At 42.2% G+C, this 57,671-nt stretch carries 55 protein-coding genes and 1 pseudogene (2 of these 56 cut by a window edge); 42 read left to right on the top strand and 14 right to left on the bottom strand.

Features of this window, described 5'->3' with window-relative positions; genetic code table 11:
- A protein-coding gene (locus E0485_RS18220) for a 3D domain-containing protein (protein ID WP_235857621.1) crosses the window boundary here: on the top strand, positions 1 to 203 show its 3' end. Its footprint begins 571 nt before the window's first position; 203 of the gene's 774 nt are visible here — the last part of the coding sequence; its start codon lies off the left edge, out of view; it ends in the stop codon at positions 201 to 203.
- A 105-nt stretch (positions 204 to 308) separates the two neighbouring features.
- Positions 309 to 1,112 (top strand): FG-GAP repeat protein, encoded by an 804-nt coding sequence (locus E0485_RS18215; RefSeq protein WP_132419496.1) that lies wholly within the window; start codon positions 309 to 311, stop codon positions 1,110 to 1,112.
- A gap of 102 nt (positions 1,113 to 1,214) precedes the next feature.
- Here the strand turns inward: E0485_RS18215 and nagA are convergent, their stop codons facing one another.
- From nagA to E0485_RS18200, 3 genes are read right to left on the bottom strand one after another with little or no spacing between them, the layout of a single operon-like run.
- Positions 1,215 to 2,378 carry an N-acetylglucosamine-6-phosphate deacetylase gene (nagA, locus tag E0485_RS18210; protein ID WP_132419495.1) on the bottom strand — a complete coding sequence of 388 codons (1,164 nt, stop codon included), beginning with the start codon at positions 2,376 to 2,378 and terminating at the stop codon, positions 1,215 to 1,217.
- A complete protein-coding gene (nagB, locus tag E0485_RS18205; protein WP_132419494.1) occupies positions 2,378 to 3,103 on the bottom strand; it encodes a glucosamine-6-phosphate deaminase in 726 nt (241 codons plus the stop codon). Before nagB ends, nagA begins: the two co-directional genes overlap by 1 nt.
- Before the next feature lie 14 nt (positions 3,104 to 3,117).
- Positions 3,118 to 3,963: a MurR/RpiR family transcriptional regulator gene (locus tag E0485_RS18200; protein WP_132419493.1), complete on the bottom strand. Its 846-nt coding sequence runs from the start codon at positions 3,961 to 3,963 to the stop codon at positions 3,118 to 3,120.
- Positions 3,964 to 4,155: 192 nt separating this feature from the next.
- Here E0485_RS18200 and E0485_RS18195 point away from each other — a divergent pair, with 192 nt between their 5' ends.
- The gene (locus tag E0485_RS18195; protein WP_407944861.1) at positions 4,156 to 4,830 is read left to right on the top strand and encodes an HAD family hydrolase; all 675 of its coding nucleotides are present in this window, start codon (positions 4,156 to 4,158) and stop codon (positions 4,828 to 4,830) included.
- A gap of 50 nt (positions 4,831 to 4,880) precedes the next feature.
- Here E0485_RS18195 and E0485_RS18190 read toward each other — a convergent pair whose 3' ends face one another.
- From E0485_RS18190 to E0485_RS18175, 4 genes are read right to left on the bottom strand one after another with little or no spacing between them, the layout of a single operon-like run.
- Positions 4,881 to 5,972 carry a YheC/YheD family endospore coat-associated protein gene (locus tag E0485_RS18190; RefSeq protein WP_132419492.1) on the bottom strand — a complete coding sequence of 364 codons (1,092 nt, stop codon included), beginning with the start codon at positions 5,970 to 5,972 and terminating at the stop codon, positions 4,881 to 4,883.
- A complete protein-coding gene (locus tag E0485_RS18185) occupies positions 5,969 to 7,117 on the bottom strand; it encodes a YheC/YheD family endospore coat-associated protein (protein ID WP_132419491.1) in 1,149 nt (382 codons plus the stop codon). The genes E0485_RS18190 and E0485_RS18185 overlap by 4 nt, the downstream gene beginning before the upstream one ends.
- The gene (locus E0485_RS18180) at positions 7,117 to 8,484 is read right to left on the bottom strand and encodes a YheC/YheD family endospore coat-associated protein (protein WP_132419490.1); all 1,368 of its coding nucleotides are present in this window, start codon (positions 8,482 to 8,484) and stop codon (positions 7,117 to 7,119) included. The genes E0485_RS18185 and E0485_RS18180 overlap by 1 nt, the downstream gene beginning before the upstream one ends.
- A gap of 2 nt (positions 8,485 to 8,486) precedes the next feature.
- Positions 8,487 to 9,653 carry a YheC/YheD family endospore coat-associated protein gene (locus E0485_RS18175; RefSeq protein ID WP_132419489.1) on the bottom strand — a complete coding sequence of 389 codons (1,167 nt, stop codon included), beginning with the start codon at positions 9,651 to 9,653 and terminating at the stop codon, positions 8,487 to 8,489.
- Between the two features lie 108 nt (positions 9,654 to 9,761).
- Here E0485_RS18175 and E0485_RS18170 point away from each other — a divergent pair, with 108 nt between their 5' ends.
- The 8 genes from E0485_RS18170 to E0485_RS18135 all read left to right on the top strand — a co-directional run bounded on the left by E0485_RS18170 (position 9,762) and on the right by E0485_RS18135 (position 18,473).
- Positions 9,762 to 10,925: a DUF445 domain-containing protein gene (locus E0485_RS18170; RefSeq protein WP_132419488.1), complete on the top strand. Its 1,164-nt coding sequence runs from the start codon at positions 9,762 to 9,764 to the stop codon at positions 10,923 to 10,925.
- Between the two features lie 231 nt (positions 10,926 to 11,156).
- The gene (locus E0485_RS18165; RefSeq protein ID WP_235857620.1) at positions 11,157 to 12,461 is read left to right on the top strand and encodes an ABC transporter substrate-binding protein; all 1,305 of its coding nucleotides are present in this window, start codon (positions 11,157 to 11,159) and stop codon (positions 12,459 to 12,461) included.
- Between the two features lie 116 nt (positions 12,462 to 12,577).
- Positions 12,578 to 13,546 (top strand): carbohydrate ABC transporter permease, encoded by a 969-nt coding sequence (locus E0485_RS18160; protein ID WP_132419487.1) that lies wholly within the window; start codon positions 12,578 to 12,580, stop codon positions 13,544 to 13,546.
- Positions 13,547 to 13,551: 5 nt separating this feature from the next.
- Positions 13,552 to 14,391 carry a carbohydrate ABC transporter permease gene (locus tag E0485_RS18155; protein ID WP_132419486.1) on the top strand — a complete coding sequence of 280 codons (840 nt, stop codon included), beginning with the start codon at positions 13,552 to 13,554 and terminating at the stop codon, positions 14,389 to 14,391.
- Between the two features lie 59 nt (positions 14,392 to 14,450).
- Positions 14,451 to 15,893 carry a PTS transporter subunit EIIC gene (locus E0485_RS18150; RefSeq protein ID WP_132419518.1) on the top strand — a complete coding sequence of 481 codons (1,443 nt, stop codon included), beginning with the start codon at positions 14,451 to 14,453 and terminating at the stop codon, positions 15,891 to 15,893.
- On the top strand, positions 15,890 to 16,717 hold the full coding sequence (locus E0485_RS18145; protein WP_132419485.1) for a PRD domain-containing protein: 828 nt from the start codon (positions 15,890 to 15,892) through the stop codon (positions 16,715 to 16,717). Before E0485_RS18150 ends, E0485_RS18145 begins: the two co-directional genes overlap by 4 nt.
- A gap of 71 nt (positions 16,718 to 16,788) precedes the next feature.
- Positions 16,789 to 17,046, top strand: a complete 258-nt coding sequence (locus E0485_RS18140) for a hypothetical protein (protein WP_132419484.1) — start codon at positions 16,789 to 16,791, stop codon at positions 17,044 to 17,046.
- 89 nt (positions 17,047 to 17,135) lie between these two features.
- Entirely contained in the window at positions 17,136 to 18,473 is a 1,338-nt protein-coding gene (locus E0485_RS18135; protein ID WP_235857618.1) for a DRTGG domain-containing protein, read from the top strand.
- A 7-nt stretch (positions 18,474 to 18,480) separates the two neighbouring features.
- On the opposite strand, the gene E0485_RS18130 is transcribed toward E0485_RS18135, so the two are convergent.
- From E0485_RS18130 to E0485_RS18120, 3 genes are all read right to left on the bottom strand, one after another.
- Complete coding sequence (locus E0485_RS18130) at positions 18,481 to 18,780, bottom strand: YtpI family protein (RefSeq protein WP_132419482.1); 300 nt, start codon at positions 18,778 to 18,780, stop codon at positions 18,481 to 18,483.
- Positions 18,781 to 18,866: 86 nt separating this feature from the next.
- The gene (locus E0485_RS18125) at positions 18,867 to 19,361 is read right to left on the bottom strand and encodes a hypothetical protein (RefSeq protein ID WP_132419481.1); all 495 of its coding nucleotides are present in this window, start codon (positions 19,359 to 19,361) and stop codon (positions 18,867 to 18,869) included.
- Positions 19,358 to 19,690, bottom strand: coding sequence for a YtrH family sporulation protein (locus tag E0485_RS18120; RefSeq protein WP_132419480.1), 333 nt, complete (start codon positions 19,688 to 19,690; stop codon positions 19,358 to 19,360). Before E0485_RS18120 ends, E0485_RS18125 begins: the two co-directional genes overlap by 4 nt.
- A gap of 318 nt (positions 19,691 to 20,008) precedes the next feature.
- Here E0485_RS18120 and E0485_RS18115 point away from each other — a divergent pair, with 318 nt between their 5' ends.
- The 10 genes from E0485_RS18115 (at position 20,009) to mdh (ending at position 32,525) form a co-directional block, all read left to right on the top strand.
- A complete protein-coding gene (locus tag E0485_RS18115) occupies positions 20,009 to 23,677 on the top strand; it encodes a DNA polymerase III subunit alpha (RefSeq protein WP_132419479.1) in 3,669 nt (1,222 codons plus the stop codon).
- 53 nt (positions 23,678 to 23,730) lie between these two features.
- Positions 23,731 to 24,225 (top strand): phosphatidylglycerophosphatase A family protein, encoded by a 495-nt coding sequence (locus tag E0485_RS18110; RefSeq protein ID WP_132419478.1) that lies wholly within the window; start codon positions 23,731 to 23,733, stop codon positions 24,223 to 24,225.
- A 154-nt stretch (positions 24,226 to 24,379) separates the two neighbouring features.
- Positions 24,380 to 24,568 (top strand): glutamate decarboxylase, encoded by a 189-nt coding sequence (locus tag E0485_RS18105; protein WP_132419477.1) that lies wholly within the window; start codon positions 24,380 to 24,382, stop codon positions 24,566 to 24,568.
- A 154-nt stretch (positions 24,569 to 24,722) separates the two neighbouring features.
- A complete protein-coding gene (gene accD / locus E0485_RS18100; RefSeq protein ID WP_132419476.1) occupies positions 24,723 to 25,589 on the top strand; it encodes an acetyl-CoA carboxylase, carboxyltransferase subunit beta in 867 nt (288 codons plus the stop codon).
- Positions 25,579 to 26,559, top strand: coding sequence for an acetyl-CoA carboxylase carboxyl transferase subunit alpha (accA, locus tag E0485_RS18095; RefSeq protein ID WP_132419475.1), 981 nt, complete (start codon positions 25,579 to 25,581; stop codon positions 26,557 to 26,559). Before accD ends, accA begins: the two co-directional genes overlap by 11 nt.
- Positions 26,546 to 28,303: a pyruvate kinase gene (pyk, locus tag E0485_RS18090; RefSeq protein ID WP_132419474.1), complete on the top strand. Its 1,758-nt coding sequence runs from the start codon at positions 26,546 to 26,548 to the stop codon at positions 28,301 to 28,303. Before accA ends, pyk begins: the two co-directional genes overlap by 14 nt.
- A 93-nt stretch (positions 28,304 to 28,396) precedes the next feature.
- Entirely contained in the window at positions 28,397 to 28,870 is a 474-nt protein-coding gene (locus E0485_RS18085) for an acyl-CoA thioesterase (protein WP_132419473.1), read from the top strand.
- 144 nt (positions 28,871 to 29,014) lie between these two features.
- On the top strand, positions 29,015 to 30,127 hold the full coding sequence (gene citZ, locus E0485_RS18080; RefSeq protein WP_132419472.1) for a citrate synthase: 1,113 nt from the start codon (positions 29,015 to 29,017) through the stop codon (positions 30,125 to 30,127).
- A gap of 142 nt (positions 30,128 to 30,269) precedes the next feature.
- Positions 30,270 to 31,565 (top strand): NADP-dependent isocitrate dehydrogenase, encoded by a 1,296-nt coding sequence (icd, locus tag E0485_RS18075; protein ID WP_132419471.1) that lies wholly within the window; start codon positions 30,270 to 30,272, stop codon positions 31,563 to 31,565.
- A gap of 15 nt (positions 31,566 to 31,580) precedes the next feature.
- Positions 31,581 to 32,525 carry a malate dehydrogenase gene (gene mdh, locus E0485_RS18070; protein ID WP_132419470.1) on the top strand — a complete coding sequence of 315 codons (945 nt, stop codon included), beginning with the start codon at positions 31,581 to 31,583 and terminating at the stop codon, positions 32,523 to 32,525.
- Between the two features lie 90 nt (positions 32,526 to 32,615).
- Here the strand turns inward: mdh and yfbR are convergent, their stop codons facing one another.
- Positions 32,616 to 33,200: a 5'-deoxynucleotidase gene (yfbR, locus tag E0485_RS18065; RefSeq protein WP_132419469.1), complete on the bottom strand. Its 585-nt coding sequence runs from the start codon at positions 33,198 to 33,200 to the stop codon at positions 32,616 to 32,618.
- A 208-nt stretch (positions 33,201 to 33,408) separates the two neighbouring features.
- Here yfbR and E0485_RS18060 point away from each other — a divergent pair.
- Positions 33,409 to 34,267, top strand: a pseudogene (locus E0485_RS18060) (glycerate kinase).
- Between the two features lie 77 nt (positions 34,268 to 34,344).
- Here E0485_RS18060 and E0485_RS18055 read toward each other — a convergent pair.
- Entirely contained in the window at positions 34,345 to 35,223 is an 879-nt protein-coding gene (locus tag E0485_RS18055; RefSeq protein ID WP_132419468.1) for a polysaccharide deacetylase family protein, read from the bottom strand.
- 118 nt (positions 35,224 to 35,341) lie between these two features.
- Between E0485_RS18055 and E0485_RS18050 the strand changes: the two genes are divergently transcribed.
- From E0485_RS18050 to E0485_RS18005, 10 genes are all read left to right on the top strand, one after another.
- Positions 35,342 to 36,877, top strand: a complete 1,536-nt coding sequence (locus E0485_RS18050) for a fumarate hydratase (protein WP_132419467.1) — start codon at positions 35,342 to 35,344, stop codon at positions 36,875 to 36,877.
- Positions 36,878 to 37,075: 198 nt separating this feature from the next.
- A complete protein-coding gene (gene pnpS, locus E0485_RS18045; protein WP_132419466.1) occupies positions 37,076 to 38,881 on the top strand; it encodes a two-component system histidine kinase PnpS in 1,806 nt (601 codons plus the stop codon).
- Positions 38,882 to 38,906: 25 nt separating this feature from the next.
- On the top strand, positions 38,907 to 39,632 hold the full coding sequence (locus E0485_RS18040; protein ID WP_132419465.1) for a response regulator transcription factor: 726 nt from the start codon (positions 38,907 to 38,909) through the stop codon (positions 39,630 to 39,632).
- 215 nt (positions 39,633 to 39,847) lie between these two features.
- A complete protein-coding gene (locus E0485_RS18035) occupies positions 39,848 to 41,998 on the top strand; it encodes a hypothetical protein (RefSeq protein ID WP_132419464.1) in 2,151 nt (716 codons plus the stop codon).
- A 177-nt stretch (positions 41,999 to 42,175) separates the two neighbouring features.
- Positions 42,176 to 43,078 (top strand): phosphate ABC transporter substrate-binding protein, encoded by a 903-nt coding sequence (locus tag E0485_RS18030; protein WP_165921221.1) that lies wholly within the window; start codon positions 42,176 to 42,178, stop codon positions 43,076 to 43,078.
- The gene (pstC, locus tag E0485_RS18025) at positions 43,078 to 43,941 is read left to right on the top strand and encodes a phosphate ABC transporter permease subunit PstC (RefSeq protein WP_132419462.1); all 864 of its coding nucleotides are present in this window, start codon (positions 43,078 to 43,080) and stop codon (positions 43,939 to 43,941) included. Before E0485_RS18030 ends, pstC begins: the two co-directional genes overlap by 1 nt.
- A complete protein-coding gene (pstA, locus tag E0485_RS18020) occupies positions 43,938 to 44,798 on the top strand; it encodes a phosphate ABC transporter permease PstA (RefSeq protein ID WP_132419461.1) in 861 nt (286 codons plus the stop codon). The genes pstC and pstA overlap by 4 nt, the downstream gene beginning before the upstream one ends.
- Before the next feature lie 23 nt (positions 44,799 to 44,821).
- Complete coding sequence (pstB, locus tag E0485_RS18015) at positions 44,822 to 45,565, top strand: phosphate ABC transporter ATP-binding protein PstB (RefSeq protein ID WP_235857625.1); 744 nt, start codon at positions 44,822 to 44,824, stop codon at positions 45,563 to 45,565.
- Between the two features lie 37 nt (positions 45,566 to 45,602).
- A complete protein-coding gene (gene phoU / locus E0485_RS18010) occupies positions 45,603 to 46,262 on the top strand; it encodes a phosphate signaling complex protein PhoU (RefSeq protein WP_132419459.1) in 660 nt (219 codons plus the stop codon).
- 145 nt (positions 46,263 to 46,407) lie between these two features.
- Entirely contained in the window at positions 46,408 to 46,662 is a 255-nt protein-coding gene (locus E0485_RS18005) for an LSm family protein (RefSeq protein ID WP_235857617.1), read from the top strand.
- A gap of 118 nt (positions 46,663 to 46,780) precedes the next feature.
- On the opposite strand, the gene E0485_RS18000 is transcribed toward E0485_RS18005, so the two are convergent.
- Entirely contained in the window at positions 46,781 to 47,533 is a 753-nt protein-coding gene (locus E0485_RS18000; RefSeq protein ID WP_132419458.1) for an HAD family hydrolase, read from the bottom strand.
- Positions 47,534 to 47,731: 198 nt separating this feature from the next.
- Here E0485_RS18000 and polA point away from each other — a divergent pair, with 198 nt between their 5' ends.
- From polA to E0485_RS17980, 4 genes are all read left to right on the top strand, one after another.
- A complete protein-coding gene (polA, locus tag E0485_RS17995; protein ID WP_132419457.1) occupies positions 47,732 to 50,404 on the top strand; it encodes a DNA polymerase I in 2,673 nt (890 codons plus the stop codon).
- A 26-nt stretch (positions 50,405 to 50,430) separates the two neighbouring features.
- Complete coding sequence (mutM, locus tag E0485_RS17990) at positions 50,431 to 51,276, top strand: DNA-formamidopyrimidine glycosylase (protein WP_132419456.1); 846 nt, start codon at positions 50,431 to 50,433, stop codon at positions 51,274 to 51,276.
- 112 nt (positions 51,277 to 51,388) lie between these two features.
- The gene (gene coaE, locus E0485_RS17985; protein ID WP_132419455.1) at positions 51,389 to 51,976 is read left to right on the top strand and encodes a dephospho-CoA kinase; all 588 of its coding nucleotides are present in this window, start codon (positions 51,389 to 51,391) and stop codon (positions 51,974 to 51,976) included.
- A gap of 5 nt (positions 51,977 to 51,981) precedes the next feature.
- Entirely contained in the window at positions 51,982 to 52,557 is a 576-nt protein-coding gene (locus E0485_RS17980) for a lytic transglycosylase domain-containing protein (RefSeq protein ID WP_132419454.1), read from the top strand.
- 70 nt (positions 52,558 to 52,627) lie between these two features.
- Here E0485_RS17980 and E0485_RS17975 read toward each other — a convergent pair whose 3' ends face one another.
- Positions 52,628 to 52,837, bottom strand: coding sequence for an alpha/beta-type small acid-soluble spore protein (locus E0485_RS17975; RefSeq protein ID WP_132419453.1), 210 nt, complete (start codon positions 52,835 to 52,837; stop codon positions 52,628 to 52,630).
- 115 nt (positions 52,838 to 52,952) lie between these two features.
- On the opposite strand from E0485_RS17975, the gene nrdR reads away from it, so the two are divergent.
- The 6 genes from nrdR to E0485_RS17945 form a co-directional block, all read left to right on the top strand.
- Entirely contained in the window at positions 52,953 to 53,414 is a 462-nt protein-coding gene (nrdR, locus tag E0485_RS17970; RefSeq protein ID WP_132419452.1) for a transcriptional regulator NrdR, read from the top strand.
- Between the two features lie 125 nt (positions 53,415 to 53,539).
- A complete protein-coding gene (locus E0485_RS17965; RefSeq protein WP_132419451.1) occupies positions 53,540 to 54,451 on the top strand; it encodes an ABC transporter permease subunit in 912 nt (303 codons plus the stop codon).
- A gap of 18 nt (positions 54,452 to 54,469) precedes the next feature.
- Positions 54,470 to 55,372, top strand: coding sequence for an ABC transporter permease (locus E0485_RS17960; RefSeq protein WP_132419450.1), 903 nt, complete (start codon positions 54,470 to 54,472; stop codon positions 55,370 to 55,372).
- 49 nt (positions 55,373 to 55,421) lie between these two features.
- The gene (locus E0485_RS17955) at positions 55,422 to 56,333 is read left to right on the top strand and encodes an ABC transporter permease subunit (RefSeq protein WP_132419449.1); all 912 of its coding nucleotides are present in this window, start codon (positions 55,422 to 55,424) and stop codon (positions 56,331 to 56,333) included.
- 16 nt (positions 56,334 to 56,349) lie between these two features.
- The gene (locus tag E0485_RS17950) at positions 56,350 to 57,252 is read left to right on the top strand and encodes an ABC transporter permease (protein WP_132419448.1); all 903 of its coding nucleotides are present in this window, start codon (positions 56,350 to 56,352) and stop codon (positions 57,250 to 57,252) included.
- A 130-nt stretch (positions 57,253 to 57,382) separates the two neighbouring features.
- Positions 57,383 to 57,671: the beginning of an ABC transporter permease subunit gene (locus E0485_RS17945; RefSeq protein WP_132419447.1), read on the top strand. Its footprint extends 590 nt past the window's final position; 289 of the gene's 879 nt are visible here — the first part of the coding sequence; its start codon is at positions 57,383 to 57,385; the stop codon falls past the right edge of the window.

Below are 57,671 nucleotides of genomic sequence, written 5' to 3'. Positions count from 1 at the left end.
ATCCGAATGTCATTCCTCTTAAATCGAAACTATTTATTGTTGGCTATAGTTATACAGGCATGCCAATCAATGGTATGATGGCTGTCGCAAGTGATGTCGGCGGTGCGATTAAAGGGAATAAGATTGATATTTTCCTTCCAGGCTCTATGAGTTATGTACAACAATTTGGCCTACAAAACGTAAAGGTATACGTTCTTAAATAAATAGAAAGCCGCCTTTCCTAAAAATAGGGAAGGCGGCTTATATTTTATCTGAGTTTATACATACTAATAGCGTAAATGAGTTTGTAACATAGGAGTGTACTCAGAATGAATCGGATGATTCGCGCGCTTGCTATTCTAATGATGTTAGTGATGATGGTGGAAACTAATCCAAGCGATGCACAGGCTGTTAATCGTTCATTTAAGTCCACCAATCAAATTCCTGATCAGCAGTACGGAATTCCGATTCAGATGCTTACAGCAGACGTAACAGGGGACCATGGGGCTGATCAGATTGTACTGTATGGAATTAAGAATTCTCCAGACAGTCCGTATTATGAAAAACTAAATGTAGTTGTTGTAAGCTCTAATGAGAAGAAGATAACTGTGACTCAGGTTCCGATGGGTGGATATAATCCCTATATGAAGCTGTGTGACATGAATGGAGACGGGATTGCAGATATATTAGTGGGCGCTGAAACCGGTGGCAGCTCAGGAGATTCTGATTACTATTTATTTACTGTGAAAAATAATAAATCCGTATCTCTTCCTTTGCCGCAGCCGTTAACGGGAGTTGGCGTATACCAAGATCATTATCTCGTACAAATAACGATTAAGGAGACTGGCAAGGTTTATACGCTAGATCTAAGCCATCGGAAGGCATTGTATGATCGCGAGGGAATCTACAAGAATGGTAAACTGCTTAAACCAGTCAATGTATCGATTAATGCGTTCAGCAAGCTTGAGCCAATTCATGCAGTGAATGAAACGCAGTGCTCACTCGTTGGGATCCAGCGAATGAGCGGTATCTATAATGCGGATACGATCGGTTATATCGTTTCCTTATGGAAATGGAATTCGTATCTGAACAATTGGAGCTTGATGTTCGCATCAGTTGAACCATCAAAGTAAATTATCTTGTTAATAAGCAATAAAGTAGCCTAGGAAGGTACGGAATTCGTATCTACCTAGGCTTTTATCATAATGTAATAAAGTTCGAAGAACGAAGCTTACTTACTGAATTTGACGACCTTGTACATATACGCGCTCAAGCTCGAATGATGGTGTAACGAGCAGTAGGTCGGCATGCTTGCCAGCAGCGATTGAACCGATTGTATCGCTTAATCCAAGCAGCTTGGCTGGGTTGCCTGATGCAAGCTTACTTACTTGTTCTACGCTAAGACCGACTTCTTCCACAAGGAACTGAAAGCCACGGATCATTGTAAGCGTACTGCCTGCGAGCGTCTCACCGTCTTTGAGGCGAGCGACACCACCCTTAACCAGCACGTCTTGACCGCCAAGCTGGTAGAGGCCATCATCTAAGCCTGCAGCGGACATGGCATCTGTGATGAGAAGCAGGTTCTCCTGCGTTTTCATCGCTGCGAGCAGCTTAATGCAGGTTGGGTGTACGTGAACGCCGTCAGCGATGATCTCTGCGGACACTTCGTCCATTGTAAGAATGGAGCCGACAGTGCCTGGCTCGCGGTGATGCAGCGGCTTCATGGCGTTATACATATGCACGGAGTGGCTGAGTCCGTGCTTAGCTGCTGCTTGCATGTCAGCGTATGTCGCCTCTGTATGCGCTGCAGCTGTAACGATACCGTGGTCACGGCACCATTCGATCATAGCAAGCGCTCCCTCGCGTTCAGGTGCAAGTGCAATCGTTTTGATGAGACCAGGGTATTTGTCATACCATGTTTGAATCCAATCGATCTGCGGCAGAACAACGTAATCAGGGTTTTGTGCGCCGATTTTGCTAGGGTTAAGGAACGGTCCTTCCAGATGTAGCCCGACAACCTGTGCATAAGGCATTGGATTACTGCGATAAGCTGCAATGGATTCAACCACATCATCAAGGGCTTCCCTTGGTGCAGTCATGGAAGTCGCAACGATGGATGTCGTACCCATTGAGCTGTGGAAGCGAGTAATCGTATCCAGAGATTCTTTGCTTGCATCCATAAAATCTGCGCCATAGCCGCCGTGCACGTGAACGTCGATGAAGCCTGGCAATACCCAGCTTCCTTGAGCATCGATGACTTCTCCTTGCGGTGCTGCTGCTCCATTCTCATGGATGGCAGCAATTGTTGATCCGATCACTTGAATTGAGCCATTGGTCACGATTCCTTGTTCAGTGACAATGTTGGCATTAACAATCCAGAATTCTTTTTGAGCGGACATTATAATTCACTCCCTGCTTCATTATCTAATAATACGATTAGATGCGGATGTGTTTGTAATAAGCTTGCTGGACAATCTGTTGTAATCGGACCTGTAAGAGCTTGCTTCACAATCTTAGCTTTATCCGCGCCACGTACAACTAGCATGATGGATTTAGCTTTCAGAATTGAACCTACACCCATTGTAAGTGCATGTGTTGGTACTTGATCAATGGAATCAAAGAAACGAGCATTCGCTTCACGCGTTTCTTGCTTAAGCTCAACTAAGTGTGTGCCGCTTCTAAGCTCGGAGGCAGGTTCGTTGAATCCGATATGGCCATTATGACCAATCCCTAGAATTTGCAGATCCACTTGCCCCATTTTTTCCATTAAAGCATCGTATTGTCCACATTCTACACTAGGATCAGAAGCATTGCCGTTTGGTATATTCGTATTGTTCAACTGAATGTCAATATGATCGAACAAGTGATGTCTCATATAAGAATGATAGCTTTCAGGGTGATCCTCAGGAAGACCTACATATTCGTCCAGGTTGAATGTTGTTACATTGCGGAAGGATACGCGTCCCTTCTGATAGCTCTTAACGATTTCTTCATAAATACCCACTGGCGTACCGCCTGTTGCCAGACCGATAATAGCATGCGGGTTCATTTGTGCTAATGCTGTAATCATACCAGCTCCAACTTCATTTAATGCCTGTTGACTTTCAAACTTGTGAATAATCAATTTTTATTTCTCCCTTAGCTACGATATTTTTTAACCATAAGGTACGATTGCTCCAATAGTGGAACTAATTCATCAAAATGCTGACTTACTAAGCATGTGAAGATTACGTCAATAACATGCAATTGGGCGATTCTGGATGCCATATCACCGCGTCTCATCCCTTCTTCAAGCGTGGAGCAAAATAGCTTGATATCCGATAGGCTGGATAACGTGTTTGCCCCGTACTTCGTCAGCGAGATTGTAGTGGCTCCGCGTTCCTTGGCGCAGGTTAAGGCGGTTATCGTCTCCTCTGTTTCTCCAGAATACGATATCCCGACGGCGACATCTCCTGGTTGAAGGGTGGAGGCGGTGGTGATCTGCATATGTGGATCGGCAAAGGCGGAGACTCGCTTGCCTACTCGCAGCAGCTTTTGATAGAAGTCTTGCGCTACGATGCCCGAAGTTGCCACACCGTACAAATCGATCTGTCCTGCCTGTGCTAGTGCATCAACAGCTAGTTTGAGCTGCTTCTGATCGATCAGCCTCGTTGTATCCGAAATCGAACGAAGATGGTTGGACTCAATCGCGGTAACAATACTTTCGAATGAGTTTCCAGCTACGATGTCCTGATATAAATTAGGTAACGGGGTCTGAGCTAAGTCCGCAGATAGCTTCATTTTAAAATCGGTAAAACCCTGAAAATGCAAGGATTTGCAGAATCGCGAGATCGTTGCAGTGCTTGTTTCAGACTCTTTGGCAAGCTCCGTAATGCCCATAGATACAACTGCTTGCGAGTGGTTCAGGATATAATTAGCAAGCTTTAGTTCTTGGCGTTTGAAACGATCTTGCTTTTCTTGAATTGCGATTAAAATAGAAGACATGGCACCACTCTTTTTTGAAAAAGTTTTTTGTAATTAATATTAATAAAAAGAAAAATATTTTCATATCAATCATACCTTACTACCAATAAAAATTCAATGGATTATAACACGTTTCATTGACAATATTTTTCTGTTCGAGCATGATGGGGGTGAGTGGAGCAACAATAATATACATAATAGATAGGGGTATGCATGATGACCAAGAAATACGATCAACCCGATGCCATGATTTTTGATATGGATGGCACTCTTTTCCGAACAGAGACTATCTTGATTGATGCCTATTACCGAATGTTTGATTCGCTGCGGGATGAGAAGCTATATGAAGGTGAAACTCCGCCAGTTGAGAATATATTGAATTCTCTAGGCATGCTGTTAGCTGCAATCTGGAAGCGGGTTATGCCTGATGCTTCTGAAGAAACGCATAGGAGAGCCGATGATTTGCTGCTTGAATATGAAATTGATGAACTGAAAAATGGCAAACCCGAGCTATATGAAGGAGTTGAAGAGACGCTTCGGATTCTCAAAGAGCGTGGTATTCGTCTGTTCGTTGCTTCTAACGGTTTGGAGCCATATGTGAAAGATGTTGCTTATTATACGGGGATCAAGCCATTATTTGAGGACTTATACAGTGCAGGTGAATATAAGACAGCATCCAAGGTTGAGCTTGTCCGCTTGTTATTAGAGAAGCATCAAATACGCTCGGCATGGATGGTAGGGGATCGTTCTTCTGATATGGAAGCAGCCCTTGGCAACAATTTAATAGCGGTTGGTTGTGACTATGCAAAATTCCGTTCATCAGGTGAGCTGAAGGACGCCGATCTGCGAATTACTTCATTCTCCGATATTCTTAACCATTTGGTTTAAAAATAAGCATCTGCTTCGTCGTCTATTGCGGCTTTGCAGATGCTTTTTATTTATCTCTCTTGCTCCTTCTTTAGCAGCCAGCTTGCGTATTCAAGCGGCCTGGTTATTGCCGTGAGGTAGGTGTTTTGTTCACCTATGCGTTTAAATACTTCACGTGAAGGCTTCGGATTGACCTCGAGCAGCCATACATCCCCATGCGGGTCGACGGCTAGGTCGATGCCCAGTTCACATAAGGAGCCATAATGATCTTCAAGCGCATTTGCGATAATCGTACTTAGATCATACATGTTCTCTTTGATCGTGCTCATTTGGCTTTTGGTGAATTTTTGCTGAAGCAAGCTTCCTATCGTAATGGCTTTGCCGCCTCCGTGCAGATTCGAGGTTATGCTTCGCGTTGGTCCAATACGGCCCGCACAGCCTGTTACATCCCACTTTCCTTCTCCATTTTTTTGGATAAGTAAACGAAAATCACATACTCTGCCATTTACGAGTAGTGATGCTATGCCTTGCTGCATAATGTATTGATCGTTTACGTAATGTTTTCTCAATTTGGAGGGCAATTGTTTGAGCTGAACTCGTTCAGCATTAAAGATTTGACGATTCTTATATCTTCCTTGAATTTGATAAGTCCCATCCTCCAAATAGCTTACTCGAATTATGCCTCTACCACCTGTTCCATTTCGCGGTTTAAGATAGATTGAACGGTATTTTTTAAGCATTTTTTCAAGTAAAGCAGAAGAGTAGGGATGGGTTTCAGGAATTGAGCTTGCAATGCGAGCATGGCCCGATAGTACATTGTGAATCGACCATTTGTTGGCAAGTGGCTTCGCTATATAATTTAAGTTAGGATGAGTTCGTCTGAACTTGCTAAGCATCTGGTACGTGGCTTTACCATGATAGCGGCAACGATCATATATGAGAGTCGGGATTGGCGTTCGTTTACGAACCCACTTTTTCAATGTTTTATCATAGAATAAAGCTCGAATTTCTGATTTATGATCATCTACATCCTGAGGTGTAAATAACGCAATTTGAAGTCCTTCTTTGCCACTGTACACGCTTAATTTACGAAAGAAATCGAGTTCCTCAATTTTGTTATTGTTGATATATACGGCAATGACGCCAAGCGTCTGCAGGCTCATTTATCGCCCACCTTCTTACTTGTTTCGTTTGATAAATATTTGCAGTAACGTATAAGGCGCTCCAGCGATTTAGTGCGAATATGCGGTTCGTCAAACTTCATTGGTTTGGAATTAGCTTCAAAGAACCATGCCTGACCAGAGGTGTCTATTCCGAGATCGATGGACATCTCCCCGAGCTTTTGACCCGATTTATTCTCAATTGTTCTGGCAATGAGCAAAGCTGTATACTTAGCCCGTCTTAGAATGAAATTGCCACGTTTCTCTCCGAAAGAACTGGTGAGCAATTCGGCTGGATCTTCAATTGAGCCTCCTCTAGGTACATGCGTAGTGATGCTGGAATCACCAGCAAGTCTAGCGCCAATACCTGATACCTTCCACTTGCCTTGGCTCGATTTCTGAATTAGAATGCGCAAATCATAGGGACGATCGTTATATTTAACGAGATCTATCCCTTGCTGCATGATGTAATCCTGTGACTTGCGATACGCCTGTATTTTGTTCCATAAAGTAGACATGGTTGTATAGTGAGACCTTTGCGTGTGCCTATTGTTTTGAAAATTCAACTGTTTAATGGGATGCCTAATCTTGCCTGATCTGTGATCGATTCGCATGATGCCTTTGCCTGCTTTACCGCTGATTGGTTTCAAGTAAATCGTCGGGAACTTGCGAATCATCATTTCGAGTTCGTTTGCATTCGTTAACTGATGTGTAGCGGGAATGAATTTTTGAGTTTCTGGCGTACTGCTTAACCATTCGAATAAAGTCCATTTATTGAAAAATGAAGGATTAAATAATTTCACCCGTTTATTCCGCATACATGATTTGATTTTGAGCTGCACCTGTGGTTGCATTTCAAAGCTTCTATTGGGAACGCGATTATAAATGACATTAGGGATGGGTAAATGCTCTTTAACCCAGGTTTTACGTTCAAAATCATAGCTGAAGCCAGGAGTTGTCTCTCCTGATAAGCTGAGTTCATCCGTTGTTACCACGAAAACATTCGCACCTAACTTTTGTCCGATTTGTATGAGATCGATAAAATTAGAAATATTCCCGCGAAAAGATTGATGATCGTCGCTAACGGTTAGAATACCAATCGTTGGGCTAGGTTTGGAAACCGATTTAACTCGGAGAGATTTGGACATTACTCCTCCCTCCTAGCCCTAAACCTGCTTAAGAATAAACAGTGTTCATAAATATTTTCAAGCGAAACTTTTTCTTGTTCTTTAAGAGATGGGTGTTTAAAAATCGTTCGTCCTGGCTTAGAATTCGCTTCGAACATCCAAATCTTCTCATTCTGATCAATCCCGATATCGAAGCCGAGCTCTCCTAATCGATGCGGGTAATTGCGCTCTATTGCTTCTGCAAGCCTGATTACTGTTTCCTTGGTTGAACTTAGAACTACATCAGCGCGTGAACCAAATACTTCTTTTAGGACTTGTTCAGGCGAGAACAAAGAGCCTCCTGTTCGTATATGGGTTGTTACACTTCCGCGTCCAGCTTTCTTTGCACCTATTGCTGCTACTTCCCATCTGTTATTGGCATTCTTCGTCATGTGGAATCGGAAATCAATCGGGCAATGATCAATTTCGATTAACCGAATTCCCTGCTGTGCGATATATCGATTCATGCCACCGTGATTCATTCGAAGCATTTTGAGAATACCGTCAAAGTTGCTGTAACGAAGCAGAATATTCTTTCCATGATTGCGATAGCGGATGAAGTAGCCTTTGCCTGGATGATAAGTAATGCGATAAATGCCAAAACCAAGCGATCCTGCCGTTGGTTTCAAATACACAAAGCGGTATGTCTTGAGCATTTCCTTTAATTTAGTTGATGTCGGATTGGTGATCGATTCAGGTACATGGGTGAATGTCTCATCATGCTTCAATAAATTATAGACATCCGATTTATCAAAGAAACTCCAATTAAAGAGTGGTATGTTGCGTCTGACGAAGCTTTCCTTGAAATCTCGGGTGATCGCTTGACTTTCTACTTTACGAGAAGCGATTCGGTTATAGACAACGTCAGGAACAGGTACAACTTTACGAATAAATCTACCGCCAGTTGTAAGGATATAGGCGTTTACCGTTTCCTCTTGCCAATTCACGTCATGAGGACCAAATGCGATAAAGAATGATTTATTTTGCCCAGTTCGCAGGATTTGTTTAATGAATGATGTGCGTGCTCCGAATGGATTGCCTGAATGCGAGGCGATTGTTGTTAATACTCCTATGACAGGTCCTAGTTGGATTTCTTTACCGTTTGTCGATTTAATCATACACGTTCCAAGCCGTGGTATTCGCAGATTGCTTATAACGGAAGCTGGGATAAACAGATGCTGCCCTGCTCTTTTTGAAAATTTGAGAGGTACAGAGACTGACTTAGAGCCAACACGAAGCAGTATGGTTTTGGATTTCGTTAATTGCAGTGCCCGAGCAAGCTCATTCGAGAAAAAGACCGTCTTTTTAATATCTTTCGTTGAATGCAATATACAAGTTGTCAAACTCATTGTTAGTTACCCTCCTGAATGAATTGCGAAGGCTGATTTATATATCGGTTGTACATGAACTTAGCATAGTGAATTGGATTATAGATGGATCGCTTATGTGTTTTGAAATCTTGCAAATGTGTGAAAATCGTACGTCCCGGCTTGGAATTCGCCTCCAGGATCCAGATTTGGCCATTCATATCGATCCCAAAATCAATCCCGAGCTCCACAAGTCTTCCGTGGTAAGTTTCAAGTGTTGACGAGATTTGATAAGATAATCTTGTTACGTCTTGAATGAGCTCCTTGGCTTTCATGCTTCCGAATAGTTTGGATAGGAAATCATTTGGATGGGTAGCAGAACCGCCTCCGTGTAGATTTGCAGTCAATGTTCCAGACTTGCCATAGCGAATGGCAGTTCCGGTTAGCTGCCAAAGACCAACCTCATTCTTCTGCATTAAAGATCGAACATCAAATGGAACATCATCCTCTGTTACCAGTACTAGACGTTCTTGAAGTAAGTAATGATGGTTAGTTGTAAAGACTTGAATCCAACCTAGCAATTCATCCATGGTGTCAAAATGATAATGGATATAATGATTTTGGCGATCACGGCCATGAAGCTGGAATTCGGGCTGTAATTGCGTTCTTCTCCTGATATGCAGCACGCCTCGACCCTGACTGCCGCCAGATGGCTTTAAGATGGCTTCATGATTCATTTGCAGCCATTTCATTAATTGCTGTACTGATTTGAGTGGCTTAGTGAAGGGGAGATAGGCTTTAAGATCTGGTTCTCGATTTAAAGTTTGGTGAACTTCCCATTTACCCTTAAGTCCGTTGCCAAGCAAATAAACTCCAGGCATTCGGATTAGTCTGCTGCGTAGTGTTCTATACTTTTCAAATGAACTAGGGGTGCGATAAAAACATCTATCGTATATAATCTTGGGCAGAGGATAAGAGTTCTTGGCCCATTTCTGATTATCCACTTTATAAGTGAAGCCTTCGACAGATTCCGTGTTCCAATCGATAGCTTCAAGTGAAAAGATGAACACCTCGAGGTTCAGTTGATTACCAGTGATGCATAGCTGTCGATAAAAGTTATGATCTGCAAACGGAAAGTTATTGCTTCCATTCGGAGCAGCCATAATACCTAAGCGTTGGGTCGTGTTTGGCTTGATAAGAGTGAGCATCATGATCACCTCTTTAAGGTAAAGTGGAATTCTTGATAAATGCCCTAACTACTCCATCATATGAGGACATAAACTCCTTGGTGCTTGGCGTAGATAAGAAAGGATGGCTATATGAATTTGTTTTGGATGGGTGTACTTTATGTTGGAACTGCTGGATTTGTAGGGGGTTTGACGAATCATTTTGCAATTAAGATGCTCTTTCACCCCCGTAAGCCCATTTATTTATGGGGCAAGAAATTGCCGTTTACCCCGGGTCTTATACCTAAACGTAGAGATGAGATCAGTAGGTCGCTCGGTCAAGTGGTAGGCGATCATCTAGTTACCTCGGAAGGATTAGCAAGCGCGCTTCGTAAACCTGAATTACGACAAGGAATTGAGGACAAGCTTCAAGCTTGGGTAGAGAATTTCGGTACACAGGATTGTACAATTGCCGAGCTTGTACAGCAATATTTAACCTTAGATGAATGGACTTCGATGAAAGAGAAGCTGGTTAATTGGTTGCAGAATCAATCGGTGGATGTTGTGCAATGGCTAATTCAATCAGAGGAATTAAGAGAGAAACAGATAAGCATGTTACTTCCTGGCTGGGATGAGCAGCGTAAGGAACAATTAGCTGACACAATCGTCAATTCCTTAATTGTATCGATTAAGAAAGAATTAACGTCCCTGCAGGGTGAACGTATGCTTAGACGAATAACTGGGCAATTTATGGAGCAATCTGGCGGTTTCCTAGGAACGCTTGCTGGGCTGTTTGTAGATGAGGATAAAATGGTGACTCGTGTACGCGGAGCGATTATTCAGCAACTCGATTCACCATCCGTACATGCGATGATCGGTGGATTTATTCAGAACAAAATAAGTGATTATGAGCGGATCACATTAGGTGAAGTTTTTGAATGGATTACCAAAGATGATGGATTTGATCGCATCCGTACTCGCTTGGAGCAAATGCCTTGGGGGCAATGGTTAGATCGTATGGAGCAGCTTAAGGTTGCGCAGCTATTAGGACCAAGAATGGATTCGATCCTAGTACGAATTCCGGCTATCGTCGATTGGAGTCTTAACAGGCTAGAAGATCGTATAGAATCGATCATAAAGACTATTAACTTGCCTAAGATCGTAGAAGAACAAGTGGTGAATTTCCCGATCGAGCAGTTGGAGCGAATTATTCTGAGTGTATCAGGACAAGAGTTCCGTGCGATTACCTGGTTAGGTGTTGTACTCGGCGGAGTTATTGGTCTAATTCAAACGTTTATTTATATCCTTCAGCAATGATTTGCAAGATGCAGTCAAATAAATGATTGTATAGATCAGAAGTTCGCTACTTTCAGATTGACGTTTTCTGGAATTAGTTGTATTATAAGGATAAGTTCGCAAACCCATAACATGTAACCGTAAGGGCATTAGTTATGAAGATTCGTCTTCTTAACTTTGCCCTTTTTTGTTGTTTCTACGGGTTTCTGAACGAATATTTGAATATTTAGATAAAAGGGAGATGAGTATGTAGTGAAAAAGAGAACAGGCGTGGCGATATTAACCACAGCTTCGATGCTGGCTTTGATTGCGGGCTGTGGAAGCAATTCAACTGCTCCTGCATCTAAAGGAGTTAAAGGCGAGTTAGAAATCCAATACTTCGTTGGAGGCTACGGTGATAAGTGGTGGAAGCAAATCATTAGCGAGTTCGAAGCTGCTAACCCTGGTCTTAAAGTCAAGCAAACGGCTGGATCACAAATTAACGATCAAATGAAACCCCGCTGGATCAAGGGCGATCCACCTGATGTCGTGTATATTGATGGCGCTGGTTCTAACGAAACCCAGATGGTTACTGACGATCAATTGCTAGATATTACAGATTGGATCAAAGATGCGAAGAACGTAGATGGCGAGAAGCTTGTTGATCAGCTTTTTGCCAAGCCAAAGGATTATGACGGGAAGAATTTCACGATTCCACTCGTGTACGGTTCATGGGGTACATTCTATGATATTAATTTCTTTAAGGACAACGGCTGGAAGGTGCCGACAAACTTTGATGAATTTATGGCAGTTGGCAAGCAAATTAAGGATTCCGGCAAAGGCGTATTTCCTTACATCCATACAGGTAAATATCCTTATTACATAAGCGGAGGCTTCCTAGATTCAGCTATTATCGCAGCCAATGGCGGGGATCCTTCAATTCTAGTCAAAATCGAGAAGAATGAAGAAGGCATTTACAAATCGGAGCCAATGAGAAAAGCGCTCGAGAAAATTGTGAAAATGCGTGATGCAGGCTTTATCGATCCTGCTTCCAAAGCGATCAATCACACTGATTCTCAAATGCTATTCTTACAGCATAAAGATGCATTTATCCCGAATGGCTTATGGGTACAAAATGAAATGGGAGACAACGTTCCTTCGGGCTTTGATTTTGGATTCATCGCTTCATTAGGGATTGATCCAGGGCAAAAATCAGTTGTAGTACCGTATACAAGCACAATGGCAATTGCGAAGAAAGCGAAGAATGTTGAGGCTGCGAAAGCATTCGTGCAATTCATCTTCACAAAGCAATCCGCTGTTAAATGGGCTGAGCTATCGGGTGTTCCAATGAACTATAAAGCTGACCTGGAATCCTCCAAAGCAGGATCGATGTCTAAAGCAGCTATGAAATTCTTCCTTGATCCAGGAACAATAACAGCTCCGACAGTTGTTCCGGATAAAGACGTGGAAGAAGCTCGCAACAATGCGCTTGTAGCTCTAACATCAGGTGAAATTGATGTGGATAAGTATATTGAGCGCATGGAAGCTGCTGCGAAGAAGGCTCGTGAGAAGAAATAAATAATGGGCTTAAGTAAAGTGAGAACAAGGGTTATTGCCCTTGTTCTCACTTTACCAGTTTTTTTCTCATTGATAATCACATTTAACATAGAATGTCATATGACGGAGGTTGATTTATGTCGAATGCAACTCTCGATCATCTTGTAAGCACGAATACACCACGCAAGCCTATCCTGCATAAAACGAAGAATGCAGATAGGAGCAAACGTAATCTTTTCATTCTGACTTTCCTATTGCCAACGTTTATCTTTTATTGCGTATTCACGATCTATCCGTTATTGCGAGGCTTATACGTCAGTTTCTTTGATTGGTCTGGCAGCGCTGAGACGATGTCATTCATAGGATTAGATAACTATAAAGAAATGCTTGCAGACCCGATCATCGGTACGGCTATCATGAACGACTATTTCCTCGTCGTTACGAAAGTAATAGGAATTGTGGCGATTGCAACATTATTTGCAGTAGCGATTACAAGACTAAAGGTGAAGGGTTCATCTTTTTTTCGCTTCGCTTTTTTTATTCCGAACATCATCTCAGTGGCTGTTATTGCTGTACTATGGCGTGCGGTCTATCATCCAGAGCTAGGCTTCCTGAATAATATTATCAATCTATTTAGGTCAGACGATAATCTGATTCGGAAAGTCTGGCTTGGCGATGTAGATTCAGCGATGTGGTCACTCGTATGGCCTTCGATCTGGGCAGGGATTGGTTTCTACATGATTCTACTGATCGCTGCGATCTTATCTATTCCCGGTGAGATTTATGAGCAAAGTGAAATTGATGGCGTATCGAAGTGGAAGCAATTTACTAGAATTACACTTCCGCTAATATGGGAACAAGTAAAGGTGTCAATCATCCACATCACGATTACTACACTCAATGGTTCATTCGTTATGGTATGGATAATGACAGAGGGTGGTCCAGATAATCGGACACAGGTGATGGGCTCTTATTTGTATCAAATGGGCTTTAGGCAATTCCATATGGGCTATGCTGCTGCAATTGGTGTGTTAATTCTCATTACCTCATTACTAACGACTGCAATTTTATCGCGACTATTACGCAAAGAAACTTATGAATTGTAACGGAGGTGAGACTGTTGAGATATCTTAGTAGAGGGATTGTCTATCTGATTCTTGTTGTTTGGTCATTCCTTGTGATTTATCCTTTATTCTGGACGTTATTTGGATCGCTTAAGGATAATAAGCAATTTTTCTTAGGGAAGCCGTGGGACTTACCCAAGTTACCTTTTGTATGGGAGAACTTCTCGAATGTATGGACGAATTATCATATGGGCGGATATTTCTTCAATTCGATTGTTGTAACGATTTGCAGCTCACTTCTTGCTCTTATTTTATCTTCCACAACTTCTTACATTCTTGCACGCTTTAGATTTATGCTTAGTGGAACGATTTACACGCTATATATAGCAGCGATGATGGTTCCTTTGATTATGGGCCTTATACCGCTGTTTTTCTTATTAGACACTTTGCAATTAGGCAATTCTTTGACAGGACTTATTCTCGTATATGCGGCTTATCAGCTTCCTTTTAGCATTTTTGTATTAGTTGGCTTCTACAAAACACTGCCTCGTGAAATTCAGGAAGCTTCCTACATCGATGGTGCTTCTCATTCTGGCACATTCTTCCGCATTATGATGCCACTGGCGAAGCCAGGCATGATTACGATCACGATCATGAACTTTCTGAACATATGGAATGAATACATTTATGGTGTTGTACTTATTAACGAACCGGACAAATATACTTTACCAGTTGGAATCGCTGTTATGCAGGCCGAAATGCAGTACAAAACAGAATGGGGTCCTTTATTTGCTGCCTTACTGATCTCTATGATCCCTGTATTTATTGTATATTTTATGTTCCAACGGCAGATTGCAGGAGGAATTACAGCAGGTGCTGTCAAATAAAGTAAAATTAATTACAAGATCGTACTAATAGTCAGGTGATCCTTAAGATGAAGTCCCAAATTCTCGGTTTTCTACAAGCAATAGCAAGATCACTTATGATCCCTATCGCCGTACTTCCAGCTGCTGCAATTCTCCTTCGAATCGGTAAAGTAGATTTTAATCATCCGTTCTTGATACAAATCGCTAAGGTTTGTCATTTGGGTGGAAGTGCTATTTTTGACAATTTACCGCTTCTGTTCGCAATTGGTATTGCGATTGGTATGACAGGTGGTGAAGGCATAGCTGCACTTGCCGCTACTGTTGGTTATCTTGTTTTCCAAAATGTACTTCATAACTTTGATACGCTGGATGCGAATCAGGTCGTCATTGATCATTTGGATATGGGTGTACTTGGCGGCATAATGACAGGGTTTATTACGGTTGTTTATTATCGAAAATACAAAAATTTACAGCTTCCGAAGGTGCTTGGATTTTTTGGCGGCAAACGATTCATTCCAATCATTACATCGCTGACGATGGTAGCAGTTGGGGTTGGAATCGGATTTATTTGGCCTACCGTTCAAGAATGGATCAGGCAGCTTGGCTTAACGATTATGTCTGCTGGTGGTGCTGGCGTCTTTACCTATGGGTTCCTCAATCGGTTATTAATTCCGACAGGCTTGCATCATATTCTAAATTCAATCGCATGGTATCAAATTGGGGAATACACGGAAGCAACAGGGAAGATCGTGCATGGAGACATGACTAGATTTTTTGCTGGGGATGCGAGTGCGGGTCGTTTTATGACAGGATTCTTTCCGATTATGATGTTTGGTTTGCCGGCTGCAGCGCTTGCTATGATCAAATTTGTCCATAAGAAGCAAAAAAAAGTTATTTCATCGATTTTGCTAAGTGCAGGGTTAACAAGCTTTTTTACTGGCGTGACGGAACCGATTGAATTCGCTTTCATGTTCTCTTCCCCTGTACTCTATGTTGTTCACGCGTTTCTGACGGGGACGGCTCTTATGTTGACGCATTTGCTTGATGTAAAGCTTGGTTTTAGCTTCTCGGCAGGTTTAATCGATTTGATGTTGAACTGGAACTCAGGTAAACATACGCTTGTTATTGTCTTGATCGGCATTGGTTATTTCATCGTTTACTATTTTGTCTTTATTGGCTGTATTAAGCTCCTTCGATTGAAGACGCCTGGAAGAGAAGTTCACGAGTCTGATACGGATGAGATTACGGAGACGTATACATTAGAACAAAGAGTTTCGATGGTCATTAGACAAATTGGTGGACTGAACAACATTGAAACTGTGGATGCATGCATTACTAGATTAAGATTGAAGCTGAAGCATGAAATGATTCTGGAGGAAGCTGATTTCACAAAGCTTGGTGCCTATGGGCTGATGAACATGGGTAGAGGGAATGTGCATATTGTTTTTGGAACGGATTCGGAATTGATAAAAGATGGAATTCTTGCCTTGATGTCGGCACGAGGTGTAGGGAGGATTGTATGATTATTCGCAAAATTGTGCATGTGCTGTCTCACAATGTTGTGATGGCGAAACTTTCTACGGGGAAGAATTCAATTGTTTTTGGCAAAGGAATTGGCTTTAAACGCACTCCTGGCATGTTTGTCGATGGTTCAGAGATTACACAAGAATTTCTAATCTATACATCAGAAGTGGTTGAACATTATGAGCAGATTATTAATGCCGTAGATGCAAGAATTATAGGGATTACGGAAGAAGTGATCGCATTTGCGCAAGGACATTTAGAAGGCCAGTTCTCTGAGACAATTCATGCAGCTTTAGTCGATCATATCAATTTTGCGGTTGAACGATGCAAGAAGGGAATTGCCATCACCAATCCCTTCTCCTATGAGATTAAGCTCCTTTATGGTGAAGAATATGCTATAGCGGATAAAGCGGTTAAGTTTCTTAATGAGCATTTGGATGTCGTACTGCCCGATGATGAAATTGCGTTTCTTGCCATGCACTTTCATGCAGCTCGAAGTCGGGTCAAAACTGTCGAATCACTTGAGCTAGTCAGGCTGGTTTCAAGTTTGATGGATGAAGCAAGAAGCATTGGCATTCAGTTCAATAATAGCTTCTCTACCGTTCGATTCATTACCCATCTCAAAAGTTTGATCGATCGCGTTAAGCATCATAAACCGATTCGAAATCCACTTCTAACGACTATAATTGAGGAATATCCCCAATCTTATAAAAGAGCAAAGCAGCTTACTGCTATCGTACATAAACATTTGAAAATCGAAGTTCCTGAGGATGAGGTTGGCTTTCTCATTCTGCATTTAGAGCGATTTAATGTCACCGAATAAAGCATATCCACCTCCTTCCATTCATACAATAAAGTGTACAAGTCTTGTAGGATAGGATTGGAGTGATGATCGTGAAACAGCTCAAATTGAAAAATATTTTATATCTGACCGCTGCTCTTGGCATGCTTATCTATGCAATCCCAAGATTAGTATTTATGGATCAAGTAGAGTCGTTGCAGACATTATTTAATGTTGTTTGGCTCCTTTTCGCTTTGCTTATTATATCCGCTCATTTACATGAACTTTTTGGTGTAGATCAAGAGACGAGAGACGAGCTAGATCGAATTGCGAAAATGAGGAAAAGGAGACAATTTCAACGCAGCAGATGATTCTGCTGTGTTTTTCATTTATAATAATAGTAATTATTAAGAAACTACAGGTCTTAGGTTACAAGCAATGTCGTTGTGAGGTGAATAGATTGTCGACGAAGAATGCACTTGAAACTACGAAGCACGAACAAATTTTAAATTATATTACAGAGCTTAAGCTTGGTAGTAAAATCTCTGTACGTAAGATTGCGAAGAATCTGTCCGTTAGTGAAGGCACAGCTTATCGCGCAATTAAAGAGGCAGAGAGTATCGGACTTGTATCGACGAAGGAACGAATTGGTACAGTCCGTGTTGAGAAGAAGCTGCGTCAGAATATTGATAATCTAACATTCGAGGAAGTTGTAAGAATCGTTGAAGGTGTCGTCTTAGGCGGCGTTGGAGGACTTAACAAGACCTTAAATAAATTTGTTATAGGTGCTATGCAGCAGGATGCGATGATGCGCTATATTGAGCCTGGCTCGCTTCTTATCGTAGGTAATCGTAATAAGGCGCATATCTGTGCGCTTCAATCAGGCGCTGCAGTCTTAATAACAGGCGGTTTCTCGACATCAGAAGAAGTTAAGGCGTTAGCAGATAAGCTGCGTCTGCCGATTATTTCATCTACATATGATACCTTCACGGTTGCATCGATGATTAATCGAGCCTTATATGACCGATTAATTAAGAAGAAAATCATGATTGTTGAAGATATCATGAAGCCTGATCGGCATGTGTATACCCTGAAAGCAAGTGCCTTAAGCAAGGAATGGAATAAACTTGTTGAAGAAACGCATCACAGCAGATATCCTGTTGTGGATGAATGGAATCGCGTAATTGGGATTGTAACGACGAAGGACGTCGTAAGAGCACCTGAGGGGTCTACGATAGAGAAATTGATGACGCGCAATCCACTAACTGTGAATCGCAACACTTCCGTTGCCTCAGCAGCACATATGATGGTCTGGGAGGGGATTGAATTGCTTCCGGTCGTTGATGGCAGCCGCAAAATTGTCGGTGTCATCTCTCGTCAGGATGTTCTGAAGGCTATGCAGCATATCCAGAAGGAACAGCATAGCAGTGAGACATTTGAAATGCAGATGTGGGGAGGTTTTACGGAATCACGGAATGAATCTGGCGGCTTGGTATTCCAAGGCAGTATAACGCCGCAAATGACCAATTATCTGGGTACGGTATCCGAGGGTTTACTTATGACCTTAATGAATCAGGCCGCATTCCGCGTTGTTCAAGATTATAAGAAGGGAGATCTGGTTTTGGATAATATATCCAGTTACTTTATCAGACCGCTTCAAATCGAGAACGTCATCGAAATTCATCCAACCATCATTGATATCACTCGTAAATTCGTCAAAATCGATGTCAATATTTATTGCAATGATACAGTTGCAGCAAGAGCCATGCTAACCGCTCAATTTATTGATCAGTCCTAGTAAATTACTAGGACTTTTTGTTTCTGGTGAAAGCCGCGTGATTGCGCAAGCCGGAATATAAATTAAATAATCCAACTAGCATAAAAATGGTGCCGATAATTCGCCTAACCGCAGTATCTGTAAAAAAGAATAATTGGCTGATCGAGAACAGGATGAGCATTAAGCCCATGCAAATATTCATTCGTGCAGCAAGTATGCCTCGTCGAATCGGATCGGATTGTCTTCGATATCGCAAAGCATAGAATACCGACAATCCAAGTGTGATGATGATTGACGCTGACAAAATATACTGAAATGTTAGAATCACAAAAAGACTCCTCCCAAGAGAACTATTATTCTAATAATGTAGAGTGAATAAGATTGGAATGCAAGGGAGAAAGCGTGACAATTTCATTACTCAGGTTCAGGAAGATGAACTTCTTTGGCTGTGAACCAAACGGTCAATTCCGTGCCGATCAAGGTGAAAAACTTGACCGTGACATTAAAATGCTTGTCGAGAACCAGATAGCTGTTTCGATTCGTTATCAATTTTTCATAGACTAGAATGTTCTCCTTGGCTGTCGTAATTTTCTGTTCATATACGATTTTAAGGCTAGCGCGTACCTTCTTCTCTAGCTCCTCTTTCAGGCTGGCAGTTAAATGCTGAGTCCCATCCTCTTGTAAACGGGCATCGATTTGTTTAATGACGGTGCTCTTCTTCTCGTTCTTGCGCATATGATCAAGATCTTCAGTTAACTCAATCGTTTGATTGCGCAGGATGTGATTCTCATCCACAATGACACTGAAATTATGATGGTAGACGAGCATGAAGATCGCAGCTCCAATAATCCCTCCTAATAATAGAAGTCCTATTCCTTGGGTGAAAGAGATGGAAGCAAGCCCCTTCAAGACTCGACTCCTCCTTTGGCAATCCATTGGATAAGGGTTGTAGCAAGATGCGCACCTAAATAAGCGGCTAAAATATATAAAATTTGTTTGATTGCAGGCGAAATTTGACCATCAAGAAAGTTGCTCTGAATCGATCGTATCGGATCAATCGTTCCTCCAACTGCAACAACAACCGCCCATATTTTAATATTCTCCGAAATCAGCTCCATCTGCTCCGTTGGATTCTTAAGTGTAATTACGGCTGCAATCCCAGCCAAAATACAACCTCCAATCACCACGCCAAAAGCGATGAAAAACTCATCAATCATTTTCGATACGAATGAAGTCATCTGCCGCACCTCCCTAGGTCGCATAAGATTGTAAGCTGACTTGTCTCACATCAAAATTGTCCAGCAGACCTTTATGCTGCAATTCGGTATAACGGGTTCAAGTCTCTGTTGAAATCGAATTCTTTTTAATTTATTTAATGGTAACAATATCGATTTCAAAGGAGACACGTAAACTTTGCCCCCGTTATACCTACTTTCCGCATTCGTGCTGGACAAATTGTTCCTATGATACTTGTCTACTATCAATCTTATGGGACTAGTACCGGTGAATATGATAAAATGATGATACATTTATCAGATAAGGGAGGTAGTTCGCAAATGAGTCGTTTTGTCCATCTGCATGTACATAGTGAATATAGCTTGCTTGATGGTGCTGCTCGGATTACAGACCTGGTTCGGCATGCAGCGGAACTGGGCATGGACTCGCTTGCCTTGACTGATCATGGCGTGATGTACGGGGCAATTGCTTTCTATCGGGCTTGCAAGGAGCATGGAATCAAACCGATTATCGGGATGGAAGCTTACTATACGGCAGGTTCAATGACGGATAGAGGAACGAGGCAGGAGCAGCCGATCTATCACCTGATTTTGCTGGCTAAGAATATACAAGGTTACCGTAATTTAATGAAGCTAAATTCACTTGCTCATTTACGGGGGTTTCATTATAAACCTAGAATCGACGCGGAAGCGCTTCGCAAGCATGCCGAAGGGCTTGTGTGTTTAAGTGCATGTCTAGGCAGTGAAGTATCACAGCACCTGCTGCATGATCGTAAGGATGAGGCCAAGGCTGCTGCTGAGCGTTATCGTGATATTTTTGGTGAGGATTTTTACTTAGAGCTGCAAGATCATAGCTTGATCGAACAGCGTAAAGTCAATGTGTCGATGATCGAATTGGCACGTGAGACGGGCATCCCGCTTATTGCGACGAATGATGTGCACTATGTGTGGGAGCCCGATGCGGCGGTGCAGGACATATTGCTTTGCATTGGAACAGGCAAGACAGTAGAAGATGAGGGTCGCTTGAAATTTAGCTCAAGCCAGTTATATCTGAAATCAGCGGATGAAATGGCGCGATTATTCCCGCATGTACCTGAAGCTTTAGCTAATACCCTGCAAGTAGCCGACAAATGCAACTTGGAGCTGGAGTTCGGCAAATCGATTCTGCCTATTTTTGAACCGATTCCTGAAGGGATGAATTCTGAGTCCTATCTAGCTGAGCTATGCAAGAAAGGGCTTGAGGAGCGTTATGGTGCGCAGTTAACGGATCTGGCCTATCGTGAAAAGCTCGAGACTAGACTTCAATACGAACTTGAAATTATAGCTCGAATGGGTTTTTCGGATTATTTTCTTATTGTTTGGGATTTTATTTCATATGCACATCGGAAAGGGATTATGGTCGGCCCTGGTCGGGGGTCATCCGCGGGCAGCTTAGTTGCTTATACTTTGCATATTACGAATGTAGACCCGATTAAATATAAATTGCTATTCGAACGCTTCCTCAATCCTGAACGTATCTCCATGCCCGATATCGATATTGACTTCAGTGATTTAAGGCGTGATGAAGTCATCGAATATGTTGTTCGGAAGTATGGTGAGGATCATGTCGCGCAGATTATTACATTTGGAACGATGGCGGCAAGAGCTGCTGTACGGGATGTCGGTCGTGTGCTCAATTTGCCGTTTAATGATGTAGACCGTGCTGCCAAAATGATTCCAGGCTATCTTGGTGTAACAATTGAAGATGCGATTGTGCAAAATGAGGATTTGCGCAAGCTGGCGGATCAGAATGCCAAAGTAGCCGAGCTGCTGGATATGGCGAAGCGTGTCGAAGGAATGCCACGTCATGCCTCGACACATGCTGCAGGTGTGGTGATTTCCAGAGAACCCTTAACTGAATACGTACCGCTGCAAGAAGGTACAGGCGGCTCTGCATTAACGCAGTATTCAATGGAACATTTAGAGCGAATAGGCTTGCTCAAAATGGACTTTCTAGGTCTGCGAACACTTTCGATTATTGAACGGACCGTGGAATGGATCAAGGAGCAGGATAACACGACAATTGATTTTACCCAAATCAATATGAATGAAGATGCTTTAACGTACGAGCTGCTTGTTCGCGGGGAAACGACAGGGATATTTCAACTGGAATCCACGGGTGTAAGACGAGTGCTCAAAGAACTGAAGCCTTCAGAATTTGAAGATATTATTTCAGTTCTAGCTCTTTATCGTCCTGGTCCGATGGAATTTATTCCGAAGTATATTGCGGGCAAGCATGGGCTTGTACAAGTAGAATATCCGCATCCATCGCTAGAAGAAATTCTGGGCGATACCTATGGAATCATCGTGTACCAAGAGCAAATTATGCAAATCGCGTCCAAGATGGCAGGATTCTCGCTTGGAGAAGCCGATCTGCTAAGAAGAGCGGTTTCCAAGAAGAAGCGCGAGGTATTGGATAAGGAGCGGGAACATTTTGTGAGAGGAGCAGTGGGGCAGGGATACGCAGAAGCTGATGCCAATCATGTCTATGACATGATTGTACGCTTCGCGGATTACGGCTTCCCACGGGCGCATGCGACCGCATACGGGGTGCTCGCCTTTCAGACCGCTTATCTGAAAGCTCATTATCCGAGGCATTTTATGGCCTCGATGCTTACTGCGGTGATGGGCAGCCACCGCAAAGTGGCCGAATACGTCGATGAATGCCGACGTATGCAGCTAACCGTGCTGCCCCCCGATGTGAACGAGAGCGGCGTGACCTTCACGCCGCTGGCTCCTCGCGGGGAGCAGCACGAAGGCAGCTCGCCTGCGCTGCAAGCGACAGGCGCAGCACAAGCGGATCGCGGGGCGATCCGCTTCGGACTTGCCGCCATCAAGAATGTCGGCACACAAGCGATTGACGCTATTCTAGCCGAGCGTCGTCACGGTCCCTTCACCTCGCTGCTTGATTTCTGCCAGCGTGTGGACCTGCGCGTCTGCAATAAGCGCGTGATAGAATCTCTAATTCAAGGCGGCGCATTTGATGAATTGCCAGGACATCGTGCGCAGCTCATCGGGATGCTCGACGAAACGGTTGAAGCTGCGGTCAAATGGCGCAAGGAACGCGACGATTTGCAGCTTCATTTGTTCGGATTCACAGAAGAACCGAATTGGCAGGTTGAGTATCCTGATATTCGGGCGTATACGCAAACGCAAATTCTCGAATTTGAACGCGAACTGCTAGGATTATTCATTTCAGGACATCCACTTGATGCACATGATGAAACGATGGAGCAGCTAAATGTCGATCCATTACATCATCTTCAGGAGTATGCTGAAGGAGCTGATGTTGTCATAGCGGGAATGGTAGCAGGGGTGAAGACGATCATCACCAAAAAAGGCGATCCTATGGCTTTCATGGATTTGGAGGATCGAATTCTGCGAACGGAAGTTGTGATGTTCACGCGAACCTGGAAGCAGGTTGCCCCACTGGTTCAAAAAGGGAACTTGCTAGTAGTGAGAGGTAAATTACAGCATGGAGACGAAGAATCATTTAAAATAATAGCGGATGAAGTTTGTTTGCTTACCGATCCTGATGCTGCTCGCAAAATTCGTAAAGCGCAGCGCCCACTCCAACCTGCTCCAGCAGCAGGACGGCGTAATCACTTTACGAAGGCTACGGAGGAACGTCTTTCGCAGTCAAATGTGAGTGGTAAGAAGCTAGAATCACAAGCAATTGCTGATTCGATACCAGCAGAGAAAGTCGTAAACCAAAGTGGCAACGCTCAAAGGGTGTATATAAGAATTGCACCTGAACATGAGCATCCGAGTAAGCTTTCACTACTTAAGCAATTGCTTAAGAAGCATACAGGACCACTTTCAGTAATTTTGTTCTATGAAAATGGCCGTCGAAGTATCGCTTTAAGTGAAACGTATCAGGTTCAGCCTTCACCTGAATTAATTAGACAAATCCAGGTGGTTTTAGGCAATGATTCAGTCTTTGTGAAATAAAACCACTCTTGTCCGCATACATTGTAAAATCCGGACAAGGGAGGATTTTATATATGAATTCACTTGAACATATTTTGAATGTGCTTAAAAAACGCGGAGTAACAGTTCCTCAAATAGCAAAAATCGTTTACAAGCTGCAGAAGCCATACAATCCTCTTCTGACCATAGAATCATGTGAGGAGAGTGTATATGCTGTGCTTGCCAAGCGTGAAGTGCAGTTTACCTTATATACGGGAATTGCGCTTGATGAACTGGCAGAGCAGAAGCTGCTTCCGCAGCCTTTGCAAGCGATTATGGAAGCTGATGAAGGTCTTTATGGCGTGGATGAGACGCTGGCACTGGGGATTGTACATGTATATGGTATGATAGGCCTTACTTCTTTTGGATATCTGGACAAGCAGAAAATCGGCGTGATTCGCCGATTGAATGATGACAAACATGCGATTCATGTTTTTTTGGATGATTTAGTGGCTGGTCTAGCTGCGGCGGCTTCCGCTAGAATTGCGCATCAGAATGGGAATTCAGCTGATTATTTAACTAATTTTTAGCGCAATTAGCTGCTATTCCCAAGCATAATGAAGCGCTATTCTTGCCTGTAATTCGATTGATGTGGTATCATTAATCCATTGTACGGGCACCTAGACGGCAACATCGTATGTTGAAATTATTTATCCTTCACAAATTTAAGGAGGTTTTTTGCGAATGTGGACGGTGATTTATATTGCGCCTACGGCTAAAATCGCCGAACGAATCAAGCAGAATTTGACCGAAGAAGGTTTTCTCGTTCAAGTCCGTGCGATCAGTATGACAAAAAACCAATTTGAAATACTTGTACCAGAAGGAGAGCTTGAAGAAGTTCAAGAGGTGTTAAATTCCATATTACATAGGTAATAGAGCGCACATGTTCGGCTTCCGGACATGTCTTTTTCCGTGATAAAGAATTTATGCCTTACATTACGTGAGATATGGGCGAGTGTGTGACATCAAGAATCTCCAAATCAGGCTTTCTGCCATACCATAGATTTTGAGTCAGTGAGGTGCTGAGGTGCTTAAGGATCTTTTTCAAAAACGAAAGTATGCAACAATTCCATCCGATAGACAAAAACGTGAAATTCCTGAAGGACTTATGAATAAATGTCCGAGTTGCGGGACAATCCAGTATAGTAAGGAATTGGAGATGAACCTTAAAGTTTGCAATGTTTGCGGATACCATTACAAGCTGTCTGCTGTTGAACGCATCATGATCATGATTGATGAAGACAGTTTCGTGGAGTTTGATAAGGAAATGATTTCAGAAGATCCGCTGGAGTTTCCTGATTATCCAAGCAAACTTGCAAAGGCGCAATCTTCTACTGGTTTACAGGATGCGATCGTCACAGGATCTGCTACAATAGGTGGTTTTCCCGTTGCTATTGGTGCTATGAGTTTTGATTTTATGGGAGGCTCCTTAGGATCTGTTGTCGGTGAAAAGATAGCGAATACGATCGAATACGCAATCGAGCAAAACGTTCCTGTTATTCTATTCTCCACTTCAGGTGGAGCTCGTATGCAGGAAAGTATTCTAAGTCTGATGCAGATGGCCAAAACAAGCGCTGCAGTGTCGAAGCTGAATGAGAACGGCGGGCTTTACATATCCGTCATCACAGATCCGACCTTCGGTGGTGTTTCAGCGTCATTTGCGATGCTGGGTGATATCATTATTGCTGAGCCAGCAACTTCCTTTGGGTTCACGGGCCGACGTGTAATTGAGCAGACGATTCGTCAAAAGCTGCCTGAGAATTTTCAAACCGCTGAGTTTAACTTGGCACATGGACAACTAGATAAGGTTGTACATCGTAAGGATATGCGTAATACGATTATTAAATTACTTGATATTCACGGAATGAAGGGAGAAGTGTCAAATGGCGGTTGAATTGGCTTTTGAACAGCCGCTTGTCGAGCTTCGATCGAAGATTGAGGAATTGCGCAGGTTTGGCGAAGATAAAGGGATTGATTTCAATGATGAAATCAAGCGTTTAGAGGAACGTTATGCTACACTCGAAGAAGAGCTGTACAGCTCGATGACGGCTTCTCAGAAAATGCAGATTGCAAGACATCCTGCCCGTCCAACGACAATGGATTACATCAATGCTATTTTTACCGATTTTGTTGAACTGCATGGAGATCGGGTTTATGGCGATGATTTAGCTATTGTTGGAGGACTTGCCAAAATAAATGGAATTCCTGTAACAATTGTAGGTCACCAGAAGGGTAAAGATACAAAAGATAACATTGCCCGCAATTTTGGTTGCCCACATCCGGAAGGGTATCGTAAGGCTTTACGTTTGATGCAACAAGCTGATAAATTCAATCGGCCGATCATCACTTTTATAGATACAAAGGGTGCATTTCCAGGTAATGCCGCTGAGGAGCGGGGGCAAGGTCAAGCAATTGCCCTTAATTTAATGGAAATGGCATCATTTCGAGTACCTATCCTAGCTGTCGTCATCGGAGAGGGCGGCAGTGGTGGAGCATTAGCACTTGGTGTAGGTAACCGAGTCTTGATGCTTGAGAATGCTATTTATTCGGTAATTAGTCCAGAGGGTGCAGCTTCTATCATTTATCGGGATGCTTCTAAGTCTTTACTGGCGGCTGAAGCTATGAAAATTACAGCTGATCACATTCTAGAACTAGGTGTAATCGACGGCATTATTCCCGAGCCTAAAGGAGGAGCACACAAGGACCCCATTCAACAGGCGGATAGCATCAAGACAGCATTATGGGAGCATTTGCAGCTTCTGCTCGGCATGAGCGAGGAGCAACTAAAAGAAGACCGATATGATAAATTTAGAGAAATTGGTCGATTTACATTCACTCAGGAGGGTAATCATGCGCAAAACTAAAATTGTATGTACGATTGGACCAGCAAGCGAATCCTTGGAGAACCTTAAGAAATTAATGAATGCGGGTATGAACGTTGCTCGCTTGAACTTTTCACATGGCGACTTTGAAGAACATGGCGCACGTATCAAGAACATTCGTATAGCTAGTAAAGAAACAGGTAAAACTGTTGCGATCCTGCTTGATACCAAAGGACCAGAAATTCGCACAGGTAAAATGAAAACGGATGAGCCGATTGAGCTTATCCAAGATCAATTCATTACGTTAACAACTGAAGAAATTCTTGGGGATGCAGAACGTATCTCTGTTACTTACACGGATCTGCCAAATGATGTGTCTGTTGGATCAACGATTCTAATTGATGATGGTTTGATCGGACTTGAGGTTGTTGCGATTGACAAGACAGAAATCAAGTGCCGTATTACGAATGGTGGACCGATCAAGAGCAAAAAAGGCGTTAACGTACCAGGCGTTAAAATTTCCCTTCCAGGTATTACAGAGAAGGATGCAAACGATATTGTTTTCGGTATTGAGCAAGGTGTTGACTTCATCGCTGCATCCTTTGTTCGTAAAGCAGCCGATGTCATGGAAATTCGTGAGCTTCTAGAGCGTCACAATGCACAATACATCAACATTATTTCCAAGATCGAGAACCAAGAAGGCGTTGATAACCTAGATGAAATTCTAGAAGTGTCCGATGGCTTAATGGTTGCTCGTGGTGACCTTGGTGTGGAAATTCCACCTGAAGAAGTGCCAATTGTTCAAAAGCATATGATCAAGAAATGTAACCGTGCCGGCAAACCAGTTATTACCGCTACGATGATGCTTGATTCCATGCAGCGCAATCCACGTCCAACACGTGCTGAAGCTAGTGACGTGGCAAATGCGGTATATGATGGTTCAGATGCAGTTATGCTTTCTGGTGAAACTGCTGCAGGTAAATATCCAGTTGAGTCTGTGCAAACAATGGCACGTATTGCTGAGCGTACGGAAGCAAGCCTTGAGTATCGTGAAATTTTCATGCGTCAAGCGCAATCTCAGCAAGTTACGGTTACAGAAGCCATTTCTCAAGCTGTTGCAAACTCTGCACTAGAGCTTGATGCGCGAGCTATTCTGTCCGCAACAGAAAGTGGCTTTACAGCAAGAATGGTATCCAAATACCGTCCTAAAGCACCAATTATTGCAGTAACGCCATCTGAGCAAACAATGCGCCGCTTGTCGCTCGTATGGGGCGTAATACCTCTACAATGCCCAGCAGCATCAACTACAGATGAGTTGTTTGAAACAGCTGTGAACAGCGCAGTTGCAAGTGGATATGCAACTTATGGTGATATTGTTGTCATTACAGCAGGCGTACCTGTTGGACGAGCTGGAACAACGAATATCGTGAAGGTTCACCAAGTAGGCGATATGGTTGCTAAAGGAACTGGAATTGGTACGAAGGTCGTTAAGGGTGAAGTTGTCACTGCAAGTACTGCACAAGAAGCACTAGATAAAATGAAAGATGGTGCTGTTCTTGTTACAACAATGACAGACAAGGACTATATGCCTGCCATTAAAAAAGCATCAGCACTTGTAACTGAAATTGGTGGAATTACTTCACATGCAGCAGTAGTTGCTGTATCTCTTGGAATTCCAGTTATCGTTGGGGTAGAAAATGCGAAGAGAATTTTATCTGAAGGCGTAGAAGTTACTTTATACCCTGAACTTGGCGCAATTTACAGCGGATGCGGTAAAGTGCTATAAGATTTACATTTGATTTGAACGTCATGAAAGTGATGCAGGTTTGTTCTGCATCACTTTTATTTGTATTATAGAAAAATGAAGGGGTGATTCAATATGCCGGGGCAGTGGCATCATCATGCAATAAGGGTTAGATATCAAGAAACGGACCAAATGAGGGTTGTCTATCATGCCAACTACTTAAACTGGTTTGAGATTGGGCGCACAGAACTGATAAGAGAGATGGGCTTTCCCTATACCGCGATAGAGCAAGCTGGGCTTATGCTGCCAGTGATTCATGCTGAGCTCGATTATCGTAAGCCTGCGAGATATGATGACATCATTTCCATCTATACGAGGATTGAAGCCTGTACACGCGTACGCTTGGAGATGGCGTATCAGGTCCATAGAAGAGAGGAAACCGATCTGTACACCATTCCCCCTTTTGCGGAAACAGATGGTAGAGAACCAGCAGGAGAGTTGTTAGTAAGTGGGTTAACGAAACATGTCTGGGTTAACAAGGAGTTTAAGACGACCAGATTGGATCATGCTCTGCCTGAATTACATAAACTGATTGATTCCTATAATTAAACTTTATTTAGAAATATTATTTTATTAAACCGATAATTAATTTTTATAATAATTGCGATTCACAGAAGGTTCAAAATACTTTATGATTAAGTTGGGGTCCTATGAACCGTTATTTTTTACTTAAAGATGTGAGGAGTTGTTCCCATGACTGCAACTAAAGGGTTGGAAGGTATTGTTGCCACAACCTCGTCCATTAGTTCCATCGTTGATGGCGTGTTAACATATCGCGGGATCGATATTGATGAATTAGCAGAGCATGCCACTTTTGAAGAAGTGGTTTATTTACTATGGTTTGGCAAACTCCCGACTAAGTCAGAGCTGAATCAATTGCAGCAGGACTTGAATGCGCATTCAATCATTCCGGATGCCTTGATCGAGCAATTGCAAATGTATCCTAAGGATGCCAATAGTATGGCAGTTCTTCGGACTGCTGTATCTTCACTTGCCTTATATGATCAAGAGTCAGGGGATATGAGTACGGAATCCAATGTGCGCAAGGCGATTAAGCTTCAAGCTCAAATTCCAACGATTATAGCAGCTTATGCTAGAATTCGTAATGGGGAGAAGCCTATTGCTTCAAAGGGTTATCCATCATTAGCCGCCAATTTTTTATATATGATGACTGGGGAAGAGCCAGATCCAGTTGCAATCAAAGCGCTTGATAAAGCACTCGTACTTCATGCTGATCATGAGCTTAATGCATCTACTTTTGCTGCGCGAGTAACTGTGGCAACGTTGACTGATATTTATTCAGGTATCACATCAGCTATTGGCACGCTTAAAGGACCGCTTCATGGCGGAGCGAATGAAGCTGTTATGGCAATGCTAGAGGAAATTGATAGTATTGACAATGTTGAAGCTTACATTAATAATAAGCTTAGCAACAAAGAGAAAATTATGGGCTTTGGACACCGCGTTTATAAGAATGGCGATCCACGTGCCAAGCATTTGCAAGCGATGTCACATGAGCTTGGAGTTATGAAGGGCAACATGAAGTGGTACGACATGTCCATTAAGATTGAAGCCATGATTACTGGTGAGAAAGGCTTGAAACCGAATGTTGATTTTTATTCAGCGTCGGTATACACAGCGCTAGGAATCCCACGTGATTTGTTCACACCAATCTTCGCGTTTTCTCGTACATCCGGATGGACAGCTCATATTCTTGAGCAATATGAGAATAACCGCTTGATTCGTCCAAGAGCCGAGTACACGGGCTTGTCCAATCAGCATTATATTTCGATCGAAGACCGTTAATCGCGTCAACAAGCGAATAGGACGGGCAGTTCCCGTATAGTAAGAAAATTTGTTATTTTCTTCATACAATGGGGCTCCCGTTTTAAGTTTGTCTTAATAAAAAGTAACGCAGTTTTACACCATATTTAGGAGGTAATAAGCAATGCCAAATTTTGAACAATACGAACTACCAACAGAAGGCGCAAAAATTACGATTGAGAACGGTAAATTGAACGTTCCGAACAATCCCATTATTCCATTTATCGAAGGCGATGGAACAGGTCCAGATATTTGGTCAGCTTCCAAGCGTGTTCTAGACGCAGCTGTTGAGAAAGCATATAATGGCGAGAAAAAAATTGCATGGTACGAGGTATATGCAGGTGAGAAATCATATAATAAATATGGAAGCTGGTTGCCTGCTGATACTTTAAAAGCGATCGATGAATACATCGTAGCAATCAAAGGTCCGTTAACAACACCTGTTGGTGGCGGTATTCGCTCTCTGAACGTTGCACTTCGTCAAGAGCTTGATCTTTATGTATGTCTGCGCCCTGTACGTTATTTTGATGGTGTTCCATCACCGGTTAAACGCCCAGAATTAGTAGACATGGTTATTTTCCGTGAGAATACGGAGGATATTTACGCTGGTATTGAGTACCAAGAAGGTACAGCAGAAGTGAAGAAAGTGCTTGAATTCTTGCAGCAGCAAATGGGCGTTAACAAAATTCGTTTCCCAGAAACTTCAGGTATCGGTATTAAACCGGTTTCCAAAGAAGGTTCCGAGCGTCTGATTCGCGCAGCACTCAACTATACGATCGAGCATGGCCGTAAGAGCTTAACGCTTGTTCACAAAGGCAACATCATGAAATTCACTGAGGGAGCTTTCAAAAACTGGGGCTATGAGCTAGCTGAGCGTGAGTTTGGTGATAAAGTATTTACTTGGAACCAATATGACCGCATCAAGGCTGAACAAGGTACTGAAGCTGCTAATGCTGCACAGAAGGAAGCTGAGAAAGCTGGCAAAATTATCGTTAAAGATGCAATTGCTGACATCGCTTTACAGCAAGTATTAACGCGTCCGAACGAATTTGATGTCATCGCAACATTGAACTTGAACGGCGACTACCTATCTGATGCTCTAGCTGCACAAGTTGGCGGTATCGGTATTGCGCCGGGAGCTAACATCAACTATGTGACTGGACATGCTATTTTTGAAGCAACACATGGTACAGCGCCAAAATATGCTGGTCTAGACGTAGTTAACCCTGGCTCTGTTATTCTATCTGGCGTTATGATGCTTGAGCATCTAGGCTGGAATGAAGCAGCTGACCTGATCTACAAAGGAATGGAAACTTCTATTAACAATAAAACTGTAACTTATGACTTCGCTCGTCTAATGGACGGTGCGACTGAAGTCAAATGCTCTGAATTCGCAAACCAAATCATCGCAAATATGTAGAGGAGGCTTGTAAGAATGACTATAAAACGGAATAAAATTACCGTTGTTGGTGCAGGTTTCACAGGAGCAACTACTGCTCTTATGCTAGCTCAAAAAGAACTTGGAGATGTCGTTATTCTTGATATTCCGCAGCTAGAGAACCCTACAAAAGGTAAAGCTTTAGATATGATGGAAGCAAGTCCTGTTCAAGGGTTTGATTCCAACATCATCGGTACTTCATCCTATGAAGATACAGCTAATTCGGATATAGTCATTATTACAGCAGGCATTGCTCGCAAGCCTGGAATGAGCCGTGATGATCTTGTAAATACCAATGCAGGTATCGTGAAATCCGTTTGTGAAAATGTTAAAAAATATTGCCCAGATTCAATCGTCATCATTCTTTCCAATCCAGTTGACGCGATGACTTATGCAGCATACGAAACGCTTGGTTTCCCTAAAAACCGCGTAATCGGTCAATCCGGCGTGCTTGATACTGCACGTTATTGCACATTCATCGCGCAAGAACTGAATGTATCCGTCGAAGATGTTCGTGGTTTCGTTCTTGGTGGTCACGGTGATGACATGGTTCCGCTGGTTCGTTATTCTAACGTTGGCGGAATACCGATTGAGAAGCTAATTCCTTCAGATCGGATTGAAGCTATTGTACAGCGCACACGCACGGGTGGCGGTGAGATTGTAAACTTGCTGGGTAACGGTTCTGCATATTATGCGCCAGCAGCATCGCTTGTCCAGATGGCAGAAGCGATCTTGAAGGATAAGAAGCGTGTTATTCCTGCGATCGCATTGCTTGAAGGCGAATATGGCTTCGACAACCTATTCCTAGGTGTGCCCACACTTCTAGGAGCTAACGGAATCGAGAAAATTTTCGAGCTTGAATTGACCCCTGATGAGCAATCAGCTCTTGAGAAATCGACTCAATCCGTTCGAAGTGTTGTGGAAGTTGTACAAAAGGGCTAATTCCTTTTTGCTAAATTCTGTTATTTAAAAAAGACTCCAATTGATTATTACCATCAAAGGTAATAGCAGTTGGAGTTTTTTTGTGATGAATTATACTGATAATTCGTCTAACGTTTTTTCTACACTCGGTGCCAGATGTGCAAGGAAATAATCAACTTCAGGCATATGAAGCTTACGTAATGCCTCTTCACTTTGCATCTTCGCTGTACCGAATTCATGATTACCCGCTGAAAGCTCGGATGAGCATTTCAGATAAGCATCGAGAAGATCAGCAGCTTTGACATATTTCCATAACACAGGATCAGCGTTCTGGTGTAGCAGCAGTGGCTCGTAGATGGCTTTGAGAGGGTCTGGAACCATCTGTTGCAGCTTATTGGCTGCGATGTGCTCGATCTCCCTGAAGCTGCGCAGCATTTCGGGATTGTGATGTTTGACTGGCGTAGGAATATCACCTGTAAATGATTCAGTGGCATCGTGGAATAATGCCATGGAGACCGCTTTGTCTCCATCTATAGATTGACCGAATATATTTACGGCTATCGCACATAGCATATGCGTTAGAAGAGCAACGTGATAGGAATGTTCAGCAACATTCTCATTCATTGTGTTACGCATTAAGCTCCAGCGTTTGATATAACGCAATCTGTACATATAAGCAAAAAAATCGCTTTCCATTGTTCACTCTCCCATATGCAGTATGATTCAAAGGGTTGATGATAAATCAATTTCATAATACCTTTAGCTGCTTCAATCAAGGCTATATATAGATCAAAATGGTTTACTTTGTCTATATATAGTTTCAATTTTCTCATTTCAATGAGTTATGAAATTGATTCAATGTTATAAAGATTATATCATTAGTTTCAGATAAGGTGGGATCAAGATGAAAGTTGTCATCGCTCCGGATTCATTCAAAGAAAGCTTAACTGCCATGCAAGCTGCAGACGCGATAGAAGTGGGAATGAGATCGATTTTAGTAGATGCTGAGTTTGTCAAAGTGCCCACGGCAGATGGCGGCGAAGGTACGGTACAATCTCTTGTCGATGCCACTTGTGGGGAAGTGATTCGCTTGCAAGTAACAGGACCACTTGGAAAGCAGGTTGATGCATTCTTCGGGATGCTTGGTGACGGCAAGACTGCAATTATCGAGATGGCCGCAGCATCAGGATTGACTCATGTTCTTAGGGAAAAGCGCAATCCTCTAATCACGACGACATACGGGACGGGTGAGCTGATTCTTGCGGCAATAGACCTCGGAGCTGAGCGAATCATTCTGGGGCTTGGTTTACGCTATGAAGTTGACTGAAGCAACAGGCAAACAATTCGCGGATTTGCCTGGAGCAGGAGCGGCAGGTGGCATGGGGGCTGCCGTGCTTGCCTACTTGAATGCAGAGCTTAAGTGCGGTGTAGATATTGTGATTGAATCGGTTGATCTCGCTAAGCAGATAGAGGGTGCGGATCTAGTTATTACAGGAGAAGGCAAGATCGATCATCAGACGGCATTTGGCAAAACACTAATGGGTGTATCGATAACAGCAAAGAAGCAAGGGATACCAGTCATTGCTGTCGCTGGTATGCTTGCACCAGGAAGTGAGGTCGTTCATGAGCTTGGCATTGATGCAGTATTCTCGATCATTCCAGGTGTAACTAGCCTAGAGAAAGCACTGGGGGATGCAGAAATGAATATGTTCCGTACGGCACGTAATATTGCGATGTGTCTGAGGCTTGGTCAAGGTATATAGTCGTCATTCCAACTAAAAGAAGCAAAAAAGCTGACATCACGAATGAGTGGTATCAGCTTTGTTAGGTATGGCGTACATTAGTACTTGGCATTTGCATAGTTAACCGTTTTGCCAATCTTGCGTTTGATGGAAACTAGCAGCTTCTGTGGTGTAATCCATGGGGATCCTGCATTTATTCGAGGAATCTTCATCGGATCCATCTTACGAGTCATGATGCCCTCGGCAGTTGTAAACGCGTATTTAATGCCTGCATCACGTATGATTTGTTTTGCTTCTTCATTAAAGCTTCCAAAGGGATAGGCATAAAAGTTAGGTATGAAAGATGATGCTTCAGCAATATTGTTGATGCAATTCTTCGTGTCATTCGAGATTCGCTCCCGATATTCCTGATCGGATTCCATTTGACCATTTGGCATCGTTATTCGTCCTATTAAAGATGCTGTTCCATTAGGCAACTTCGCATGCAAGCTGTCCGAATGGCATCCAAATTGAAACAAGCTCGATTGCTTCGTGATCTGGCCGATTTGTTCCTTGGATAGAAAAGATAGATGTCTAGCCTGCTGTTCTCTAAAGGTATCCGTTATGATGTGATTTATAGCTGGAATTTTGAGATCTTCAAGGACTGGCATAGCTTCTAGCATAAAACTCTCATATCCGTCATCAAATGTTACAAGAACCGCATTGTTTGGAACAGACTTGCCATTCATATAATCTTGAAACTCCGAGAACGAAATAAAATGAAAACCTTTGCCAGCAAGAAAAGTTAGCTGCTCGCGAAATAACTCAGGTGTGATCGTTACGGAGCTTTTATCCGTCTTGTGAATGTGATGATAGACCAGTACGGTTACTTGATTTCTATAATTGAATTGAGATTTGCTAGCTGCAGACCTAGGATTGATAACGATACAAGCGATGATAAGTAAAACTGCGCAGGTAAAAATAAGAAATTTGTACATGAATCATTCTCCCTTATGATGAACAGCCAATCTATCATCAAATATGCTATAATTGATTGCAGAATATTATAAAATTATAATGAGTATTAACATGCAAATGAAAGAGGGGAATACACTCATGCAATATTTTCAGCAAAGCGTGTATCAATTGATTGTTGAAACTTCTACTAATTTACCAGGGGATGTACGTAAAGCGATTCAGAAAGCTCGTATAATGGAAGATCAAGGAACTCGTTCTGCTTTATCTTTGTCAACGATTGCAGAAAATATTATGATGGCAGAAACAAATATTTCCCCAATTTGCCAAGATACGGGAATGCCTACATTCATTATACACTGTCCTGTAGGCGCTAACCAGATAATTATGAAAAAACAAATTCTTGCTGCGGTGGCAGAGGCTACTCACAATAGCAAGCTGCGTGAAAACTCAGTCGATTCCTTAACGGGTCATAATAGTGGAGACAATCTTGGACCAGGGACGCCTGTCATCCACTTTGAACAATGGGAACGTGATGATATTGAAGTTAAGCTAATTCTCAAAGGTGGCGGATGTGAGAATAAGAATATTCAGTATTCCCTGCCAACTGAGTTACCAGGCGTAGGAAAAGCAGGAAGAGATTTGGATGGTATTCGCAAATGTATTCTACATGCGGTTTATCAAGCGCAAGGTCAAGGCTGTTCAGCAGGGTTTATTGGTGTTGGAATCGGCGGTGATCGTACTTCTGGATATGAGCTTGCCAAAATGCAATTATTCCGTCCTGTAGAAGATGTGAACCCAATCGAAGATTTGCAGAAGCTAGAAACGTATATTATGGATAATGCGAATAAATTAGGGATTGGTACAATGGGATTCGGAGGCCAGGTTACATTACTTGGATGTAAAATTGGCGTAATGAATCGTTTGCCGGCTTCCTTCTTTGTTTCAGTAGCGTATAACTGCTGGGCATACCGCCGTCAAGGAATTATTTTGGATGCACAGACCGGGGATCTTAAAGAGTGGGTATATCCGCAAGGCAGTGAAACTGTGATGGAGAAAATCGAGCAAGCTGAGGAAGTTGAAGCAGCTCCTCGTAATGAGATTGTTCTCCAGACACCAATTTCTGAGGAAGATATCCGTAAATTGAAAGTCGGTGATGTTGTAATCATCAACGGTATGATGCATACAGGCCGTGATGCACTGCATAAACATTTGATGGATCATGATTCACCTGTAGACATGAATGGTGCAGTTATTTATCACTGTGGTCCTGTAATGAGCAAGAATGAAAGCGGAGAATGGCGCGTGAATGCTGCTGGCCCGACGACATCCATTCGTGAGGAACCATATCAGGGTGAAATCATTAAGAAGTTTGGCATTCGAGCTGTTATTGGTAAAGGTGGTATGGGTGCCAAAACATTAGCCGCACTACAGGAACATGGTGCAGTTTATATGAACGCAATTGGAGGAGCAGCTCAATATTATGCAGATTGCTTTAAGAAGGTTGAAGGGGTTGACCTGATTGAATTCGGGATTCCTGAAGCGATGTGGCATTTGCAAACTGAAGGCTTTGCTGCAATTGTAACAATGGATTCCCACGGGAATTCCTTGCATGCCGATGTTGACAAAGATTCTTTAGCTAAGCTTGCCCAGTTTAAAGAGCCTGTATTTAAGTGATATAGATGAATCCCGTGAGTAGGTAGATGTTCGATAAGTCTACATATTTACGGGATTTATTTGTATTATAGAATTTATAACATTCGTGTTATAAATTCTAAGTAATACCTTAAGAAACGCACCTGTCTTTATAGACGGTGAAACCGTTACTTTTGGGTATCTTTCGGTTATGATGATGATGAGGTGATTTGATTTTCAATGAAAAAATATCGAACAAGACTTACGCTAATCTTAATCTTATTAATTGGGACCTCTATGCTCATTGCAGGCATTTGGATGGCAACGGGCTTTGAACGCACGCATATCAAAGAACTGAAGCTCAATCTTGAACGTGAATTAAAAATTCTGGCTATTCAGGAATGGAATCACTCAGGAGATCAAGAAAGTTTGATTACATATTACAATGGATTGGTTCTAAAATTAGAAAAATACACTGGAGCTCGCTTAACTTATGTAAGAAGTGACGGTACTGTTCTTGGAGATTCGGATCATGATCCTCATCTGATGGATAATCATTTGAATCGCGAAGAAATTAGTGTAGCACTTAAGGGTGAAACAGGTTTTGCTATTCGATTTAGCGATACACTACATCAAAATATGCTATATGCAGCTATTCCCATATTAGCAGAAGATGGTAAAATTAGTGGTGTACTCCGAATTGGGATGAGCCTAGCACAGGTGGAGGCCTCAGTTCGCGATTTTTGGGTATATGTGCTTGCGGGTATGTTCGCCTTATTTGGTATCGTTAGTTTTGCTTCGTATCGCATAGCGAAAAGCATAACGAAACCTATTGAGAAAATGACACGGGTTGCCAAGCAAATTGCAGTTCATAATTATACGACACGTGTACCCGTTGTCCATCATGATGAAGTTGGGCAGCTTGCTGAAGCGATCAATCAGATGTCTGAAAGCCTTCGTTCTCAAATGAATCAAATTTCTAAGAATGAAGGCAGATTAAATAGTATTCTAGAGAATATGCTGCTAGGTATTATGATGATTGATGTAGACGGTAAAATTGTTGTCGTGAATCCGATTACGGAAACTTTGCTAGGTTTCACTGCATCTGAACTGGTAGGCAAGAAGTACAATGAAGGGATGCAGTTTCTGCCATTTATCGAGCAGATCGAATTATGTAAGCAACAGATGAATCTGGTGCGCGATGAGCTTGCTTTGCATTATCCAAATGAACGACTTGTTGAAATCAGTGTGACACCGATAGGTTATAATGGAGAAGAATGGGGAGGCTTCTTAATCGTATTGCATGACATTACAGAGCTCCGCAAGCTTGAACGACTGCGTAGTGAGTTTGTAGCTAATGTTTCGCATGAGCTGAAGACACCGATCGCTTCTGTCAAGGGTTTTGCCGAAACGCTTCTTGCAGGCGCTTTGTATGATGAAGAGACGGCTCGTTCTTTTATCCAAATTATTTATAGTGAAAGTGATCGGTTAAATCGACTCGTTGGTGATATTCTAGAGTTATCTAAAATAGAATCGAAACGTAGTCCACTGCGTTTATCGCCTGTCCACTTGAATGCACTTGTTGATAATTCAATTCAAATGGTTGCGAAGGCGGCTAGGCAGAAACAAATTACACTTGAGTTTGATGCGAAAGAGGCACTATATTTAGAAGCAGATGAAGATCGTTTGCAGCAAATATTGATGAACCTGCTGTCTAACGGGATTAACTATACGCCAGATGGCGGCAAAATTACGCTTACGGCTGAAGCCTTTATTACGGAGCAGATAGAGCACACGGATGAACAGGATTGGATTCGGATTACGGTACAAGATACAGGTAGAGGAATCCCCAAAGAGGATTTGCCGCGTATATTTGAGCGATTCTATCGAGTTGATAAGGCAAGATCTCGCAGTTCTGGAGGGACAGGGCTAGGGTTATCGATCGTTAAGCATCTTGTAGAATTACATCATGGTTCAATAAATGTGGAAAGTGAAGTTGGGATGGGAACTCGATTTATTATTGTTTTGCCAGTTATTCAATTATAAATAGATAAAGGTGTGGGGATTACACATGTCATACAAAATTCTTCTTATTGAAGACGAGCTGATGCTTGCTAAGCTTATTACGTATAACTTGACGCAGGAAGGGTATGAGCTGAAGCACCAGGAGAATGGTGCAGAAGGGCTGCAAGCCGCTTTGGATGAGCCGTTCGATCTGATTTTGCTCGACCTGATGCTGCCTGGAATGAACGGGTTTGAAATTTTATCCAAGCTGCGGCAGAAGGGGAATCGGACCCCAGTCATTATTTTAACAGCACGCAATGCAGAGGATGAGGTTGTTGAAGGACTAAAGCTAGGCGCTGATGATTATGTTACGAAACCGTTTGGCGTTGCCGAGCTGCTTGCTAGGATATCTGCTGTATTAAGAAGAACACAAAAAGATGAATTCGTCGTCAAGGAAAAAACAAAGACAGATGAAAAAGTTGTTGTGATTGGTGATCTGCGTATTTATCCTGAGCGGTATGAAGCTGAAATTGAGGGAGAGTCCGTATTGCTTCGCCCTAAGGAATTTGAGATGCTGCTCTATTTTGCAGAACGTCAAGGTATGGTGGTTACACGTGACGATTTGATGAATATAGTCTGGGGCTTTGATTATTTTGGTGGACAGCGGACGGTTGATGTTCATGTGAGTTCTTTACGTAAGAAGCTTGAAGTAGGCAGACGAACCGTACAAATTGAATCCATTAGAGGGGTAGGATATAAATTAGTTCATCATACCTCTACAGCGAAATCATAAACATATTATGTTAGAAGACGGGATTAAACTCGTCTTTTATTTTTTATTGCAACATTATCCTTTAAATTACGTCTATAATTAGTGAGTCACAATAAATATGCAGCCGAACATTTTATTTTACTTCAGTTCACATGCTATAATTTAATCAACTGAAGCAATTAATAGAATGTTTCAGCTTTTGGAACAAATAATTTGATAGAAGGTGTGATGACGGTATGAAAAAATCCTTGAGTTCTCGAATGCTAGGTGCAACTCTAGCAGTCTCGCTAGGCTTTAGCACTCTGACATCGCTGGCAATTGCTGCGGAGTCAAACACAGAACAGCCATCAGCTCTTCCTAGTGTCGGCTCATTAACTATTAAAAATAAAGTAACCTTTGAGATGAAAAATATTCAAATGCTGCCAGAGCAAGGCAGCAATACAGTGGCTTTTACCATTGCGTTTAAAAATGAAGGTAAATCCGATGTACTATTATTTGATTACATACTAAAGTTAAAAGATAAATCAGGCAACGAGTTCCAAACTCGCATTAAACCTCAAGACAAAACGATTTCTAAAGTTTCAGCTAACTCCAGCCAAATGATCACTTATTATGCGCAGGTGAATTCAACTACGCAATTAAGCGACCTCGTTCTTCAAATCTCGCAATGGGATTTCTCCGTTTCAGGATTTGAAAGTAAAGTTGGCGAAATTGCTGTTCCGGATACTTATCAGGAAGCAATTCCATCTGGTGATAACGTTCTGTTAACACTAGGCGGAGTTCCAATGAATATGAAGGTATCTCGTTCCTTTAATTCCGAGAGCGGTAAGAATTATTCGCCGACCGTAACATTGAATCTAGAAAATGCCGGTAACCGTTCTTTAACGACGCCAGAATACCAATTTTCGATTATGACATCGGATGGTTACATTTTCCCATTTGATTCGAAGAAAGAGCCTGTTGCTTTACGCCCTAAAGAATCAGTGGAGTGGAGACTAACTGGTAAAATTCCTACCACAGTTTCTGCAACGGGTTGGAAGCTTATTGTGACAGAGAAGCTAGGAGAATCGACTGTTACAACTCCTGTAGGCGTATTCCAAATTACGGAATCGACTGAGCAGACGGAGAATGCAGAAGGCGGCTTCTCGTTTAATACAAAAGATGGTATGTACGCTGCCAAGCTTAATGGAATCTACCGCGCTCCATGGGAAGATAATGATGTTCTTTCCGCAGATATAACTTTATTCAATAAAGAAGATGAACTGCTCCCAATGCCATCCTTAAGCGGTTATCTCTTATTGGATAATAAGGTGAAGGTTGACGTAAGCGTTGTTCAATCCTCTCAATCCGCAGGTATTTCTCCTTCAGGGGCAGTTAAAGTACATGCAGCAGGTGTAATTCCTTATGATCATGTATTTACGAGTGTTAAATTAGTCCTGCAGGAAAAAGAAAGTACTACCGGCAAGACCGATACTCCTGCTAAGGTAATAGATTTGCTGGAGTTCCCTGCACAAACTAAATTGCAGCCATTAGCTTATTACGGCGTTAATGATTACTATTCAGTATCCGAGCCAGGCCGTAGTTTAAAATATCAGGTTGTCGGAATTAATCGTTATGAAGGAATGGCAGGCGATATTGCTGCGATTCAATTAGAAATTGAGAACCTAAGTAAGAGACCAGTTAATCTATCAAACATTATTGCTAGCATTGGACTTGGTGATGGCTCCGCTACATTCCCTGGGAAAATTGCAGCCGTTAAGAATAAGGTTAGTCCCGAAGGTAAAGCTATGCTTGAAATTTGGAGCAGTCTACCAAAAGGATTTAGTACATCAAGCTTGCATATCATTATTGGTGATGCGATTTCTGGTGGTAAGTTAGCAGAAGGGGATGCTAAAGCTGATGCATACATCAGTCCTGTTGCATTCTGGGCTCCTGCTGAAACAGCACCTAATAAAAATCTAACAAGTAAAATTAATATTTATCCTTATACATTCCAGATTCGTAATCTGGATACGGCAAGTGAAAGCGATAGCTTCTCCATGCAATTTGATTACGAGATTGCGAAGTCTAAATTGGTTGAAACTAATCTTGAAGGACATAATCTTGTAATGTCTATCGTTGATTCCAATGGTTATAAACTATTTGAAAATGCTTATAAAATGAGTGAATTTGAGACAGGAACTTCTGGAGGATCCTCTGGTGAAAATGCACTCCGAATCGGTAAAAATAAATTCAAAGCCAATATTACGAAACCAGATGCAGGATCTAAATTGGCTGCAAGAACAAGAACTGCTAAGCTATATATTTATGATGAGTTCCAAGGTCAACGTAGACTTCTTGCAGAACAAGCGATTACGTTATACTCAAAAATTGGAACCGATGAATAGAAGGTATTTATTGTGCTAAACACCCCCTATAGGGGGTGTTTTTTTATGATATTTGAATATTTTACATTCCTTTTACAAAACTTGATGAGTGAGTTAACAAACCGTTGCTATGATGTGTTTGTGGGATTAAATAAGAGGAAGTAACCAAGGTTGCTTCGACAAATATCAAAGGGGTGTATGGAAGTGTCAAAAGGATTTGCTAAGAAAATGACAGGTGTTGTTCTAACGTCAGTATTGTTAATGGGGGTACTAGCTGGGTGTGGAAGTAAAACATCTTCTGATAGTGGATCAGCAACAAAAGCACCACAAGGCACTCCAGCGGCTGTAGAACAAGAATTAACAGGAACTGTAACAGCATCAGGTTCAAGTGCATTATTACCTCTAGTTAAACAAGCAGCAAATGATTTTATGGATAAAAATAAGAAAGTTACGATCAACCCGACAGCAGGTGGTTCTGGTGTTGGACTTAAGAACGTCGCTGATGGAACGTCTGATATCGGTAACTCAGATGTTGCAGCGGGAGATGAATATAAGGATAAAGGGCTTGTGGATCATGTAGTTGCGATTGCTCCTTTTGCAATTATCGTGAATAAAGATGTGAACATTGATAACTTATCCAAAGAACAGGCAGCAAAAATCTTTAAAGGTGAAATTAAGAACTGGAAAGAAGTTGGCGGTCAAGATGCTAAGATCAATGTCATACACCGTACAGATGGTTCAGGTTCCCGTAAGCTTGTGAAACAACTTGTTCTCGATAATGCTGAATTTACGAAAGAAGGGGTTACGCAAGATTCAAGCGGCGCGATGAAAACAACTGTCTCTTCAACGAGCGGTTCAATTGGTTACATTGATACTCCTTATGTAGATGACAGTTTGAAAATGCTTAAATTTGATGGTGTTGCTTATACTAAGGAAGGCATTAAAGATGGTTCCTATAAACTATATGGTGTTGAGCACATGTACACGAAAGGCGAGCCTACTGGAGCAACTAAAGCTTTCATCGACTTTATCCTAAGTGACGAGTTCCAGTCCAAGAGAGTCGAAGAGCTTAAATTCCTACCAGCGGCGTTCCTAAAATAATGAAGGCAAAATCAATTGACAACTTAATGCGCCGTATTTTGATCGGTAGTGCCATTCTCGTATCAACTGTAATTTTCTCCATCCTCTTGTTCGTTGGATTTCAAGGATTACAGATCTTCAAGGATATTCCGTTTGCAGAGTTCTTCTTATCAACCGATTGGACTCCTTCAAGTGAGAAGTTTGGCATACTAGGTTTCTTGATCAGCACATTTGTCTTAACACTGTTATCCGTTCTGCTAGCAGTACCATTAGCGGTATCGGGTGCAATATTCACAGCTAAAATCGCTCCGAACTGGATGAGGAGCATCATCAGAATGGCTACCGACTTATTCGTCGGTATCCCTTCTGTCGTTTATGGCTTTATCGGGTTAACGGTCATCATTCCGTTAATAACTCAAATTACGGGTGACATCTCGTTTGGTATTTTGCCAGCTGCGATCATTCTAGCTGTAATGATCTTTCCAACGATTTTATCGATTTCAGAGGATGCGATCAGAGCTTTGCCAGGTAGACTGGAAGAGGCTTCTTATGCGTTAGGAGCAACAAGATGGCAGACGATTTGGAGAGTACAGCTGCCTGCCGCTAAGCAAGGGATTATTACAGGAATCATTCTTGGTATGGGTCGGGCAATCGGTGAGACGATGGCTGTTTTCATGGTTATCGGTAATGCACCTAAGCTTCCTAACTCTTTAACCGATTCGACCACCGTTCTAACGACGGCGATTGTAAAAGATATGGGGAACACCACTTATGGATCAACCTGGAACAATGCTTTATTTATGATGGCACTTGTATTGTTACTTGTATCCTTACTATTTATCATAGTGATTCGCATCGTATCGAAGAGGAGTGAGCAGTTATGAATACAAATAAAATGAAAGATCGGCTTGCAACTATTTATTTTTGGTTCATAGCTGCATTAATCATTGCTCTTCTTGTATGGTTCTTGTATCGAATTTTAGGCAATGGTTTGCCGCATCTATCGTGGAAATTCATTACGAGTCGCCCAGAGGATATTTTAGCAGGCGGCGGAGTAGGACCACAGCTATTCAATACATTTTATATCTTGCTGTTGTCCTTGCTATTTTCACTTCCGATTGGGATCGGAGCAGGTATTTACCTAGCGATATATGCTAAAAATAATATCTTTACATCGATCATTCGTATATCTGTAGAAGCATTATCCTCTGTTCCTTCTATCGTATTTGGATTGTTTGGTTTTCTACTCTTTGTAAACTGGTTTGATTTGCGTATTTCGATTCTAAGCGGTTCTTTAACACTTGCATTGCTTAACTTGCCTGTTCTTGTACGTGTAACGGAAGAGAGCTTTCGCACCGTTCCATCCTCTTATATGGAGGCTAGCTTAGCACTTGGTTCAACCAGGTGGCAAGCGATTGTTAAGGGGCTTCTTCCGTCAGCGCTTCCTAACTTGCTTACAGGTGTAACCTTAGTAGCCGGACGGGCAATTGGTGAAACGGCAATTCTTATTTTCACAGCGGGTCTATCTGTTTCGCGGTTTGTCCCAGATTTTAATCCAATGATGATGGGAGAAACACTTGCTACGCATTTGTGGTATGTGCAATCCGAGGCAATCGTTCCAGATGCCAAACAAATTGCGAGTGCAAGTGCGGCGTTATTGCTGATTATCGTGTTTATTTTTAACTTGCTTATTACGATACCAAGCAAGATTCTGCAGAAAAAGCTAAGCGGGGGGAAATAAAATTGACATCATCTCAGCCTAAAATGTCTGTTGACAACCTAGATTTATTCTATGGTACACATCAGGCACTAAATAAAATTAATATGAATATCGAGGCAAAAACGATCACGGCATTAATCGGTCCGTCTGGTTGCGGTAAATCTACATTTCTTAGAACGCTTAACCGAATGAATGATCTCATTGACTCGGTTAGTATTAAAGGAAAAATATATGTAGATGGAGAGAACATTTATGCGCCTGAAACGGATATTGTGGCTTTGCGCAAGCGCGTAGGCATGGTATTTCAGCGCCCAAATCCTTTTCCGATGAGCATATATGAAAACGTAGCTTATGGACCAAGAATACATGGCATTAAGAAAAAGGCTATCTTGGATGAAATTGTGGAACGTTCTTTAACGCAAGCTGCACTTTGGGGAGAAGTACGGGATCGGCTAGGTAAATCTGCTCTCGGTTTATCGGGCGGACAACAGCAGCGTCTTTGTATCGCACGGCTTCTTGCAGTGGAGCCAGATGTACTGCTGATGGATGAACCAACTTCAGCGCTTGATCCAATATCAACGCTTAAGGTTGAAGAATTAACACAGACGCTTAAGGATAAATATACGATTGTGGTTGTGACTCATAATATGCAGCAAGCTGCAAGAATTTCGGATACGACCGGCTTTTTCTTGAATGGAATATTGGTCGAAACTGGACAAACCGGCAAAATATTTACGAATCCTTCAGACCAACGGACAGAAGATTATATTACGGGAAGATTTGGATAAGAGGTTAATGCAATCAGGATAATAATGAGGAGGCTCTATGGATACTAGATCGAATTTTCATTTGGCTTTAAGCGAGATGCAGAACAATTTATCTTTAATGGGCAAAAATGTAGAAGAAGCGATTGGGCAAGCCGTTGAGTCCTTGTCCAGAATTGATGTGGATCTAGCACAGAAAGTAATTGATCAAGATGATCGAATTGATCAGGCAATGCTTCAGATCGAAGAAGCGTGCTTAAGCTTAATTGCTTTGCAGCAGCCAATGGGAAGCGATCTACGTGTGATCGGGACTGCAATGAAGATTGCAGTAGATCTGGAGCGAATTGCAGATCATGCCGTCGATATTGCCAAAATTACAATACGATTAAAAGGTGAACAGTTGGCTAAACCGTTAATCGATATTCCAAAAATGGCAGATATTGCGCTAGAAATGCTGCGTGACAGCTTGATTTCTTATACCGAGAAGAACATTCATCGCGCAGCAGCATTAGCGGAAAAAGATGATCAGGTGGATCGCTTATATGGAACTGTCATGCATGATGCCTTGTCACTGATGAGTAATGATTACTCGCAGAACCGCCAGCTTGTGCACTTGATTCAGGCAGCATATTGGCTTGAGCGTGTTGCTGACCATACCACCAATATTGGTGAAGGTGTCATTTATATGACAATAGGTAAGCGTAAGGACTTGAATATTTAAGAATAAGAGTAAGATTAAGATAACCATGTGACTAAAATTCATAGACATATGGTTATTTTTGTTGCCTAGTAGATGATATACCCAATCTATTGAGAAACTAGTCTCATATAGTAAACTAGCTTAATGATTGAGGAGGCTTAAACATATGTCAATCGCAGAAAGGTATTATGCATGTCATAGCTACATGAATCGTAATGTTCGCGTTCATATGAGAGATGGCCGTGTATATGAAGGTACATTAGTAAATGTAGACAGATCAAACCTCTATATACGCGAGAATTCTCCCTATGGAGATCGCTGCAGAATCTCGGGATTCTACGGTGGCTATGGCTGGGGTGCAGGAGCAGCAGTAACAACGTTAGCACTATTCGATCTGCTAGCCATTGCTTTAATTGTGTAGTAGAAAAAAATTTAGGAGTAACTGTTTTTAAATAATGTTTTTCACAACTTGAGAGTAGTTTAGCTGTTGAAGGCTGTTTCATATGTAGACGTATCTACTTATGAGACAGCCATTATTGCTATAGGAGTACATGAATTAAGTGACGGAAAGAACGAATAATGACTACTTTTTGCTTACCGATCTTGCGTTGAGATATTTTTTTCACATGATTGGGATGAATCCATATAGCGTCTAGACCGCATCTAGTTGCACCAATAATGTCATTTTTCCAAGAATTACCAATCATTAAACCTTGTGCAGGTGAGGTTCCTGTCGTTGCCATAGCTGTTTCAAAAAGACCCGGATGTGGCTTGCGAGGGCCGTCCTGCTGTGAGGTGAATATCCAATCATCGCGAATCCATCTTGTTAATTGCAGCTTGTTTAAATTCTGTTCCAGTCGTTTGCGACTGCCATTCGAAATAATGGCGAGCGTATATTTGGCTGAAAGCGCCCGAAGCGTTTCTTCAACACCAGGAAATAGACTGATGAAGCTCTCCTCCGCATCATCAATTTGTTTGAAGAATATTTTTGAAAAACCAGGGGTTACTTTAAAATGATAAGGCTCTAGCGCTTTAAGCAAGCAATTATAGCGCAGCTCATCCCCCGCTTCAAAATCTTTGCCCGTCGTCTTTCGATGCCGACTCCACTCGATTTTGTAATTCTGAAGTGCTTGCTGTGGATTCAGCTCGGTGTCCTCACTCGACCATCTTCCTGTAAAATCCTTCAGTACTGAAACAAATGCAGAATCAAAACACTTACGTCGATCAACAAGCGTGTTATTCATATCAAAAAATATAACCTTTTTTTGGTTAGGAACAAAAGAGGGGCTCATGTGCGAACCTCCTAAAAGTTTTGTGAGCCCGTGGACGGATGTGTCACGTCCACCGAGCAAAACTAAATCGGAAGGATATGCCTAAGTTTACTATTTATTATATGTTTATGAAGTTAGGAACTGTTTTCAGTCATAATTATTTTTGAAGATGCACGTACCTATGATATGATGATCATAGAGGAAAGACGGGGTGCCAAAATGGATAAATTGTTAATTATTGATGGTAACAGTATCGCTTACCGAGCGTTCTATGCTTTACCACTCCTCAGTAACTCATCAGGTTTACATACAAATGCAGTTTATGGATTTACGACAATGCTCATGAAGCTGATTGAAGAAGAGAAACCGACGCATTTTTTGGTCGCTTTTGATGCGGGGAAGATCACGTTTCGTCATGCGCACTTTGCAGAATATAAAGGTGGAAGATCAAAGACGCCACCTGAGTTGTCAGAACAATTTCCACTTATCAGAGAGCTGATCGAGGCTTTTGGCATTCGCCAATTTGAGCTTGATGGGTATGAAGCGGATGATATTATCGGAACACTAACAAAGGAAGCAGATCAGTTAGGTCGTCAAATTGTTGTCGTATCTGGAGATAAGGATATGCTTCAATTGGCATCTGATCATGTAACGATTGCTTTGACACGCAAAGGTGTGTCTGAGGTCGATCGCTATAATCCAGGCGAAGTAAATGAACGCTATGGTCTTACACCTTTGCAGATCATTGATCTTAAGGGCTTAATGGGGGATACTTCTGACAATATTCCTGGTATTCCAGGTGTTGGCGAGAAGACTGCATTAAAGCTGCTGCATGAATATGGAACAGTAGAAGAAGTGCTTGCACACGCGGATCAGATTAAAGGCAAGCTCGGAGAAAAAGTGACGGAACATGCAGAAAGTGCAAAGCTGAGCAAAGAGCTTGCTACAATCTTTCGTGAAGTTCCGATGGGTACAGAGTGGAACGAATTTGCCTACGAGGGCTGGAAGAGTACGAAGCTCAAGGAACTGTTCCGCAAGCTTGAGTTTAAATCACTATTAGATAAAACAGATTTTAGCACAGGTCAATCAGAGGCAGAAGAACTTGAACCTGTCTATGAAGAACCTGCAGTTCCAGTGCGGATTCTACATACGGAGGACGAGCTTGCACAGCTAATCGATGTTTTGGCTGATGTAACGGGCGTGTATGTAGAGGTAATCGGAGATAATCCGCATCAGGCAGAAGTAATCGGAGCCGCGTTCCACACCGCGGCTTGCGGGTTCTATGTGCCGCTAGCTGCGCTTCGCGGCACGAGCGAGCGCGCACAGGCTGTGCGCGCTTACCTGGGCGATGCATCCACCAAGAAGGTCGTATACGACCTTCATCGGATCGACATCGCCCTGCGCTGGTCGAACGTCGCGCTGCGCGGTGTGACGTTCGACGTGCTGCTGGCTGCGTATTTGCTCGACCCGACGGAGTCGGGTCTAACGCTGAGCAGCCTAGCAGCCAAACATGGCGTCGGCGTGCTTGCAGCCGACGAAGAAATCTACGGCAAGGGAACGAAGTTCCGCTTGCCAGAGGAAACCGTGCTTGCGGCACATATTTGCCGCAAGGCGGAGGTTACGGCGCGCCTTGCGGAGCCGCTAGCCGAGCATCTGAAGAACAGCGGTATGGAGCCGCTGTTCTATGAGCTGGAGCTGCCGCTTTCGGGCGTTCTTGCGGATATGGAGCAGCAAGGAATTGCGGCTGACGCAAAGACACTTAAGCGGCTAGGTGAGAGCTTATCAGCTCGCTTGGAAGAGCTAATGAATCGCATCTATGCACTCGCTGGGGTGGAGTTCAACATTAATTCACCTAAGCAACTGGGTGAAGTGCTTTTTGAGAAGCTGGGGATGCCGCCTGTTAAGAAAACGAAGACGGGCTATTCAACAGACGCCGAAGTGCTGGAGAAACTGGCGCCTTATAACCCAGTTGTAGAACAAATCTTGAATTACCGTCAGCTTGCGAAGCTGAATTCAACGTATATCGAAGGCTTACTGAAAGAAATACGTCCAGAGACGGGCAAAGTTCATACGTATTACAAGCAAACGATTGCAGCAACAGGAAGATTGTCTTCGCAATATCCGAATCTGCAAAACATTCCGATTCGCATGGAAGAAGGCAGACAGATCCGCAAAGCATTCGTACCTTCCGAGCCAGGATGGCATATTTTGGCGGCGGATTATTCGCAGATTGAATTGCGTGTACTTGCCCATATTTCCAAAGATAAGAATTTGATCGAAGCGTTCTTGCATGATTTGGATATCCATACCAAAACCGCAATGGATGTTTTTGGAGTCGGCCAAGATCAGGTGGATGCGAATATGCGCCGCCAAGCGAAGGCTGTTAACTTTGGTATCGTGTATGGCATATCCGATTATGGTTTGTCACAGAATTTGAATATTACACGTAAAGAAGCAGCTGCGTTTATTGAGCAATATTTTGCTGTTTTTCAAGGTGTCCACCAGTTTATGGAGGATATCGTAAAAGAAGCAAGACAGGATGGCTATGTATCCACTTTGCTCGGTCGTCGCAGATATTTGCCTGATATTACAGCGTCTAATTTTAACTTGCGTTCATTTGCCGAACGTACAGCGATGAATACCCCAATTCAAGGTACTGCCGCTGATATTATTAAGCTGGCCATGGTGAATATGGCGGAACGCTTGCGACAAGAGAAGCTGCAATCTCGCATGCTCTTGCAAGTACATGACGAACTCGTATTTGAAGTTCCAGAACATGAGGTTGCGCTAATGAAACAACTTGTTCCAGAAGTGATGGAGCAAGCGATTAAACTGGATGTACCACTTCGAGCTGACGTTTCCGAAGGCTTAGATTGGTACGATGCGAAGTAAACGATAACAGGTTAGGATGATAGAGCATGCCAGAATTGCCAGAAGTCGAAACGGTCAGACGAACACTAATAGAACTCGTATGTGGGAAAACAATTCAAGCAGTTGAGGTGAAATTGCCTAGAATTGTACGCACTCCTGAAGATCCTCAGTTGTTTGCTGCTTTATTAGCGGACCAGACGATTCGCGATATCGGTCGTCGCGGCAAATTTTTAACCTTTGTACTTGATGATTATATTCTTGTCTCCCATTTGAGAATGGAGGGACGTTATGGCTTGTATCAGGCTGCAGATCCAGTGGAAAAACATACGCATGTGATCTTCTCCTTTACCGACCACACGGAGCTGCGCTATAAGGATGTCAGACAGTTTGGTACGATGGACTTATTCTCTCATGAGGAGGCATTCACTAAGCCTCCCCTGAATAAGCTTGGGCTTGAGCCGCTAGAAGAGAGCTTTACCTTTGAAGCCTTTAAGAAGGTAATCCATCAACGTACGACGATGATCAAGCCTTTATTGTTGAATCAAGCTTATATTGTCGGAATCGGAAATATTTATGTGGATGAATCCTTATTTCAGGCAGGCATTCATCCTGAACGATCCGCGAATTCCTTAACTACAAATGAACTTCACAGGTTATATGACGCAATTAAGCAAACGCTTCAAGAAGCTGTTGCGGCGGGTGGTTCTTCCATTAAATCATTTGTTAATGGGCAAGGCGAGATCGGGATGTTTCAGCACCAGTTTAAAGTATATGGCAGAGCACAGCAGCCATGTACGAACTGTGGACAACCGATTGAGAGGTACGTAGTAGGTGGGCGCGGTACACATATTTGCCCGAAATGTCAGTCAAACAAATCTAAGCTTAAGAAATAGGCATATTAGAACATTTGCTTGGTATTCTAGAAGGGACGGTGAAACCGTTTCTTCTTGCACTAGCTTTGTCACATGATGGCTATGGTGGGTTATGATGTAAGGAGGTAAGAACATGTTTCTGGGACTTACTGGAGGTATAGCTTGCGGTAAAAGTACAGTCGCCAATATGCTTAAAGCTAGAGGGGCGATATTGATAGATGCAGATGTCATTGCAAGAGAGGTTGTTGAGCCAGGGCAACCTGGCTTGTTGCAATTGGTTCAGCATTTCGGTCGAGAGATCATACTACCAGATGGTCGACTTGATCGTAAAGCACTTGGAGGGATCGTATTTGGAGATGAGGCCAAACGTAAAGAGCTGAATAATATCTTGCATCCTTCCATCCGTAAAGAGATCCGAAACCGAATGGAGAAATACGCAATATCTGATCCGGACAAGCTGATCGTAGTTGATATTCCGCTGCTTTATGAATCAGGATATGATTCTATGTTTGAGCAGATTATGGTCGTCTACGTACCACGTGAAATACAGCTTAAGAGGCTTATACATCGTGACGGCTTTACCCAAGCGGAGGCAGAGGCCAGATTGAATACCCAAGTGCCAATTGAAGACAAGAAAAACCTTGCAGACGTTCTTATTGATAACAGTGGCAGCTTAGATACAACAGAAGCTCAAATTGAAGCGTTCTGGAAAGGAATTTAGTTGGGATGAATTTTGTTCATAAAAAACGAACTTATGCAATTCTTTTAATTGCCGTTTTACTTTTTTTGCTAATTTTCTCGAATAAAATTGAAGAATTGTTATACCCTATCGATTATAGGCAGGAAATTTCGACAAGTGCGTCGAAATATAACGTGGACCCGTTTCTAATTGCAGCGATTATTCGAGTGGAGAATAACTTTAAAGTAGAAGGAACTTCTTCCAAAGGCGCATTAGGATTAATGCAGTTAATGCCTGAAACAGCGCAATGGATTAAGGAATCTTCCAATATTGGCACAGTGGGGTCCGATCACGACTTGCAAGATGCTTCGGTTAATATCGATATGGGTGCGTGGTATTTAAGTTGGCTTTTGAATTATTATGACGGTCATCTTAATTATGCAATCGCGGCGTACAATGCCGGTCAAGGCACGGTTAACAAATGGCGTGCTACGAATGTATGGGATGGCTCTGAAACTTCAATTTCTACAATTCCTTACGGGCAAACGAAGCATTTTGTCAAAAGAGTACGTTATTATTATGATAAGTATCACAAAGTATATGGACCTGATCTAAAATCATGAAGAAGCATAGGACAACCCTTGTAGGGATTATCCTATACTTCCTTAGTGTTATATAGAATTCAGACGATGACTATCGGGATTGACCAGCTAATTGCTGCTCAGCAATTTGTACCAGTCTTTTCGTAATGTTACCACCGATGTAACCTGCATCTCGAGTTGCAAGGTTACCGTAGTATCCATCTTGAGAAAGAGAGATACCTAGTTCAGAAGCAACCTCGTATTTCATTTGATCCAAAGCAGCATTTGCTTGAGGCACTACAAGTTGGTTTCTGGATGCCATGTGTTCGTTCACCTCCTTGTCTCTTGGTAAAACTATTATGCTCCTTTGTACAAAGTTCATGACAAGCAACAAATGGCAATCGATTGTAAGAAACATATAACGGAGGGATAAACGTATGAAGTGCCCTTATTGTGATCATTTTGGGACCAAAGTGCTTGATTCAAGGGCAGCTAATGAGAATAAGTCCATCCGTAGAAGGCGTGAATGTGATGCTTGTCTCAAGCGATTTACAACCTTCGAGACGGTAGAGGAAACACCACTTATTGTCATTAAGAAAGATGGATCAAGAGAAGAATTTTCGCGTGAGAAAATGCTGCGCGGACTCATTAGAGCTTGTGAGAAGCGGCCAGTATCCGTAGAACAGCTGGAAAGCATCGTATCTGAGGTTGAAATGCAGCTTCGAAATACAGCGCATGCAGAAGTCAATTCACGTGATATCGGTGAAATTGTAATGGAGCAGCTCTATCCTGTCGATGAGGTTGCTTATATCCGATTTGCATCTGTTTATCGTCAATTTAAGGATATTAGTATGTTTTTGAAGGAACTGACTCAAATTCTTGGCAAACACGAATTATAAGAACAACTAGAAGCGTCACAACATCTAAGCGAACTACTGAGATGTTGTGCGCTTTTTTAAATATTAGTGGTTGTATCTTACAATGAATCTGATTATTCGGAATCATGCAATTGTATGGGGGTAATATGGGACTAAGCATTCAGATCTTGAGATCATTCATTATTAGTATGATTGCAATTGCATTTATTATTTTGGCTGTTTTATTTCCGCGGCATTTAACGATCGTAAGAGGTGAATTTGGGGTATCGCTTGGAAATAGCAAGCCCATCATGACTGAATTCGGGGAGAATATTAACAACTTTTTTCATGAACTAATCGTTAATCATAGTCTAGGACCGACCAGAGACTCATTGACTACAGTTGGGAAAGCCGTCATGACTTCTATGGGCAATAGTATCGTGATTATCATCGCTACTTTTTTTCTGACTGTCGTATTTGGAACGCTCAAAGGGATATTAGATTATAAATTATCGAAATCGAAGTACACTTTTTTTGGAAATTGGACTACATGGTTCTTTCAGTCTATCCCCGATTTTATGCTCATGGTCATGATGCAATTTGTCGTTATTCGTTATTTGCAATGGATTCCGTTTTTTCCGCAGGGTCGCTGGTCAGATTTTATACTGCCTTCGATTCTCGTTTCGCTTCATCCGATTACTTATCTAGCCAGAATTACAAGCGCTTCCTTTGCGATGCAGGAAGGTGAACTTTACATTCGTGTGGCGCGTGCCAAGGGGATATCCGAGCGCTCGATTGTATTCAAGCATATGCTCAGAAATAGCACCTCAACAATTTTGACCCATATTTCCCCGCTGTTTGTTTATATTTTATCCAATTTACTGATGGTCGAAATATTCTCTAATTATCCTGGAGCGGCTCAGCGCATGTTTCTTGCGATTGATTATAATCGATCCTATGGAACAGGGAGTAATTACGAGCCGGGTGTTATCATCGGAATTGCTTGTTGTTTTATGATAATGCTGCTCATTATTCAAATCATTAGCCTCATTATGAAGCAGAGAATTGATCCTAGATAATATAAGGTGGTATAGCTATTGAAAAATAAAGCATTATGGGTTGGTGGAATAATGCTCGCCATCATCATCATCGTCATGTATTTTGGTGCCTACTTCCCAAAAGTAGATCCTACGCTGGCTGAAGTTAAGCATAGATGGAATGAGAATAACAGGTTAATGCTGCCACGATATGCCCCATCCGATGTTAACATACTTGGTTCTGATCGCAATGGTGTTGATAATTTCAGCAAGCTGATTATAGGAACGAAAGAAACGATTTATTTAATAGTGGGGATAGCCCTTGTACGGTACTTAATTGGGATTCCGCTTGGCTTATTATCTTATAGGAATAAAGGCTTTTTTCATGTGATTACGTCATGCTGGAATCAGATTTTCTCATATTTACCGACTTTTTTCTCGGCAGCTTTACTGGTCAGTATCCCTTACTTTCTGTTTAATTCCTATCGAATGCTTTGGGTTGTGCTGATTTTGGCCATTCTGGAAGCAGGACGTGTTGCCTACGTTATTCAACAGCAGACGAATAAGTTATCTAAGGAGCTGTTTGTAGAAGCTGGTCATGCACTTGGCTTAAATCCTTTACGATTAGTCAAAAGCTGTTACTTGCCTGCGCTGCTGCCAGAAACGATAGTCAACTTCTGCATGGATGTCGGCAAGGTCGCCTTATTAATCGGACAACTTGGGATTATCGGGATTTTCTTATCACAGGATTGGGTTGAGATTGGATTCTTTACGATGAGGATTTCCAACACAAGCTCCAATTGGATCAATGTGCTTGCAGATCATCGTTCCGACATTTATTTAAGCAAATTCGCTTTCATATTCTTCCCAGCACTCGCGATTATGTATACCATTATTACTTTCAATATATTAGGCGAAGGGCTCAGAAAACTTTTTAACAGACGGGGAAATAGCGTTGTGTAAAAGTATGATGACAGAATAAACAAACAAATTATCATGAATAGGAGAAGCTATGAAACTCACTAAACAAATGCTAAGACCACTGCTTATCAGTGCAATTGCCATGCTATTCGTTATATTGCTCGTATTATACCCGCGTCAATTAAATATCGAGTATGGAAAATTTGGTCTTATCCTCCATCCGAATGATCAGATTTGGTCGCAATATGTTGAGAATATTACGGGGTTTTTTCGCGAATTATTCGTAAATCACAGTCTTGGTCCAACGAGAGATTCGCAGATTACCGCAAGCCAAACGATCATACAATCAATGAACAATAGCATTGTGATTATTATAGTTGCTCTCATTTTCGGTATTGTGTTTGGGACACTAAAAGGAATACTCGATTTTAAGCTTTCAAATTCGAAGTTTAGCATTTTGGGCAATTGGACAACTTGGCTCATCCAATCGATTCCAGATTTTATGCTCGTACTTATCGTTCAATGGCTGACGATTCGCCATTTAAGGTGGATTCCATTCTTCCCGCATGGAGATTGGTCTGATTTCATATTGCCTTCGATTCTGGTATCGATCTATCCCATTATTTATCTTGCTAGAATAACCAGTGCATCGCTCGCTACGCAGGAGGGACAGCTATACATTCGGGTAGCGCGGGCCAAAGGGATTAAAGAGCGTGTCATTTTATTCAAGCATATGCTTTATAACAGCATGGCGACGATCCTGACTCATATAACGCCGCTATTTGTATATATTTTGTCTAATTTGCTGATTGTTGAGATCTTCTCTAACTATCCTGGTGCCGCTTATCGTTTATATCTCGCTATTGATTACAGCCGATATATTGGTACTGGACCAAATTATGAACCTGGCGTTATTATCGGTATCGTTTTTTGTTTTATGGTATTGCTGATTATCCTTCAGTTTTTTAGCCAAATTGCAAAACGCAAATTCGATCCACGATGAGAAGGGGTAAATACCTATGAAAAATAGTGCAATTTGGATCGGCTGCATCATGCTGACCATTATTATAATCGTTATGTTTTTTGGACCATATTTACCTCATGTTGATACGACACTTGCTGAGTCTCGGTCAAGATGGGGGCTTGATAATCGGATTGAATTGCCGAAATACGCGCCATCGAGTCTGAACCTGCTAGGCTCCGATAAATCAGGCGTAGATAATTTCAGCAAGCTGATCCTGGGAACGAAAGAGACAATCATGATCATACTCGGAATCGCTCTCGTTCGCTACATAATCGGAGTTCCATTAGGTTTGCTGTCGTACCGCAACAAAGGCTTCTTCCATTCGCTTACGACAGGTTGGAATCAAATCTTCTCTTATTTACCTACGTTTTTCTCAGCGGTTGTTATCATATGTTTGCCGTTTATGCTATTTGGATCGTCTCGATTGTTCTGGGTTATTCTGACTTTGGCCATACTGGAGGCAGGACGCGTTGCTTACGTGACACAACAGCAGGCAAATAAAATTTCAAAAGAACTCTATATCGAGGCTGCCCATGCGCTTGGATTCAGTCCTTGGCGTATTGCCAAAAGCTATTATATGCCGGGTTTGATTCCTGAAATGATTGTTAATTTTTGCTTAGACTTAGGTAGGGCTGCGCTATTAGTAGGACAGCTTGGGATCTTGGGTATTTTCCTATCACAAGATTGGGTTGAGACGCATGAATTTACAATGGAATTTTTGAATACTAGCAATAACTGGATCAATCTGCTCGCAGATTCCAGATTCGATATTTATTTAAGCAAGTTCTCGTTTGTATTCTTCCCTGCCGGAGCTATCATGTTTACGATTCTTACTTTTAATGTATTGGGTGAAGGCTTAAGAAGACATTATAATAGACGCGGTTATAGGAGTATGTAAATCAAATGAGAATGATTGAATGACAATTTAAAACAACTAGAAGCGTTACAATTACTCAGCTGTTAAAAGCAAAGGATTGTAGCGCTTTATTTATATCATAATTCTACAAATTCAAATTAATGGAGGCGCTATGAAACTAAGAAGAAATATACTTGGGACATTTGTAATTACGGTTATTGCAATGATCGGTATTATTCTGATCGTTCTCTACCCTCGCAATGCAGTTAACGTACGTATGAATAATACTGGAATCGAACCACCCACAACAATGGAATTATACATAGAGAATATTAAGAATTTCTTTCATGAAATGTTTGTAAACCATAGTCTTGGCAGATCACGTGATGCTCTAATTCCAACAGGTGAAGCTGTTATGTCCGCTATGGGGCGTAGTATTGTGATTATCTTGCTAGCTCTTG

Source organism: Paenibacillus albiflavus (genome assembly GCF_004344915.1).
In the GTDB taxonomy this organism is placed as follows: domain Bacteria; phylum Bacillota; class Bacilli; order Paenibacillales; family NBRC-103111; genus Paenibacillus_AM; species Paenibacillus_AM albiflavus.
This window is presented reverse-complemented; position numbering and strand designations above follow the sequence as displayed.

Excerpts from the sequence above, each read along its gene's own strand:
- E0485_RS18215 (WP_132419496.1), top strand. The coding sequence starts at position 309 with ATGAATCGGATGATTCGCGCGCTTGCTATTCTAATGATGTTAGTGATG.
- nagA (WP_132419495.1), bottom strand. The coding sequence starts at position 2,378 with ATGTCCGCTCAAAAAGAATTCTGGATTGTTAATGCCAACATTGTCACT.
- E0485_RS18200 (WP_132419493.1), bottom strand. The coding sequence starts at position 3,963 with ATGTCTTCTATTTTAATCGCAATTCAAGAAAAGCAAGATCGTTTCAAA.
- E0485_RS18195 (WP_407944861.1), top strand. The coding sequence starts at position 4,156 with ATGATGACCAAGAAATACGATCAACCCGATGCCATGATTTTTGATATG.
- E0485_RS18190 (WP_132419492.1), bottom strand. The coding sequence starts at position 5,972 with ATGAGCCTGCAGACGCTTGGCGTCATTGCCGTATATATCAACAATAAC.
- E0485_RS18185 (WP_132419491.1), bottom strand. The coding sequence starts at position 7,117 with ATGTCCAAATCTCTCCGAGTTAAATCGGTTTCCAAACCTAGCCCAACG.
- E0485_RS18180 (WP_132419490.1), bottom strand. The coding sequence starts at position 8,484 with ATGAGTTTGACAACTTGTATATTGCATTCAACGAAAGATATTAAAAAG.
- E0485_RS18175 (WP_132419489.1), bottom strand. The coding sequence starts at position 9,653 with ATGATGCTCACTCTTATCAAGCCAAACACGACCCAACGCTTAGGTATT.
- E0485_RS18170 (WP_132419488.1), top strand. The coding sequence starts at position 9,762 with ATGAATTTGTTTTGGATGGGTGTACTTTATGTTGGAACTGCTGGATTT.
- E0485_RS18160 (WP_132419487.1), top strand. The coding sequence starts at position 12,578 with ATGTCGAATGCAACTCTCGATCATCTTGTAAGCACGAATACACCACGC.
- E0485_RS18145 (WP_132419485.1), top strand. The coding sequence starts at position 15,890 with ATGATTATTCGCAAAATTGTGCATGTGCTGTCTCACAATGTTGTGATG.
- E0485_RS18120 (WP_132419480.1), bottom strand. The coding sequence starts at position 19,690 with ATGACTTCATTCGTATCGAAAATGATTGATGAGTTTTTCATCGCTTTT.
- E0485_RS18115 (WP_132419479.1), top strand. The coding sequence starts at position 20,009 with ATGAGTCGTTTTGTCCATCTGCATGTACATAGTGAATATAGCTTGCTT.
- E0485_RS18110 (WP_132419478.1), top strand. The coding sequence starts at position 23,731 with ATGAATTCACTTGAACATATTTTGAATGTGCTTAAAAAACGCGGAGTA.
- E0485_RS18105 (WP_132419477.1), top strand. The coding sequence starts at position 24,380 with ATGTGGACGGTGATTTATATTGCGCCTACGGCTAAAATCGCCGAACGA.
- accA (WP_132419475.1), top strand. The coding sequence starts at position 25,579 with ATGGCGGTTGAATTGGCTTTTGAACAGCCGCTTGTCGAGCTTCGATCG.
- pyk (WP_132419474.1), top strand. The coding sequence starts at position 26,546 with ATGCGCAAAACTAAAATTGTATGTACGATTGGACCAGCAAGCGAATCC.
- E0485_RS18085 (WP_132419473.1), top strand. The coding sequence starts at position 28,397 with ATGCCGGGGCAGTGGCATCATCATGCAATAAGGGTTAGATATCAAGAA.
- citZ (WP_132419472.1), top strand. The coding sequence starts at position 29,015 with ATGACTGCAACTAAAGGGTTGGAAGGTATTGTTGCCACAACCTCGTCC.
- icd (WP_132419471.1), top strand. The coding sequence starts at position 30,270 with ATGCCAAATTTTGAACAATACGAACTACCAACAGAAGGCGCAAAAATT.
- mdh (WP_132419470.1), top strand. The coding sequence starts at position 31,581 with ATGACTATAAAACGGAATAAAATTACCGTTGTTGGTGCAGGTTTCACA.
- yfbR (WP_132419469.1), bottom strand. The coding sequence starts at position 33,200 with ATGGAAAGCGATTTTTTTGCTTATATGTACAGATTGCGTTATATCAAA.
- E0485_RS18055 (WP_132419468.1), bottom strand. The coding sequence starts at position 35,223 with ATGTACAAATTTCTTATTTTTACCTGCGCAGTTTTACTTATCATCGCT.
- E0485_RS18050 (WP_132419467.1), top strand. The coding sequence starts at position 35,342 with ATGCAATATTTTCAGCAAAGCGTGTATCAATTGATTGTTGAAACTTCT.
- pnpS (WP_132419466.1), top strand. The coding sequence starts at position 37,076 with ATGAAAAAATATCGAACAAGACTTACGCTAATCTTAATCTTATTAATT.
- E0485_RS18040 (WP_132419465.1), top strand. The coding sequence starts at position 38,907 with ATGTCATACAAAATTCTTCTTATTGAAGACGAGCTGATGCTTGCTAAG.
- E0485_RS18035 (WP_132419464.1), top strand. The coding sequence starts at position 39,848 with ATGAAAAAATCCTTGAGTTCTCGAATGCTAGGTGCAACTCTAGCAGTC.
- E0485_RS18030 (WP_165921221.1), top strand. The coding sequence starts at position 42,176 with ATGGAAGTGTCAAAAGGATTTGCTAAGAAAATGACAGGTGTTGTTCTA.
- pstC (WP_132419462.1), top strand. The coding sequence starts at position 43,078 with ATGAAGGCAAAATCAATTGACAACTTAATGCGCCGTATTTTGATCGGT.
- pstA (WP_132419461.1), top strand. The coding sequence starts at position 43,938 with ATGAATACAAATAAAATGAAAGATCGGCTTGCAACTATTTATTTTTGG.
- pstB (WP_235857625.1), top strand. The coding sequence starts at position 44,822 with ATGTCTGTTGACAACCTAGATTTATTCTATGGTACACATCAGGCACTA.
- phoU (WP_132419459.1), top strand. The coding sequence starts at position 45,603 with ATGGATACTAGATCGAATTTTCATTTGGCTTTAAGCGAGATGCAGAAC.
- E0485_RS18005 (WP_235857617.1), top strand. The coding sequence starts at position 46,408 with ATGTCAATCGCAGAAAGGTATTATGCATGTCATAGCTACATGAATCGT.
- E0485_RS18000 (WP_132419458.1), bottom strand. The coding sequence starts at position 47,533 with ATGAGCCCCTCTTTTGTTCCTAACCAAAAAAAGGTTATATTTTTTGAT.
- polA (WP_132419457.1), top strand. The coding sequence starts at position 47,732 with ATGGATAAATTGTTAATTATTGATGGTAACAGTATCGCTTACCGAGCG.
- mutM (WP_132419456.1), top strand. The coding sequence starts at position 50,431 with ATGCCAGAATTGCCAGAAGTCGAAACGGTCAGACGAACACTAATAGAA.
- coaE (WP_132419455.1), top strand. The coding sequence starts at position 51,389 with ATGTTTCTGGGACTTACTGGAGGTATAGCTTGCGGTAAAAGTACAGTC.
- E0485_RS17980 (WP_132419454.1), top strand. The coding sequence starts at position 51,982 with ATGAATTTTGTTCATAAAAAACGAACTTATGCAATTCTTTTAATTGCC.
- E0485_RS17975 (WP_132419453.1), bottom strand. The coding sequence starts at position 52,837 with ATGGCATCCAGAAACCAACTTGTAGTGCCTCAAGCAAATGCTGCTTTG.
- nrdR (WP_132419452.1), top strand. The coding sequence starts at position 52,953 with ATGAAGTGCCCTTATTGTGATCATTTTGGGACCAAAGTGCTTGATTCA.
- E0485_RS17965 (WP_132419451.1), top strand. The coding sequence starts at position 53,540 with ATGGGACTAAGCATTCAGATCTTGAGATCATTCATTATTAGTATGATT.
- E0485_RS17955 (WP_132419449.1), top strand. The coding sequence starts at position 55,422 with ATGAAACTCACTAAACAAATGCTAAGACCACTGCTTATCAGTGCAATT.
- E0485_RS17950 (WP_132419448.1), top strand. The coding sequence starts at position 56,350 with ATGAAAAATAGTGCAATTTGGATCGGCTGCATCATGCTGACCATTATT.